This window comes from Streptomyces sp. NPDC047971 (assembly GCF_040653355.1).
In the GTDB taxonomy this organism is placed as follows: Bacteria; Actinomycetota; Actinomycetes; order Streptomycetales; family Streptomycetaceae; genus Streptomyces.
The window spans coordinates 1-54,538 of record NZ_JBEZNW010000045.1 but is presented as its reverse complement, the minus strand read 5'-3'; the positions used below and the strand labels follow the sequence as shown (position 1 = coordinate 54,538).

The following is a 54,538-nucleotide window of genomic DNA, read 5'->3' as shown; positions in this document are numbered from 1 at the left end:
GCCTTTGCCTTCGCCGCACCGGCACCCGCCGGTCCTTGCTATGCCCTTGCCGAGAGCGGTGCCGCGGTCGGGGGTCGGGGGAGCCGCGGCGGGACCGGGACCGCGGCCGCCGCCCGCCCCCCCCCCGCCCCCACCGCTATCTCCCGCCCGCGCAGCGGCGCCGGCACGCAGCGCGGGCGGGTGGCGGCGTCGCGGTTCAGCCCGCGTCGCGGTTCAGCCCGCCCGCGTCGCGGTTCAGCCCGCCCGCGTCGCGGTTCAGCCCGCGTCGCGCTCCACCGGGATCCACACCTCCGCGTCCGCGTGCGTACCGTCCTCGGACACCCGCGTGCGCGACAGCGACGGGCCCGGCCGGCTCCGGAACGGATTCGACGGGAACCACTGCGTGTACACGTCCCGCCACAGGTACTGGACCGCCAGCGGGAACTCCCCCGACGATTCGAACACCGCCCACGTCCCCGGCTCGACGTCGAGGCTCTGCGAAGCCCCGGGCACCTCCTCGTCGCTCACCACCCCGTGGAAGTAGTCGAGTTCGGTGCCTTCCGCGTCCTCCGCGGCATGGTTGCTGACGGCGGCCACGACCCCGCCGGGCTCCCCGGTCGCGTGCTCCTCCCAGCGCCCCAGGGTCTCCTTGCCGATGCTCTTGACGAACTCCACGATGGCCGGGTTCATCCCCTCGTAGACCAACGGGACGCGTGTCCCCCTGCCCACCAGCGTGAACCCGTCCTTCTCCACGACCCGATAGCGCATACTGCTGCTCCCCTCGACGATCAATCGGAAGGACATCCGCGGCTGGGAGACCAGGGCCGCACCCGTCCGCCGCGCCTCACCGGGGCCCACCCCGTGCACGGCGCGGAAGGCACGAGCGAACGCCTCGCCCGAGCCGTACCCGTGACGTACCGCGATGTCGAGCAACGTCCGCTGCCCGCCGAGCACCTCGGCGCCGCAGAGCGTCATCCGTCGCCGACGGATGTACTCGGAGAGCGGCATGCCTGCCAGCGCCGAGAACATCCGCCGGAAGTGGTACTCCGACGTCAACGCGATGCGGGCCAGCTCGGCCGCGTCGATGGGCTCGTCGAGGTGCTCCTCGATGTGGTCCATGGCCTGATTCAGCCGCTCCAGCACTCCTGGCCGTCCTTCCCTCAACTGACCCCCACGCTAGGCAACCGCCACCCTGCCGGACCCGACATCCCGTGCCCGCATCGATCGGGTCGGTGGTCGCGCCCTATGAGGGCGTGGCCGCGGGCCGGGCGCCGGCGGCCCGGATCGCGCTGACGGCCAGGGCGATGGCCACGAGGTTGAGGGGGAAGGCGACGAACTCGGCCGGCCCGCTCACGCCGACCCCGCGGAGGAGGCTCGCCGCGGCCGCGACGAGCAGGAGGGCGAGAGGAAGGTAGCGGCGCCAGGCGGGCAGGGTCCGGACGCGGGCGGCCTTGACGGTGAGGGTCAGGGCGCAGGCGAAGAGGACGACGTACAGGACGAACGGCAGCACGGGCGGACTGTTCCTTTGCGAGGTCGGCGGTCAGGGTTCGACGAGCTCGACGAGGATGCGCGTACCGGGTCGGCGCGAGGCGGTCCCCGAGGCGTCGATGTCGAGGACCGGCGCCACAGCGGTGGCCGGAACAGCGGCGGTCAGCAGGGGAGTTCGCCGGTGGACCGACATGCCTCCACGCCTCCCCGGCCTGCCATCCAGATGCCGTGAGCTGCGACGAAGCCTACGTCCCCCGCCTCATCCTCACCGCGTCGGAACGGTCGTGTCGATCCGTGTCGACACCCATATTTCGGTCATCGGGAAAGTGGCACTATGGGGCGGCCGAGCGGCCGCCTCCGGCCCGTGGTCGCCGCCGCCCACCGCATCGGCATCATGCACGGAATGACTGTGAGGGGAATCGTTGTGCCTGCTCCACGGATGAGCTCGACACCGTTGCCGGGTATCGGAGTCCAGTACGACCTGACCACCCGCGAGCACCGTCACCTGTCGGTCATCGCGCACCGCGACGGGACACGGACCGTCAATCTGTACGAGCGGGACGACCCCGACGCCTGTGCACAGTCGCTGCATCTGACCGGAGCGGAGACGGCCTCGCTGATCGACGCGCTGATGCCGGCACATCACAGTCCCAATCTGCTGCACACCACCGACTTGGGGCTGATCGCCGAAAGGATCGAGCTGTCGGCCCACTCCCACTGGAACGGGCGCCTGCTGGGCGAGACCCGGATGCGCACCGAGACGGGCGCCTCGATCGTGGCCGTGCTGCGCCGGGCGGAAGCCCGTCCCTCCCCCGCCCCCGACTTCCGTCTGGCCGGCGGGGACACCCTGATCGTCATCGGCACCCGCGAGGGTGTCGACGCCGCTGCGGCGATACTCGGACGGACGTGATCGCCTGTGCATTCCGCTCTCTTCCTGATCGAGTTCGGCGCGATCATCCTGGGGCTGGGGCTCCTCGGCCGGGTCGCCGGACGGTTGAAGTTCTCTCCGATACCCCTGTATCTGCTGGCCGGTCTCGCCTTCGGTGAGGGCGGGCTCCTGCCGATGGGGGCGAGCGAGGAGTTCGTCGCGATCGGCGCCGAGATCGGCGTCATCCTGCTGCTGCTCATGCTGGGCCTGGAGTACACGGCCAGCGACCTGGTCTCCAACCTCAAGACCCAGTACCCGGCGGGACTTGTCGACTTCGGTCTCAACGCCGTGCCCGGCGCGGTCGCCGCGCTGCTCATGGGCTGGGGCCCGGTCGCGGCGGTGGTGCTGGCGGGGGTCACCTGGATCTCGTCCTCGGGCGTGATCGCCAAGGTCATGGGCGACCTCGGCCGGGTCGGCAACCGCGAGACACCGGTCATCCTCAGCATCCTGGTGCTGGAGGACCTGGCGATGGCCGTCTACCTCCCCATCATCACCGCGCTGCTGGCGGGAGTGAGCCTGGCCGCCGGGAGCGTGACGCTGGCCATCGCGCTCGGCGTCGCGGGAGCGGTGCTGTTCGTCGCCGTGCGCTTCGGGCGGGTGATCTCACGGTTCGTCTCCAGCGACGACCCCGAGAAGCTCCTGCTGGTGGTCCTCGGCCTCACCCTCCTCGTCGCGGGTATCGCCCAGCAGCTCCAGGTCTCCGCCGCCGTCGGGGCGTTCCTCGTGGGCATCGCCCTGTCCGGGGAGGTGGCCGAGGGCACGCACACGCTGCTCAGCCCCCTGCGGGACCTGTTCGCCGCCGTGTTCTTCGTCTTCTTCGGCCTGCACACCGACCCCGCGAGCATCCCGCCCGTGCTGCTGCCGGCGCTGGCCCTCGCGGTGGTCACCGCGCTGACGAAGATCGCCACCGGGTACTGGGCGGCGAAACGGGCGGGGATCGGTGTGAAGGGCCGCTGGCGTGCCGGCGGGACGCTCGTCGCGCGCGGCGAGTTCTCCATCGTCATCGCGGGCCTGGCGGTCACCGCCGGGATCGAGCCGGCCCTCGGCCCGCTCGCCACCGCCTACGTCCTCATCCTGGTCGTGATCGGTCCGCTCACCGCTCGCTACACCGAACCGGCCGCTGCCTGGCTCACCCGCCGCCGCGCCCCCGAGGGCCCGCTCCTGGGAGCCGTCCCCTCTCCTTCGAGTTCCCGGGAGGAGGTCCAGGAGCAGACGAACGACGCGGCCGGCCGCGCGTGAGCGAGGAGACCTGGGCGGCGGTCACCAGCCGGGACACCGTGCTGGTGCTCGCCGCCCTGTCGGTCTACCTGGGTGGCGCCGTCGGATTCGCGCGTCGGCTTCCTCGCCTGCTGATGCGTCACCCGGACTGGCGGCGTACGGCTGCGTACGATCCCCTCCCCGGTGCCGTCACCCTCACGGTGCTGATCGCCCTGTGGCCGGCGGCCGTCGTGTACGTGGCCTGCACGATCGCCGTCAGCCGTCGCGGGCGGTGATCCCCGAGTCGTCGCCGTCGGGGTCGGCTCCGCCGTGCTCGCCGAGCCAGCGGGCGAGCTTCCCGCGCCTGCCCACGGCACGCAGACGCCGTTCCGTGGCCTGTCGTGCGGCCGGGGTGCTGACGAGGAGCAGTTCGTCTCCGGTGGTGAGCACCGTCTCGGGTCCCGGCACGAGTGTGGCGCCGTCGCGGACGAGGAAGGTGATCACGGCCGGTGGCGGAAGGCGCAGCTCGAAGACGGCGACGCCGTGGAGCCGCGAGCCGGGCGGAACGGTGACGGTCAGCAGGTCGGCGTCGAGGATGTCCAAGGGCGCGCTCTCGACCTGTATCTCCCTCAGGGCACCCGTCCTGACGACGTGGAGGAGACGGGCGGCCGCGGGGAGGGTGGGGCCCTGGACGAGGGTGAAGACGACGACGAGGACGAAGACGATGTTGAGCAGGTGCCGTGCGCCGTCCACGGCAGCGACGATGGGGAAGGTGGCGAGCACGATGGGCACGGCGCCGCGCAGGCCGGCCCAGGAGATGAACGCCTGTTCCCTCCATGGCATGCGGAAGGGCAGCAGGCAGGCGGCGACCGACACGGGGCGGGCGATCAGCAGCAGGACGAGCCCGACGGCGAGGGCGGGCAGGATCGCGCCGGGGAGTTCGCTGGGGTCGACGAGCAGGCCGAGCATGACGAACAGACCGATCTGGGCGAGCCAGCCCGTGCCTTCGGCGAACGACCGTGTCGCCGCGCGGTGGGGCAGGCGCGAGTTCCCCAGGACCAGTCCGGCCAGGTAGGCGGCGATGATGCCGCTCGCGTTGAGAGCGCCTGCGGCCGCGAAGGCGATGATGCCGAAGCCGACGGTGGCCAGCGGATAGAGCCCGGTGGCCGGCAGCGCGATGTGGCGGAGTGCGGCCACCCCGACGCGGCCGACGGCCAGGCCCAGGACTCCTCCGACGACGAGTTGGTAGAGGACGTTCCCGAGAATGGCGCCGGGGCCGGGGAGGTCGGCCGCGGCGGTGGAGAAGACGAGCACCAGGATGATGGTGGGGGCGTCGTTGAACCCGGATTCCGCCTCCAGAAGCCCTGTGGTCTTCCTGGGCAACGGCAGGGAGCGCAGGACGGCGAAGACGGCGGCCGCGTCGGTGGAGGAGACGATCGCGCCCAGCAGCAGGGCCAGGTGCCAGTCCATGCCGAGGAGGTAGTGGGCCCCGGCGCCGGTGACGCCGACGGACACCGCGACACCGACGGTGGCCAGCACTCCGGCCGGCGCCAGCAGCCGTCTGACGTCCGGCCAGTGGGTGCTCAGACCTCCCTCGACGAGGATGATCGCGAGGCCCGCCGTGCCCAGGGACTGGGCGAGCTGCGCGTCGTCGAACTCGATGCCGATCACGTCCTCGCCCGCGATCACCCCGACGGCGAGAAAGAACAGCAGGCTGGGCAGGCCGACGCGGTGCGCGGCGCGGGCCGCGGCGATGCTGGCCATGAGGACGGTGCCGCTCACGAGCAGCACCAGGTACAGCTGCTGCAGCGTCACGGCAGCCTCCTAGTGCTTGCGTCGGTGAAGGTGTCGCCGGCGGGTGTCGAGGAAGTTCACCGCGACCGCTGCTGTGACGAGGCCGGTCGCCAGCAGCAGTCCGTGTGGCACGAGCGCTCCCGCGACGATGGCGGCCAGCGCGAGGGCCAGCGCCAGCCAGGCCCGGCCGCGGCGGTACTCGCGAGGCCGCCGGGGGCGGCCCTCGCCCAGGCCACGGGCGAAGCGGGGGTCGTCGAGCCGCAGGAGGGCTTCGAGGTCGGCGATCCTCTCTTCATCGGATTCGCCCATCGCTGTCGACTCCCTTCGGTGGTCAGGCGAGCGCGAAGTAGCGCAGCCATACGTACAGGCCCGCGATGGTGATCGTGACGGCGGTGACCACCAGGCCGTAGCGGCTGAACTGCCGGAAGGAGATGTGGTGTCCGCTGCGGTCGGCGATGCCCACGGCGATGACATTGGCGGAGGAGGCGATGATCGTCGCGTTGACCCGATGCACTCGCTCGGTCGCGATCAGGACGTAAACAGTGGCAAACACCGCCACGGCAAGCCCCGACGTGACACTCACGACGGAAACACCCCGCGTGACTCGTCCGGCGGGACGGACAGGGAATCGCATCGCGCGAAAGCCGGCGGTGTAGTCATCGGCGCGGACTCCGTTCGTGCCGTGGCCTTGAACACAAAGCACCAGCCCGACGCGACACTCCTCGTTCCAGCGGCCGGATGGGGCCAAGCGGTTTTCCTTGCCACCACCCTCACCCGCGGCACCACTCACCGGCTATCGGGTCTGACACCCATTCTTCGCATTGCGGAAAACGACCGTCATTCACGTGCGAATATCGGTTGGATTCCTCAACTCACGGAATTCGGCACCGTGCGGAAATCCGCGGCGGGCGAGAACGACCCGGAAGGGCCCGCCTCGCCGGCGGCTCCCGCGATCAAGCGCGATGGACGGCGGATCGGCGCTCCGGACCTCGCGCGTCCGCCGACGGCGTGGGCACGACGGCCCATCGCCTGTGCCCGGCCGAGAGGCCGGGCACAGGCGATGCCATCGAGTGACGTCAGGCGCAGTCGTACTGCTTGGACAGGTTTCCGGCGGCCTCGACGAGGATGGTGCGCGAGTCCTTCATGAGGGACGCGTAGTTCCAGTCCCGTCCCACGACGGCGACCGGCGACACCGCGAGGGACACGGTGATGTATCGCGCGTCCGGCCTCCTCATCTTCTTCGCGCACCCGTCCGGCAGCTGGACCTCGCTCTTCCTCTGGCCCACCCATCCCGTGAGGCCCTCCCCCATGGGGGTGGCGCCCTCTGGTGGATCGCTCAGCGTGTTGCTGTGGTCCACATCCAGGGAGTACTGGAGCCGCATGGTGTCACCCCCCGGGTTCTCGCGATTGACGGAGCAGGTGGTGGAGAAGACCGGGTCCGCCTCCCCGCCTGCGGATCCCGAACCGTTCGACACGGACTCCTTCACGAGGAGAGCCCCGCCCTTGCCGTCCTCGAGCAGAGCCGCGGTCTTCTCCGTCAGCATCCCGAGGCAGAGGTTCTGCTCCCGCAGCTTCTTGAGCTCCGTCGGCCACAGGTTGATCGCCGTGACGACGGCCGCCGCGACGACGAGCACGGCGGGCAGGACGAGCCACTTCTTGTTCATCTACGGCTGTCCCATCTTCATCTGGGCGTCCTGGATTCCGTTCTGATACCACTGCTCGGCGGTCGGCTGGAGGCCGTCCTCGTACTCGCCGGGGCTCACGTCCAGCTCCGTCTCCGGGTCGAGTCCCTTCTCCGTCGCCATCCTCCGCATCATGGCGTACATCTGGTTCTCGCCGTTCTCGAAGTGGTTGACCATGTCGTTGCGGGTCGCCGCGTCCACCTTGGAATTGAGTTCGTTCATGTACGCGGCCGTGCCGACGTCGACCGAGCGCTGGATCGCGTCACCGGCGATGGGGATGGCCGTGAAGGGTGCGCCGATGACGTGGTAGTTCATCATCTTGTTCCAGCCGTTGGCGTCCTTCTCCGCCTGGCCGAGGTCGTAGATGACGTCGCCGCGTACGCCGTCGAGGTGGCCGAGCACCGAGGCCGACTGCTTGACCCAGGCACGCAGCTCGGGGTCTTCCTTGCGGTACGAGTCCTCGGGGAATCGGTTCAGCCCCTCGCCGATGACCACGGTCTGCGAGTGGTGCATGACGCCGAACGCCTTGGGGTCCTCGGCGACGCCGCGCATGAGCCGGGTCAGGTCGCCCCGCTCGATCGTGAGGTTGTTGAAGTCCGTCGGCCCGTCCATGTTCTTGCCGAGGATCTGGTGCACGTCCGACGCGTAGTCGCCGATCATGTTGCCCATGCTCGTACGCATCGCCACGGGCACCGGGCTCTGGTTCTTCTGGTCGTCCTTGTCCGTGTACTCCGCGGCGATCCGCTCGAAGATCGCCGTCTCCGCGCGGTCGTGGTGTGCGGGGACTCCGTGCAGCGGGCTGCCGGGCTCACGGCCGGTGGCCGCGGCCTCCAGGGCGGCGCCGAACTCGGTCCGGGCCGAGGTGCGCTGCGTCTCCTCGGGCATCTTGAACTCGACGTCGCCACCGGGCCACTTACGGTCCTCCATGAAGTACGTGAGGTTGTCCGTGGTGTTCGGGTCGAAGTAGTGCGTGGCCGCGGAGGGGTTGCGGCTCATCGCGTTCATCAGACCCTTCATCGGGTCCTCCTGCGTGCCCTGCCAGTTCTTCATGACGCCGTCGTAGGCGTCGTCGTTCTTCGTCTCCCACTCGCGGATGGTGTCGCCGACCTCGGTCAGGAAGGCTTCGCTGTAGCGCGGGTCGTCCTTGTCCTTGTCGTACGGGGATGCCTTCTCGTCGTTCGGGTCGTACGCCTTGTCGCCGACGTCGGCGGCCATCAGATCGGTGAGGTCCTTGAGGCTGGCCTGGCCGCCCCCGATGTATCCGGGGTGGCGGTTGGAGAGGCCGTTGCCGTCGCGGGCCGTGGAGATGAGCTTGTCGGTCCAGGCCGAGGTGAGACCGCCAGGGGTGCCGATCGACGAGTCGGGGCCGGTGGCGGTGGCGAGCGAGCCCGACAGGGCCTTGTACAGGCGGGCGTCGGCCGAGGAGAGCTGACCGTCGCGGCCGCCGGACTCCAGGCTGCCGGCGAGCAACAGCACGGCTTCCTGCTGGTCGCGGCCCCGGTAGCTGAGGTTCGTCATCAGCTGCTCGGCGAAGACCGGCGAGTTCTTGCCGCCCTCGGCGAGCTGGAGCAGCCGCTCGCGCTCCTTGTCGTCGAGGTGCTCCCAGCGGGCGTAGAGCTTGGCGGCCTCGCGGCCGTTCTCGGCCTGCTGCTTCTCCTCCTCGCGCATCCTCTTGGCGTCGGCGACTCCGCCGAGGTCGGTGCTGCCGAAGTCGTTGGGGTGGTTCTTGATCAGCGCGCGCAGGCCCCACGCGCACAGCTCGTCCGCTTCGGCGGCACGCTTGAGGATGCCCTCCAGCTTCTCCCGAAGGGCCGTGAACTGTGCTTCGGTGGCGACGTTCTCGGTGCTGTCCTTGGAGCGGCGGTCGGGGTGGACGCTGTGGCTGAGCACTCCGTTGGGGTAGATGGTGATGCCGGGCGGCGGGTTCTCGTAGGCGGCCTTGAGGTCGCTCTGGGCCGTCTTGAGGAGGGTGCTCGCGTCCTTGAGGAGGTCGCGTACGGACTCGGCCTCGGTGACGGCGTCGCCGAACTCCTTGGCCGTCTTGGTCACGAACTCCTTGGTGACGGAGGCGTTCTCGCCCTTCCAGGTGCACTTGTCGGCCTTGGACTTCATGGCCTTGGCATCGGTCTGGAGCGCCGTCAGCTTGGTGATCATCTCGCCCCACTGGGTGACAGCGGTGTCGAGCGGACCGAACTTCGCGTTGAGGAGCTGCTCGAAGCTGGGCATGGTGTGGCGGCTCCTTTACCGGAAGTACTTGTTGATCTGCGAGGCCGACACGGCGCCGTCCTTCCCCGGAAGGGGGGCGTAGTGTCGCAATTGAGCCTGGATCCAGTCGTCGTCTTCCTTGCGGGACTTCTTCGTGTGGTTCAGGTGGTTGGAGATGTGCGCGCAAGCCTGGAGCAGTGTCTTCACCTGCGTCTCCCAGGTCTTGTTCACCTCGGTGAGTGCCGAACCGCTGTCGAAACCGTCCCCCTTCAGGCTCGTTCCGGCGGTGTCGCTCGCGGCGCCCGCGTGCTTGCCACCCGGTTCGAGTCCGTTGAACAAGCCGTACGCCGAATGGCCGATGTCACCGAGTTCGTCATCGTGGACGACGTAATCCGCGGATCCCGACTTCGGCCCGGAACCGCCGGAATCCGTCGCCGGCGCCTGATTCAGCCGCATACCCGCGGTCTTCGCCGCGCCCCACTCATCGTCAAATGACACGTCTGACATCCCCGTCATGTCGTTCGATCCCACAACTATGCGCCCGAGCGGCATACCTGAGCACCGAAGCACCGCAGGGAGGAAGCCGGTCGGGCGTCTCGGAATTCCAACGGCCGTACATGAACGGAACGTTGCTTCCGAAAACGACAGCCTAGGCTCACTCGGCCTTTCAGAAAATGGGTGTCGACACCCATGGACGTCATGATCGACATCGGCGAAAGTCGGTTCCGAGGCGTCTTCCGACCCTGTTCAGAGCCTCTGTCGGGCGCGTGGACGGGGCGTTATGGGTCACGCGCACTCTCGACCACGCGCTCCCCTGTCGAGCGACGGCACCCCGCGGAGCGGCGGCCTCGGCAACCGCCTCCTCAGGACCGTCGCCGCAGCGGCGTCTCCCCTGCAAGCTGCAAACGCGAGCGACAGGGCGTCAAGCCTGTGTGCCCGGGAACGCGCGGGGCTCCCGGGTACCGACTGTCACGCCTACCATCACACACATGTCGATCACTTCTCCCATACCCGTTCTCCACGCCGGCGGGGACGCCGTCGCGCTCGTGGAGAAGGAGGCGCTGACCGTGCGCCGACCGCACGAGCAGACGCACATTCCGCTGAAGGCCATCCGTCGCGTACTCGCCGAGGGGCAGTGCGTCACGATCGAGCTGATCACCGCGCCGACCACGGAGAAGGCGCATGTCCACCGGGTCTGGGATGTGAGGGACTCCGCGGCCGCCGTCGCCTTCGCCGATGCCGTGAACGCGGCTCTGCCGGCGCGGACCGAGGAGATGAAGACGATCGACGGCGCCGACCTCGTCACGGGTGAGCGCCTGTACCAGCCGAGCTACCAGAGGTGGCTTCGCGGAATGAAGCGCGGCGCACTCATCGCGACCCTGACGGCCATCGGCGCGTGCGTGCTCGTGGGCTTCATCGGAAGCCCGGCCGCCATGATCGTCATCATTCCGTTCAGCTTCATCGGGATACCGATCCTCGCGTTCGGCGTGTACCTCGCCTACTCACCGGTCGAGGAGCGGTACCTGCGGAAGCACGGCGTACGGACGGCCGCCGTCCGGCTCCAGGACGGCAGCTACGCGTACACGGATCCGGGCGGCTTGGTCCGCACCGTGCAGCACTCCATCCGGACGTGGAGCATCGACGCGGCGTACGACCCTCGTGACCCCGGCCGCGTCCTTCCGCTCCGGTCGCGCGGCCGGCGCATCCGGGAGGTCATCATCGTCGCGATCACCCTCCTCTTCGGCCTCCTCTTCACCGGCGGAGCCGTCGCCGCGGTGGTGGGCGCCTTCCTCGGCGAGTTCGACAGCCTGACCTGAGCCGACCCACCGCGGGGGGGCCGCAGGTGTCCCGGGCGGGGCCGCAGGTGTCGTGGGCAGGGCCGCAGGTGTCCTGGGCGGGGGAAATGATGAGCGAGCGGCGACCATGGCGACGACAATGCTCCGGGTGCCTGATTCGGCATGTCATGACCAGATGAAAGGTGCCCGCGATGAGCCAGTATTTCGACCTCGGTGACGAGACACTGTGGAACCCGTCGAATGGAGCGTCCCGCCTGTTCCAGCGCCAGGTGGACGTGTTCGAAGCGGAATTGGGGGTCCCCTCCGGTATCGGGCCGATGGAGAACGACGAATGCCAGATCAGCCTCGACACCTTTGAGGTCTTCGTTCATGCCCTTCTGGCGAAGCACCGAAGAACCAGCCACATGATCCTGCTCGCGCTCTCCGAAGGCTTCACCGCCACGGTCCTGGTCCTTGCGGAGCGCGCCCGCATCGAGGTCGACTGGGCACGGCTCGGAGCCCCCTCGGACGCGGTTCTCCGGGACGTGCAGATATCCACCAACGGGATGGCCCTCCCCCCGGAAGGCGGAGCCTGGGCTGAGAGCCTGCGGGAAAGGGCACGAGAGCTGGGACGGGGCATGCCTCGCTGACGGGGGCATGGGCTGCAGAGCTCGTCCGGACCCTTCATCAGGTGGAGGGTGAGGTTGAGGGACTGGCCACACCGACCATAGGACCGGCCCGGGCGCCGAGTTGAACGCACGAGCGCCTGAGACGTCTCGCATCCGGATGCCGGTGCCGGTGCCTATGTCGGTGCCAGTCGAGCGTGACGGTCTACGTCATGTCGAGGACCGGGAGCTGTTCGGGTCCACGATCACAAAGGGCCCAGCACCTCCTGGGGTTCGGCTGCGAGATCAAGGGTTTCGAGCACGGTGAGCAGTTGCCGTTCTTCGTAGCGGAAGTGGTTCTCCATCAGCGCGGCGATGCCTTCGAGGTGCTGGTCGAGCTCTTCCGGCGGCGCCGCCCGGTCGACCGCGGTGCGCAGGCCCCCGAGCAGGTGGGCGATCATCGAGTGATCCTGCTCGAGCGAGCGGAGTACCGGTCGAAGCTCCGGATGCGCCGCTGCGATCGCGGGAAACAGGGTGCGGTCCTCACCTTGATGGTGTCCGTCGAGAGCCGTGCAGAAGCCATGGCAGTACAGCAGTAGCTCACGGGTAGCCGCCTCACCCGTGGTGCCGTCGACAAGAGCGGCGCGTGTCACGGACAGCGCTTCCCTCAGTTGGCCGTGCACTCGGCGGAGTTCTCGGCTCCAGGCGATGAGCCTGGTCGTCTCGCGCTCAGTCACGCGAGAACGAAGGGTGCGACGAGTACATCGTCGTCCTCCTTCGATTGGGCGCCTCCATGCCTGACACGGTCTGCCACCGGCACGCGACGCTGCCGACACACTACAACTCCCATGGTCGTGTCGACACCGCCGCCGGCCTTCGTCCGGGCCATGCGCAGCCAGGAATGTGCACCGCGGAGGAGCCCGACCTGACGGACTCCGGGGGCGTGGACCCCCTCCGACCCCGCCGTTCGCGTCAACATCAGGCTGATTCCATTCGAAAACCTCCGTACAGCAAGGGTGTTGCAGGGTGCTGTTCACGTGCGCGCATTACTCTTCGTTGACTCGCCTTTGAGCTTGCTTTGGTGAATTCCGACGATGGTGTGACCGGAAGGAGGAGTGTTCGTGCTGCCGTCCGTCCGCGCGTCCGTGGCCCTGCGCGCAGCCCTCCTTCTCGTCCTCGCTCTCGTCTGCGGCACCTGTGTTCTGCCCACCCCCGTCGGCTCTCCGCCCCAGCTCCAACAGCCCCGTGCACAGCAGGCCGCGCCGGCCGTGGCCCACGAGTCAGCGCACGCCGGGGGAAGCGAGGCCGAAACCCCCGGCGGTTCCGTCCTGCACCGCGACCGGCGGCGGCCGGCCACCGCTCCGGCAGGCCCTTCCGGCCCGCCCTCGGTCGTCACCCATGCGGCACCACCGACGGACCCACCGGTCGGCCGCAAGGGCGGCCCGGACACCCGGCCGAGAGCGCACGCCGCCCACGCCCCCTCCGCCCTCCAGGTGTTCCTCTGCTGACAGACGGCCCCACCATGCGCCGACCTGTCAGCCCGACGCGCCCCCACTGCGCGCCAGGAGGAAACATTCATGCAGCCCCTCATCGACAACGCCCGCCGATTCGGACAGCGCCCTGAGGAGTTCGCCCCGCACGCCGCGGGCCAGTCCCCGGCCGTCCTGTTCGTCACCTGCTCCGACTCCAGGGTCGTACCCGCCCTGATCACCGGTGCCCGCCCCGGCCAGCTCTTCGAACTGCGCACGGCAGGCGGCATCGTGCCCCCGTACGGCACCGGCGCCCCCAGCGGGGAGGCCGCCACCATCGAGTACGCCGTCGAGGTCCTCGGCGTCGAGGACGTCGTCGTCTGCGGACACTCCCACTGCGGTGCGGTGGGTGCCCTCGTCCGCGGCGACGACCTGAGCGCCGTGCCCGCCGTGCGTGACTGGCTCGCCCACGCCGCCCCCGACGGCGCCCCGGGGCGCCCGGACGACCCGGCCGTCACCGACGCCGTCCACGGACACGTCCTCACCCAACTGCTCCGGTTGCGCTCCTATCCCTGCGTCGAACGGAAGCTGGCGGAGCGCCGGCTGCGCTTGCGTGGCTGGTACTACGAGGTCCACACCGGTGCCGTCCTGGAATACCGCGCCGGTTCCGACGCCTTCGAGGCGCTGTGAGGAGGGACGTCCGGATGCCGCGCTCCTTCCCCTTCCTACGGCAGGACTTCGCCGCCTCGCTCGTCGTCTTCCTCGTCGCCCTCCCCCTCTGCCTCGGCGTCGCCGTCGCCTCGGGCGTTCCGGCCGAGCTGGGGCTCATCACCGGCATCGTCGGCGGCATCGTCACCGGCCTGATGCGCGGCAGCAGCCTCCAGGTCTCCGGCCCGGCGGCCGGCCTCACCGTCCTCGTCCTCGAGGCGGTACGTGCCTTCGGCCTCGGCGCGCTCGGCGTCATCGTGCTGGCGGCCGGGCTGCTCCAGATCGCCATGGGCCTCCTCCGGTGGGGCCGGTGGTTCCGCGCGATCTCGCTCTCGGTCGTCGAGGGCATGCTCGCGGGCATCGGTCTGGTCATCGTCGCCGGCCAGCTCTACGCCGCGGCGGGGATTCCGGCGCCCGAGTCGGGTCTCGACAAGCTCACCGGACTGCCGGGCGCTCTGGTCGAGGCACTGGGCAGCCGGACGGCCCTCGTGTCGCTCGCCGTCGGGGCCGGCACCATCCTCCTCATCGTCGGCTGGCGCCGGATGCCGCGCAGGGCCCGCGCGGTGCCGGGCGCTCTGGTGGCGGTCCTTCTGGCCACCCTCGTCACCGTGGCTTTCGGCCTCCCGGTCGAAACCGTGCAGGTGAGCGGCGTGCTGGAGGCCGTCCATCTGCCAGGAACCGAGGCCCTGTCGTCCCTGGCGGACCCCGCCCTCCTCGGGACGATCCTCGCTTTCGCCCTGATCGCCTCCGCCGAGTCGCTGTTCAGCGCGGCGGCGGTCGACCGGCTCCACTCGGGCCCCCGCACGGAGTACGACAGGGAGCTCGTCGCCCAGGGCGCGGGCAACACGCTGTGCGGCCTCCTCGGTGCTCTGCCGCTCACCGCGGTCATCGTGCGCAGCTCGGCCAACGTCGAGGCCGGGGCCAGGACGAAGGCGTCCCGGGTCCTCCACGGCGTCTGGCTGCTGCTCTTCGTCGCCCTGCTGCCCGCGGTCCTCGCGTACATTCCGCTGGCGGCGCTGGCGGGCATCCTCGTGCACGCCGGTTGGAAGCTCATCCCGTTCAAGGGGGTCATGACGCTCTGGCGCCGTCACCGGGGCGAGGCACTCGTCCTCGTGGCGACCGCGACGGCGATCGTCGCCGTCGGCATGTTCGAGGGCGTGTTGATCGGTCTCGTCCTGTCGGTGGCGAAGGCCGCGTGGGATGCCTCGCACCTCCGGATCGAGCACGGCGACGACGGCCGCGGCGCGATCCGTGTACGGATCCAGGGCACGGTCACGTTCCTGAAGCTCCCCCAGATACTCGACAGCCTGGAAGCCCTGCCGAGCGACCGTCGGGTGGTTCTGGACCTCTCTGGAGTCCACTACCTCGATCACGCCTGCCGGGCTGCGCTGGAGACATGGGCCGAACGGCACAGCGGCGCCGACGCCGACGCCGTCCGCGCCGACACAGCCCCCGACCGCCACACGGACGCCACCCAGAGTTCGGTGAGCGCCCCGCACTGAACCGGAAGGCCCACGGGGGACGACGTGCACCGCGTCGTCCCCCTTCGCGGTGGTCCTGGGGCCCGGCACCTTCCGGGCCGCAGTCCGTGGCCCGTGGCCCGTGGTCCATGGCCCGTGGGCCGTGGCCCGTGGGCCGTGGGCCGTGGGCCGTGGTCCGTGTCCGGCGGACCCCGACCTCAGAAGCCGACGATCCGGAACACGAAGAAGAGCGCGACCAGTGCGGCACCGGCGATGACAAGGGAGACCCACACCATCGGGTGCTCCCAGATACCGCCGTCGGCACGCTCCTGGTGGGCGGAGGACGTGGATCCCTCGGCGGGCGGAGTCTCCTGAGGAGGGACGAGCGGCTCGCTCATGGCTGCTCCTTCGAGAGGAACGGAACGGCTGATTGCCGCCATGACCTCACCGTCCTCCCCTTCCAGCGGGCTCGCCAGGTGCGTCGATCGCGCGTCGAAATACGGTCACCGCGCACAGGCGAGGGCGAGGGCGAGGCCGGCATCGGGCCGTACGCTCACGGACACCGTTCGTTCCTCAGACCCCTCCGGTGACCCCTCACGCCGCCCCACGCGGGCCGCTCGACCGGCTCGGCGGGCTCAGCGGGCGGCGGGCTCAGCGGGCTCCGAACGGCGCAAGGCGTGGTGCATCCGCGCGACGAGGCAGTACCGAAAGGAGAGACTGGCCGCACCGCTCCCGACGCACGGCAGCAAGGGACCCACATGCCCACTCTCGATCCGCCGCCCGTCGGTACAGGTGTCCCGGCGCCCCCGGACCTCCTCGGCCGCGTACCACCACTCCGACTCGACCCACGGTAGGAGGATCGCTCCCGTGCGCCTGCCCCTGGTCAGCACACTGCGCGAAAAGGCCGGCGAGTCGCTGCTGCGGCGCGTGGCGGGACCTACGGCCCATCAGAAGCGAGCCCGCATCCACGGAACGCCCGGTCCCCGTTGGTTCGCACCGGACAGGCCGGTGCGCACCGTGCATGCGGATGCCTCGATGTACATCGGAGGGCTGGCCGCTCTGCTGCTGCAGTCGCTGCATCCCGTCGCCATGGCGGCCGTGTGGGCGCACTCGGGATTTCGTGGAGACCCATGGGGTCGCCTGCAGCGGACCAGCACGTTCCTCGCGGAGACGACCTTCGCGACCGCGTCGGACGCCGAGCGCGCCGTCGAACGAGTCCGCGGCGTCCATGCGCGGGTGACCGGTACCTCGGCGGCAGGAGTGCGGTACCGGGCGTCCGATCCCGCGTTGCTCGCCTGGGTGCACATCGCCGAGACGTACTGCTTCCTGGAGGCACACCGGCGGTACGGTCGCATTCCACTGACCGCCGAGCAGCAGGACGGCTACGTCGAGGACATGGCGTCGGTCGCCCGCCGCCTGGGCGTCGTCGACCCGCCGATGACGGTCGCGGCTCTGGCCGCCTCGCTCGGCGCTCGGCGCGGTGAGCTGGCGCCGACGGAGGAGTCGGCGGCGACGGTGCGGTACTTGCTGGCCGCTCCTCCCCTGCCGCGGCCGGCCCGCATCCCGTACGCCCTGCTGGCTGCCGCCGCCGTCGACCTGCTGCCACCCTGGGCACAGGAGTGTCTCGACCTCCCCGGGAGGACCCGGCTGCTGCTGCGCGTCGCGCGACCTGGTGGATCGGCGGTCACATCGGCGATCCGCTGGGTGACGCCTCGTCCGCCCTCGCGCCCCGATGAGGTCGCTCGCTGACGTCCGGCATGTGGCGGGCTCGACACCGTTCTCCGTACATGGGCCACGTCGCCCTTGCGAGTGAGGAACGGCTCGGACCAGGGCGCGCGAGCCGACTGCATCCGGGAGGCGAGGCTCACCCGAAGCTGTGGTGAAGCGGCGCCTCGACCGAGGCGACTCCCCCACGAGGCGGCGGGCCTCCCGGGCCCCGTCCTCCTGTCTCGAAGCAGAGGTAGGCAATGAGTGCCCACGCATTCGAAGCGACTTCTCTGACGACCGCAGCCGGTGTATGGCAATCAGGGCTTGCTCAGGTCATCGGCGGACTCGTCCTCGTCGCTGTCATCATCGGAGCCTTCGCCCTCGGCATGAGGATCAAGGACAAGGAACTTCCCCCGCCCGATCCCGAGTCGCAGCCGCACCGGCCTCCGACCGACCGCCTGCCCGGCGAGATGTCGGAGTACCGGCGGCCTGCCGAGGTGCCTCTCACCGATGGCCCCCATCGGCTCACCCCCCACCAGCTCAAGGGTGGCGGCACCACGGGATCCGAAACGTCCCCCGAGCCGCCGAGCGAGGAACGCCGCAAGTGGGGTGGCATCTCCAGCGGCGGCTTCGGCAGCGGCGGAACGGGGCACGGGGACTGAGGTCGAGCCGAACACGGGGACCGAGGTCCCGTCGGCCACGCGGGCCGACGTCCCGTCGACGACGGGGACTGAGGCCCAGCCGGCCACGGGGGCCGACGTTGATCCGCACTCCGGGCGACGCAGCCCCCTCAGGCGGCCTCATTGAGGCACGGTCATTGAGGCACGGTCGTTCCAGGGGAGGCTTCTCCTCGGCTCCCTGGACCGACTCGCCTCACGGGGCCGCGTCCCCGCGTTCCTGCTCCTGGCGCAGCAGTTGCGGGAGGTCCGACAACCGGTCGAGGCCGCTGACCGGGCCGGACGTACGGGCGTTGTGGCGCAGCAGGCTGCGGTGACGGCGCAGGAAGCTCCAGTAGCCGGCGGTGTACGGGCAGGCGTCCTCTCCGACCCGGCGGTCGGGGCGGTAGCGGCAGCCCCCGCACAGGTCGCTCATCCGGTCGATGTAGGCGCCGCCCGACGTGTAGGGCTTGGTGGTCATCCGGCCACCGTCCGCGTACTGCGACATGCCCACCACGTTGGGCAGCATCACCCAGTCGTAGCCGTCGATGAACGAGCGGTGGAACCAGTCGGTCAGCGCCGCCGGATCCCAGCCGCGCTGCAGTGCGTAACTGCCGAGGATCATGAGCCGTGGGATGTGGTGAGTCCATCCGGTGTCCCGCACCTGGCGCAGGACGACGGAGAGGCAGTGTGCGGTCACCGCGTCCGCGTCCAGCTCGTTCCACCACGACGGCAACCGTGTCGTGTGTCCGAGGGCGTTGGACGTCCGGTAGTCCTCGCCGAAGTACCAGTACAGGTGCCAGACGTACTCCCGCCATCCGGCGATCTGCCGGACGAAGCCCTCGACGGAGTTGAGGGGCGCTTCCCCGGACCGCCACGCGGCCTCGGCCCGGTCCACGCACTCGGCCGGATGGAGCAGGCCCAGATTCAGCGAGGACGACAACAGGCTGTGGCTCAGTACGGGGTCGGCGGCCAGCATCGCGTCCTCGTGCGCTCCGAAGCCGGGGAGCCGGTGCTCCACGAAGCGCCGCAGGGCCGCGAGTGCCTCGCGGCGGCTCGCGGGAAACATCCGCGGTCCGTCCCGGCCGACGAACGACACGTCGCCGTCGCGCTCCCAGCGGTCCAGGTCGTGGCGGACCTCGGCGTCGATGTCGTTCTCGCGGGGGCGGTACGGGGCCGGAGCGCCGAGTTTCCGGGCACCGGGGGGCGGTGATTCCCTGTTGTCGTGGTCCAGGTTCCACCGGCCGCCCGCCGGCTCGCTCCCCTCCATGAGCAGGTCGTGCTCGCGGCGCACGTGTCGGTAGAACTGCTCCAGGCGGAGACCGCCGTGCTCGTGCGCGTCGGCCCAGGAGGCGAAGTCCTCCCGGGTGACGAGGAAGCCGCGCGGCGGAAGGACGGTCACGTTAGCGAGGGCGTTCACGAAGTCCGCGGCGCGCCGCGACGTCGGGTGGTGAACGGTGACCGGCTTTCGGCCCACGGCCTTCCGCAGCCCTTCGCGGTACGAGTCGGCTCTGACGTACGTGACCCGGTCGCCGAGTTCGGCGGCCCGGTGGCGCATCGCCGAGAGGATCAGATGCGCTTTGGCGCGGTGGAATCTCCGGCGCCGGAAAACGGAGCGTGACTCGATCATCAGCAGGCCGGCGTCAGGATCGGGGCCACCGGTGTCGGCGGCGATGAACGCGGGACCCAGCTGGTCACCGAAGAGCCAGTGCGCGCGGGTCATCGGCCGGCCTCCCGTCCGAGGCGGGGATCTGCGCCCCCAAGGTCGTGAACCGTGAGCGCTGGGCGCTGGCAGCACCGGCAGTGGATCGCCGACGTAGGGGCGGGGGGTCGCGGAAGCTCGTCTGCGGGCTGGAGAAGCGGCGGGATGCTGTCATGGTCTGCCACCGAGGGTGAGGAAGGGGGCACCGCCCCGAGGAATCCCGGATCCGCCGGAATGGTCCGGACACGGGGTGAGCGGACGGCCCCGCACGCGTTCTTCGCGGCGTGCCCGATGCTTGGACGCAGCACGGTGGCCGGTCGCCTGCCGCGGGGTCGGCCGGCTGACGCATCCATCAGCGCACCTGGCACGGAAGAAGTGTCGTGGACGGGCCGCGTGAGGAGGGTGTGGTGGTGAGTGTCCCCAGTGAGGAGCGCGGGGTGGTCGATGCCGAAGCTTGGGAGGTCGCGCCGGATGGTGGACGGCCGTACGGGCGTCCCTGCGCCCATCTCGGGCTCCTCTCGACAGCAGGCTCGACGCCGACGCGAACGGTGGGCTGCGCGGACTGCCTGTCCCGCGGCTGGCGTTGGGTGCGACTGCGCAGGTGCGTGACGTGCGGGAACGTCGGATGCTGCGACAGCTCGCGGGGCGCGCACGCGCACGACCACTACACACGGACCGGGCATCCTGTGGGCCTCTCGCTCGCCGCCGACGAGGACTGGGCCTGGTGCTTCGCCGACGAGGTCTTCCTGATTCGGTCCGGTGAAAGCCCATGAGGGCATCGACGGCGGCGGCCACGCTGCACACGTCGAGGGCCGACCGCGGCGGACAGCCCGCCCGGCCGTGTCGTCCACGAGCCGTGATGCCCGACCGTAGCCGGGGCACCGAAGCGATCCCAGGCGACGTGCCGGGCGCATCGAACGGACGAGAGGCGGAGTCGTGAGCGGAACATCGGGGCAGCGCGGACGTACGCCGACGGAATCGGTCTGGGACTACCCGCGTCCGCCCCGGGTCGACGCCGACGCACGACACGTGGTGGTGCGGCATGGAGGCGTGACGCTGGCCGACTCCCACCGTTGCCTGAGGGTGCTGGAGACCAGTCATCCGCCGGTGTTCTACGTTCCCCGGACGGACGTACGCGTCGAGTTCCTGTCCGCGTCCGAGAGCGGGAGGCGGAGCGTGTGCGAGTGGAAGGGCGTCGCCACCTACTGGACCCTGCGGGGAACGACAGGGCATCCGCCCGTACCGGACGCCGCCTGGAGCTACGAGGAGCCGAGACCCGGCTACGAGGCCATCGCCGGCCACTTCGCGTTCTACCCCGACCTCGTCGAGGCATGCACGGTCGAAGGCGAGCCGGTGCGGGCGCAGGTGGGCGGGTTCTACGGGGGATGGATCACGGACGAGATCACGGGCCCGTTCAAGGGCGAGCCCGGCACCTTGGGCTGGTGACTGGGCCGGCCTCGCACACTCCCCGGCCTCCGAATGACGTGAGAGAGGCAGGCCCACGAGTGAACACAGCCCTGGAGAGGAACAGGTCATGGGCGAGACGAACCTGCGGGTGCTGGTGGTCGGGGCGAGCGGCGCGGTCGGTGGCGCGGCCGCTCGCCAGTTGGCCGGACACGGGGCGGACGTCGCGCTCGCCGGCCGCGACCAAGGCAGGCTGGAGGAGAGGGCCCAGGAGCTCGGCGGACGGCCGTGGCGCCAGTTCGACGCCTACGACCTCGATCGCTGCGCGGGTCTGGCCGGATGGGCGTACGCCGCGCTGGGAGGTCTTGAGGCCGTCGTGGTCGCGGTGGGCGTGGCGGGGTTCGGTCCGGCTTCCGAGACGGCCATCCCCGCGAGCGAGCACCTGTTCACCGTCAACGCCCTGGCGCCCATCACGGTGGTGCGCGGCGCCCTTGGGATCCTTCCGGCGGGAGGCGCGGCCGTCGTGGTGACCGGGGAGATCGTGGACCGGCCCGCCCTGGGAATGGCCGACTACGCGGCGGCCAAGACGGCACTTGCCACCTGGCTGGGGATCGCCGGCCGTGAGGCCCGCCGCCGGCGCGTCACCGTCACCGACGCGCGTCTGCCGCACCTGAACACGGGCTTCGCCGAGCGCCCGGTGGTGGGCCGCGCCCCGGCCCTCCGGCCGGGTGCCGACCCGGAGGAAACGGTGGCGCGCCTCGTGGTCGCACCGATTCTGACCGCGCACGGGGCCTCGGCAGAGCGCCCAGGGAACCCAGCCGTCGGCCGCTAGTTCTTCTGCGGGGCGCGGGTGACGCCCGCGATGACGGCGGTCGTCAGCACGCAGCCGACACAATCGGGATGGTCAGACCTACGCCTCGTTGTCTCCCCACCTCCTGTTCATCGGGGAACGTCGACGAGGCCGGCCAGCAGGTCGGCCGACTCGGGAGTGAGCCGGTAGAAGCCCTGAAGGCTGACCGAGCGCTCCAGTCTGCCGTCCACCACGTACTTCAGGTTGCGGGTCTTGCCCCGGCCGTTGCGCCAGGTGAGCACGGGCAACAGCTCACCCGGTATCTGCGTCCCGAAGCAGACGGGTGTCGCGTCCACATGCACCGCGGTGGCTCCGCAGCCGCCGGCGCCGAGCATCGACCAGTCGTCGTGCCCGGGAAACGAGGGGTCGCTCCACTCCTGTGGGGCCGTGCCGCAGCAGGCGCGGCGTTCCATGTCGAGCACGCGCATGCGGGACACCACGAAGACCTCGCAGCGGTTCACGTGCAGGGCGTACACATCGTCGCCGGCGCGGGCTCCGGACCAGGTGGGCAGGGACTGGTGAAAGCCGGAGTAGGCAACGGGCGGCCGCTCGCCCACACGACCTGCCTTACGGAGCGCGCGGCAGGTGTCCTGGGTCCAAAGGACGGTGAATGCATCAGACATGCGGTGATCATAGGAACCAGGACTGACAGCCCCGCCGGCATCTGTGGCCGCAGGTGAACCGGTCGGTCGGGCGTCCCCTGGACGGTGCCTGTCAGGTCTCGTCGAGGGCGTGGCGGGCGGCTTCGATGAAGCGGTTCTGCGCCGCCTCGCGGGAGTCCGGCGCGGGGCGCCGCTCTGCGAGGGACTGCACCAAGTCGCGGGCCGCGTCGGCTACCGAGGGCGGACCTTCCAGGATCACCGTGAACAGTGCGGCGCGCACGTCCTCCGGGTAGGCGGCGCTCGGCGTGGCTTGGAGGAGGACTCCGGTGCCGTTCGTGAAACGGCCTGCGGCATCGAGGAACTGGACGTAGACCTGTCGGCGCTGCTCGATCGCCCGGGCGCGCCGTTGTTCGTCGAGGGTGGCCTGCACGGTGGCGATCAGAGCGTTCGCCTGCGCATGGCCCGCCGCCTCCGCCGCGGCGGCTTGCCGGTGGCCGGCCTTCCATGCAAAGAACCCGGTCGCGACGCTGCCCGCGATGGCGGCGCCAGCGGCGATCAGGGCGATCCCCCACTCACTCATGCCGGCGATCCTGCCATCTCGACGACCGCTCCCGCTCGTTCGGTCGCGGATGTGTAAACGTGCACCACGGTCAGAGCAGTTCGTACCCGAAAAGGTCAGCTCACCCGCGATCCGTCTCCCCATGGCCATGACGTGACCGTCTGCCCGTGCCCGTCCGCCGCAACGGGTTCGCAGACGATCCGGCCGAGAGTTGGCCGAGAAGGCACGGAGTCGCCGGTTCACGGCCGGCGAGTCGGAGAGCGCTGGGATACTCGGGCCGTAGTTGCGATCTCACAGGGGGCGTCGGGTGTCAGGGTTCGCGCGTGATCCGAAGTATTACGGTAACCGGCTCGTCTACGAGCCGCTCGAGTCCAAGTGGCGCCGTTACCACGCCAACCACTGCGACTGCGGTCAGGACTGGCTCACGGCGCATGCCGTCCCCGCCGGTTTCACGGTCATCGCTCGCGGTAACAGCGGCTATTACGGGCTCGTGGGACCGGGATTGACCGAAGGCGTCGACGAGGGCGCTCTGACGACCAACGCGCTGTGGGAGGCGGTGACCGGGCAGCCGGGGTCCCAGACGTCCCACGAGCAGGTTCACGTCACCAGCCGCAGCCCGGAGGCGGAGGCCGCGCGCAAGTCGGCGAACGACCTCCACTACGGCAGGGTTCGCGAGCAGAGCGCGAAGCGGAAGGCCGCTGCCAAGGCGGAGCCGGCCACCGAGAAGCAGGTCAGGTATCTGGTCGCCCTTGCCGAGAAGGCGGGCCTCCCAGAGTTCGACGCCGCGTACACCAGGGCGACCAAAGGCACGGGGATCACGCCGCGCAAGCCGCGCGAGAAGGCCGCGACGGCCTGCAAGCGGCTGACGAAGGCCGCTGCCGCCGCGCTCATCTCCGACCTGGTGACGGCCTGACCTGTCCTCGGCTGAACCCGCCCCCAATTGGCCCTCGTTCCGCACGCTGGGCGGCGGGCGATCTAGGACCCGATGATGCGGCGCCAGAAGCCGGAGCGCTTCTCCTGCTGCGGGACGCTCCTGGAGGGACGGATTTCCAGGGACCAGTCGCCCATTCCTTGGACGACTGCCACAAGCAGCGGCCCCTCCGACAGCTCCTGTGCGTCCTTCCGGCGCCGGCCGTAGTCGCTCGCCAGCACGTCCGGGTAGGGGGCGGGGGCACCGGGGCGACGCGGCTTGTGCCCCATGACACGGAGAGAGGCGTTTTCGTCCGGCGACCTCAAGCGAGAGACCAACTCGCCGGCAGGCCCGGTGTGGATCAGCACCTCGGAGCCCCAGCCGGTGGCCGCCGCCCCGAGCAGCCGCGCCCCGCTCACGGGCCGGATCACGATGGTCCACTCGTCGCGTTCACCGCACTCGACGCGGAAGCGCAGTGGGTACAGGTTGTCGCACCACATCACGCGTCTCTCGAACCGGTCGGAGGTGGCAGAGTTCCCGAGGTCGACGGCCTCCCTACCGTTCCAGTCGATGGAGTCCAGTTGGAAGGAGCCCTTGCCGGTCCGGGCGAAGTCGACCAGGACGTAGCCCGGCGGCGGGGTCGCGTCCATGGAGAACTTGGCGCTGCCCCGCCCGCTGTACACGATGTCGTCGAACTCCCCGCCGAGAGTCCCGGCGGCGTCGACCGCCTCGGGCGACGGGGTCGGCGAGGGAAGCACTGTCATGGCTCTCGGCCCTCGGGACGGGGTCGGGGAAGAAGCCTCGCGCGGCCTCCGGCCCTGGGACGGGTCGCCGGGCCGGGGCTCGGACCGGTCCGGGGTGAATGTAGGCGGTGCATGGGGACCCGGGACGTTCCCCTCGGCCTCACCCTTCGTCAAACCCCGGCCGCCTCCGCGCCCCTCGCCCTGCTCCTGGCCCTGGGCTGAGCTCGGGCCCCGCCCCCACTGCGTACCGGCCGCAGTCCCTGTCGACTTACCGACGGCCCCACCGGGCAGCGCCACCGGCAGCGCACCTGCCGGAGCCGATGCCTTGCCCACCGCCCCGCGCGGGAGCTCCAGCGGCACCGGGCCGCTCAGCTCCGGCGTCGGCCGCGAGAGGCCGAAGTCCTCCTCCAGCGCCTTCAACCCCGCTTCGTAGCCCTCGCCCACTGCGCGGAACTTCCAGCCACCGTCACGACGGTAGTACTCGCCCAGGACGAGCGCGGTCTCGATGGTCGCGCCATCGATCTCGTACAGGGCCAACCGCTCCCCGGTCGCGGCGCTCAACGTCCGCACCGACAGCCCGGGAACCTGCCCGAGCCCGCCGTCCTGGACCACGGCGACGATCACGACACGCTGGACTTCCGGCCCGATGCGCTCGGTGTCGAGGTCCAGCCCGTGCGCGGGCCGGTCGCCCACGCCTCCATCCTGTTCGAGGGCCAGTCGCCCGAGGGCCTTGCCAGTGGCGTCCAGGAACAGCGCGGAGGAGGTCACCTCCGGCACTCCGTCGCCGACCGCCTCGTGGACGACCTCGATACGCCATGCCTGCCCGGGGATCGGCAGGTTCTCCCCCTTGATGATCTGCGTCACCGCGTCATGCTGGCACGCTGCCCCGGGGCAGGTCCACGGGCATGTGCGTCGCCGGATCGTTGCCACCTCCGCGCGTCCACCGGTACCACCCGCTCGGTCCTCCGCCGGGTTCCATGAGGTGGGTCGAGGCCCTCCGCGCTGGTACTTCCTCAAGCCCGTATGGGCAGGTCACCGTCCATGGCCCGACCGCGAGTAGGTGCGATCACGGGCCGGGCCCGCATAGCCTGAAAGTCCGAACGACCGGGGACTCCGGAGGCTCCCGAAGGCTGCGGCGTCTGGGCGCCGGAGTACGCCGGAACGGCGAGGAGAAGGATCATGGCAGCGAAGCAGACCGTCTACCACGTCACACCGTCCGGTGAGCGAGCGGCGGCCGCAGGCGTGAAGTGGCAGGTCGAGGGGCGAGAAGGCCGTCGGGTGCTGCACGAGCCGCACCGTACGCAGAAGGAAGCGATCGACTCGGCACGCGACCGCGCCAAGGACCACACCCCGGCACAGGTCGTCGTCCATGCCCGCGACGGACACGTCCGGACCGCGTACACCTACGGCGACGCCCCCGCTGCGACACCTGCCGAGCGTGGCCGCCGGCCCGGGGAACGCGGAGGCGTCTTCTAGGCCCCGGCCCGACCCGCCGCGCCCTGGTCCCCGCCCGCTCCGGTCGAGGAGTCGAGGGTGGGTTCGTCCTGCTCCAGGCGCGCTCGGAGGGTGCCTTCGAAGTCTTCGGCGCGGGCGAGTTGGACCCTCAGCCTCTCCACCTGTTCCGCGGCTGAGCGTTGATAGCCGCGCACGCGCTCCAGGAGTTCTTCGCGTTCCTCCGCTCCGAGCCGGGGGCCCTCGGCGTCGAGGCGGTCCGTGGCATCCAGAAGATCGCGCATCTGGTCCAGGGTGAAACCGAGCGGCTTCATCCGGCGGATCACCATCAGACGGGAGACGTCGCTCTCCGTGTAGAGGCGGAAGCCGCCCTGGGACCGGGCAGAGGGAACGACGAGGCCGCTCTCCTCGTAATGCCGGATCGTGCGCAAGGACAGCTCCGTACGTGCGGCGACCTCGCCGATCTGCATGTGTGTGCCGTCCACGCCCCTGGTCCCACTGCCTCTCTCGTCGCCGGCGATCTCGGCCCGACCAGGGCCGCCTATCTCTACCCTAACGTTAGGGTAGAGTTGCCGGCGGTGAGGCGGTGTTTCCCTGTCTTCCGTTGCCACGTCGGAGCCTACGGTGCCCCCGGCGAAGATCCGATTCTCGCAGGAGCCCCGCGTGCGTGAGCCCATGACGCCCGTCGCCGTCGCCTGCCCGCCGTGATGCCTCACCGCCGGACGTGAGCCCGGTCGCGCCACCGCGCGGTCCCGCTCCGCTCCCCTCCACTTCCGGATCCGCCGCCGGCGGAGCCGCCCGCGGAAGGCCGGCCCGGTCTCTCCGCGTCCTTCCGCGCGCCCCGGTCCGCCGCAGGGGTGCGCCTGAGCACGACAGGTTCGCCTCCCTTGTCTTCTGCTGTCGCCTCCGTGTCCGCAACCGCGCGCCTGCGCGGGCTGAAGCCCGACTGGATGTCCGACCCGAAGGTCTGGCGCACCGAGGTCCTCGCGGGTCTGGTCGTCGCCCTCGCGCTGATCCCCGAGGCGATCTCGTTCTCGATCATCGCCGGGGTCGATCCGGCGCTCGGGCTCTTCGCCTCGTTCACGATGGCCGTCGTCATCTCGATCGTCGGCGGACGGCGTGCCATGATCTCCGCCGCGACCGGAGCGGTCGCCCTCGTCATCGCCCCGCTCAACCGCGAGCACGGCCTGGGCCACCTGATCGCCGCTGTCATCCTCGCCGGCGTGTTCCAGGTCGCGCTCGGCGCGCTCGGGGTGGCGAAGCTGATGCGGTTCATCCCGCGCTCGGTGATGATCGGCTTCGTCAACTCCCTCGCCGTTCTCATCTTCATGGCCCAGGTCCCCGAGATGACGGACGTGCCCTGGCCGGTGTACCCGCTGATCGCCGGCGGCCTGGTGCTCATGGTGTTCTTCCCGAAGATCACCACCGTGATCCCCGCTCCGCTCGTGTCCATCGTCATCCTGACCGCCATCACCGTCGGCGCGGCCATCGCGGTGCCGACCGTCGGCGACAAGGGCGAGCTGCCGTCGGCCCTCCCGGTCCCGGGTCTGCCGGACGTGCCGTTCACGCTGGACACCCTGACCACGATCGCCCCGTACGCCTTCGCGATGGCGCTGGTCGGCCTCATGGAGTCGCTGATGACCGCCAAGCTCGTCGACGACATCACCGACACCCACTCGAACAAGACCCGCGAATCGATCGGCCAGGGCATCGCCAACATCGTCACCGGATTCTTCGGCGGCATGGGCGGCTGCGCCATGATCGGCCAGACGATGATCAACGTGAAGGTGTCCGGCGCCCGCACCCGTCTGTCCACTTTCCTGGCAGGCGCGTTCCTGATGGTGCTGTGCATCGCCTTCGGCCCGATCGTCTCCGACATCCCGATGGCGGCCCTCGTCGCCGTGATGGTCATGGTGTCGTTCGCGACCTTCGACTGGCACTCCGTCGCCCCCAAGACGCTCAAGCGCATGCCCGCCGGCGAGATCCTCGTCATGCTCGTCACCGTGGCCTGCGTGGTCACCACCCACAACCTCGCCATCGGAGTCGTCATCGGCTCCGTCACCGCCATGGTGATCTTCGCCAAGCGGGTCGCCCACCTCGCCGACGTGACCGCCGTCCTCGACCCCGACGGCACCACCGTCGTCTACCGAGTGACCGGCGAGCTGTTCTTCGCCTCCTCCAACGATCTCGTCGGGCGGTTCGATTACACAGGCGACCCGGACAAGGTCGTCATCGACCTCAGCGGGGCACACATCTGGGACGCCTCCTCCGTCGCCGCTCTCGACGCCATCGAGACCAAGTACGCACAGCGCGGCAAGACCGTCGCCATCACCGGTCTCAACGACCCCAGCGCCGGGCTCCACGGCAAACTCAGCGGCGAACTCGCGGCGGGCCACTGATCCGCGCAGCTCAGTCGATCAGTAGCGGTGGCCCGGCCAGTGGGGGTCCGTCCAGCGGGCGGGGCCGGTGAGGCCGAGCAGTCGCATCCGGTGCTGCAGCTCCTCGGATGCGCCTCGGGAGCGCAGCCGGGAAGGAGCTCGGCGGACGAGCCAGGCAGTGAGCTCGACGCGCATCTCCTCCTGGTTCTCCCACGCGTACCAGGGAAGTTCGTCAGCCAGCAGGTCGTACTCCCACTGCTCTGCTGCTGTGACCAGATGCCGGTCGGCCACGGGGTTCTCGAGTGATTCCCAGGTGCTGAGCCAGCGGCTCAGACTTCCCGTTGCCTCGGCCAGCAGGACGAGGAGCTCGGACGGAGGAACGGTGGGGTGGGGATCGTTGAGCGCGTACATCCACCACGCCTGCAGGAACTCCTCCACTGCGGCCGCCTGTTCGACAGGCCACTGCTGCCAGTTGCCGAGAGCGAAGCAACGCCCGACGTCCTCCAGGCCGGTCGTGGGGGCGACGTGGCCGCTGACGAGGGCCGAGGTCAGCTGGGGGAGGATCCGGCGCAGCACGGACGCGTGATCGCTCCAGTCGATGGCCTGCCATGTGCGCCTCAGCAGATCAGGGTCCAGCTCCGCGTCCGCGACCTTCAGTCGCGCGAGTTCTTCCGCGCTGCCCCAGTGGCACTCGCAGTTGGACTCGTCGGGGTGAGCGGTCATCCCCCGGAAGGTGACGGCCACGCCGTCCATCGCGCCATCGAGGCGTCGTCGTCTGCGGGTCTGATCGAGATGCGTCACGGGCGTTACCTCTGGGGACTCCGGAAGCTCTCGCCAGCCGAAGATCACCAACTTACCCGGGGGCGCCCCGGCTGTCATCGGCTCGACCACCACCGCACACGGTACACAGCAGGCCCGGTAGTAGCGGTTGAATCCGGGGAGGCGGCGATCACCGCCAGGTCTCGGCCCACCGCCAGGGGGAGGGAGGGGCACGGCGCGGGATGCGTACGCGTCGTGGGTACGCGGCCGTGGCCCAGGCACGTTTCGGCCACATCCCGTCCAGGCTTCGGCCCTCGTGTCGCACGGGTCGATGCACCCGGCATCGACAGACTGACGCGTCACTACGGGGTTCGCACAGCGTCCGAAACACATGTGTTCGATGACCGGGTCCGCTCGTTGAGCCCCGCAGAAGCGTCGTCCACCCCACCACAAGCGTCGTCGTCACCCCACCCGGAGAAGCCACCCGTGCCACCGCCGCCACCACTCCCCCGTCCTCCGGTCCGCAGCTGAGTCGTCGCCCGACGGTCGGCCCCCGATCATTCGTCTTCGAAGGAGGAACTGTGTCCGCCGATCTGAACGCCGCCACGCACGGTGCGCGGGCCGCCATGGTCGATCGCCTCGTGTCCGATGGTGTCCTGACCGACTGCCGGCTCCGCGAGGCGCTGCTCCGCGTGCGGCGCGAAGTGCTCCTCCCCCACGCCTACGTTCGGGTCAGCGGCCCGGGCGCGGACCCCATCGAATGGCGACTCCTCCAGGGCGCCCATCCCGAGGACCGGGAGGAGTGGTTCGGGCTGATCCACAGCGACGAGTCGATCCTGCTGCAGCGAGACGGCGAGCCCCTTGACGCCCTTCGCCGCGGCCCCGTCTCCGGGGGCCACATGTCCTCCATGTCCACCTACACCCCGGCCACCGTCGGAGCCCTGCAGGCCCTGCGCGTCGAGCCGGGACACTCGTTCCTGGACCTCGGCACGGGTCCGGGAGTCTCCCTCGCGCTCGCCGCCGCCGTCACCGGACCCGGTCACGCCACCGGTGTGGAGCACGACGGGCACATGTCCGCGTTCGCCCGGCGGAACGTGGACGACCTCGCCCTCGGCGCGACGGTCGTCGAAGGCGACGCCCTCGACGGGCACCCGGCCGGAGGCTGCTACGACCGGATCCACTCCGGCATCGGCGTCCCCTGCGTCCCGACCGCGTGGGTCCAACAGCTCGCGCCGGGCGGGATGCTCCTGACCACGCTCGCCACCAGGACCCCCAGCTGGCCCGGGCAGGTGCTGGTCACTCGTACTCCCGCCGGCGAGGTCGAGGCGGTGCTGAAGGGGACGCAGCGCGGGTACCGGCCGATGTTCGGCCACCGGTGGCTCACTGCGCTGGACCACCGCGCCCGCATCGAGGCCGATCCCGGCCGATCGCGCCCGACCACGCTGGCTCCGCCGGCGGACGACGCGTACGGCTTCTGGATCGCCGCTGCCCACATGCTCGGGAACGGCAGTCTGGTGCGGGACTTCCAGGCCGAGACGATGACCATCGTCGCGCCCGACGACGACTCCTGGGCGGTTGCCGGGCCGGGCGACGGCACCGTTCGCGTGCACGGCCGCCGGGACGTCTGGGCCGAGCTCGAAGACCTGCACGCCCGCTGGGACGAGGCCGGCCGCCCGGACCGCCACGTCGTCGAACTCCCCGATGGAGGTGGCCCGCAGCACGTCGTCTCCGGCACCGGCAGGAACGCGCTCACCTGGACTCTCCCCGCGCTCGCCACCGTGCCCCGGCAAGACGCCATGACCACGCCGTCGCAGGGCCCCGTCGCCGCGGTGTCCCCTGCCCCTCTTCCCACCGGCACCCACCCGAGGAGCCCGTCATGACACCCCGAGCAGGCGCACCGGCCTCGGCGGCCGCCGTCCCACGGCCGGTCATTCGCGTCGAACCCGCGCAAGGGCGCCGCGGCCTCGCTCGCACCGCCTTGGGCTCCGCTCGGGAGCACCTGAGGCGGGAGAGCCGCCGGGAAGAGGGCGTGTCATGACGGAGGGATGGCTCCCGCCCGAGGAGTACGCGGCGTCGCTGCCGAAGGCGACCGTGTTCGGCGCGCTGTTCTTCACCGACATGGACGACCGGCCCGTCCAGCTGCACGCCGTGTACAGCACCGAGCATCCCTGGCAGCTGCCGGGTGGTTCGGCCGAGCCCGGCGAACGTCCGTGGGAGACCGCGGTCCGGGAGGCCGAGGAAGAGACGGGGCTGGTGGTGCCGGGGCCGCCGCGTCTGCTGGCGGCCGTCTTCGGTCTGCCCGGCGCGGCATGGCCCCTGGCGACCACGGGCTTCGTCTTCGACGGCGGGCGGCTGACCGACCGGCAGATCGCCGGCCTGACGCTCGCCCCCGAGGAGCACGACGAGGTGCGGGTTCTCCCGCTGGAGGGCTGGCGGGCGCTGATGCCCGCACGGGACTTCACCCGGCTCTCCTCTCTCGTGGAGGCCCGCCGGACCGGGGTTGCGGCCTACGTCGGCGCCTGGGACTGGGACAGCGATCCTCTCTGCACCGATCCTCCGACCCCTCCGTCCTGTACGGATCCGCCGGCCCATCCGATTCCGTACGGATGACCCCGCCGGCCCATCCGTTCCGTACCGATCCTCCAGCCCATCCGGTCCGTACCGATCCTCCAGCCCATCCGGTCCGTACGGATGACCCCGCCGACCCATCCGTTCCGTAGGGATCCGCCTGCCCATCCGTCGCACGGCTCGCGCGGAGCGCCGGCGGGGGACGTCGAGCCCGGGGAGGGGGGCGAGCGGGCTGTCGCGCGCTGAGGGGCGTTGGGTGTGTGGTGCGATGATGGGGAGCATGGGACGACAGAGGACCAAGCCGGCCCCGACGCCGCCGACCACGACGCGTGGTCGGCGTACTCGTGACGCCCTGGTTCTCGCCGGGCGGGAGATCCTGGAGCGGCAGGGCTGGTCCGCCTTCAGCCCCGAAGCGGTCGCGCAGGCCGCCGGCGTCTCGTACGGAACGTTCTATACGTACTTCGAGTCCCGCGACGACCTTCTGCACCATGTCGTCCGATCGGTCGCGGGCGAGCTGCTGGCATCGAGCCTGGTGTCGCCGGACGTCGTGGGCGATCCGTACGCGAAGCTCGTGGAGTCGAACCGCCTCTACCTCCGCGCCTGGGACAGGGCGTCGAAGGTGCTGCGGCTCGTGGAGCAGGGGGCTGCCGCGGACGAGGCCCTGCGGCAGATCGTCGTCGAGATCCGCGAGTTCTATGTCGGTCGTGCCACGAAGGGCCTGAAGCGTCTGCAGGACGCGGGTCTGGCCAATCCGGATCTGGACCCGCGTCTGACGGCGCTGGCGCTGGGGTCGATGGTCGAGCAGGTCGCCCACGCACGGTCCGCCATGGAGGAGCCCTTCGACGAGGACACGGTCGTCGATCACCTTTCTCGACTGTGGGCGTCGGCCATCGGGTTGCAGGGTGCGCCCGACGAGGGGTGGGCCGCCCGCGCCTCGGCGGCCACGGCGTCCGACTGACGCCGGGTAGGGCACCGGCGCTCGGTCGCTTCACCGCCCCGTGAAGGACGGCCTCTGCTTGGTGAGGAAGGCGTCCAGGCCCAGACGGTAGTCGTCAGAGGCGCCGGTGTGTGCGATCTGCCGCGCCTCGTACTCCAGCGCGGCGTCGAGCGTCGATGCGGACGCGTGGGTCACGGCGGCCTTCATGGCCGCGAAGGCGACGGTGGGGCCGGCGGCCAGCGCGGCGGCGCTGCGGTGGACCGTGGCATGGAGGTCCTCGTCTGCGGAGACCTGGTGGACCAGTCCCAGGTCGAGTGCTTCCGCCGCGCCGAGGAGACGGGGGCGCAGCAACAGGTCGATTGCCACTGCTCGTCCGGCGATTCGGGGGAGGGTCCAGGAGATCCCGGTGTCGCATGACAGGCCGATGCCCGCGAACGCGGTGGTGAACGTCGCGGACGTGGCGGCGATACGGACGTCGCATGCGAGCGCCAGTGCCATGCCGGCGCCCGCCGCGACCCCGTTGACGGCGGCGATGACGGGTTTGGGCGTCGTCAGCAGGGTCCTGATGAGCGGGCTGTAGTGCTCGCGCACCGCGTTGGCCATGGCGTCGGGGCCCGGTGCGGTCCGTGCTTCCTCCAGGTCCTGCCCTACGCAGAAGGCCCGTCCGGTTCCGGTGAGGACCACGGCGCGGACCTCGGGGTCGTCGGCCGCTGTCTGCACCGCCGTCAGCAGCTGCCTCCTGGTGCTCAGGTCCAGGCTGTTCATCCTGGCCGGTCGGTCGAGCCTGATCGTCCGGACAGGACCTCGTGTGGAGGTGGTGACGGCAGGGGGTTGCGTCATGGGGTTCCGTTCCTGGCGTGGGCGGTGGTGCGTACGGGGTGGAGAAGGGTCAGGGAGTCCCGGGCGGGGGCGGTGGTGCGTACCTGTGGAGAGGGGTCAGGGAGTCCTGGGCGGGGTCGAGTGAACGGAGGTTCTGGCGCCGAGGGCCTGCACGGCGGCCTCGTACTGCGCCCTGAACGTCCCGATCAGGTCGGCGACCGTGAGGCGTTGCGTGACGGCACCGATGCCCTGGCCCGAACCCCAGATGTCCTTCCAGGCTCGGGCCTCCGTGGTGCCGCCCGAGCCGAAGTCCATCGCGGACGGGTCGGATTCGGGGAGGTCGTCGGGGTCCAGTCCGGCGGCTGCGATGCTTCCGCGCAGGTAGTTGCCGTGGATGCCGGTGAACAGGTTGCTGTAGACGATGTCCTTTGCCGTGCTGTCGACGATCATCTGCTTGTAGGCGGGCGCGGTGTTCGCCTCCGCCGTGGCCAGGAAGGCCGAGCCGATGTAGGCGAGATCGGCGCCTGCGGCCAGGGCCGCCAGAATCGACCGCCCGTGGGCGATGGCCCCGGACATCAGCAGCGGGCCGTCGAACCACGCGCGGATCTCCTGGACCAGCGCGAAGGGGGACTGCGTGCCCGCGTGTCCTCCCGCACCGGCGGCCACGGCGATGATGCCGTCGGCGCCCTTCTCCACGGCCTTGTGGGCGAACTCGTTGCTGGTCACGTCGTGGAGGACGGTCCCTCCGTAGGAGTGCACAGCGTCGTTGATCTCGGGACGGGCCCCGAGTGACGTGATGACGATCGGCACCCGGTGCTTCACGATCACGTCCATGTCGAGGTCGAGGCGGTTGTTGGAGCGGTGCACGATCTGGTTGACCGCGAAGGGGGCGACGACGGCGTGCGGGTGGGCGGCCGCGTAGGCGGCGGTCTCCTCGGTGATGCGGTCCAGCCAGTCGGACAGCTGTGAGGCGGGCCGGGCGTTCAGGGCCGGGAACGAGCCGATCACACCGGCCTGGCACTGGGCGATGACCAGTTCGGGGCCCGAGGCGATGAACAGGGGCGAGCCCACGACGGGCAGGGTGAGGGGCAGTGACAGGGCAGGGGGCAACGGCATGGCGGCTCCTTGAGCGGCTTGGGTGAGCCCGCGGCGAACATGGCCGGCAGGAGGGCTCTCGGCTGGGACAGGCAGCGATTGTGCAACTCGTTGCACAATCCAGCAAGGGACGCCGCCGGGGCATCACGCGGCACGAGAACCCCACGAGCCCCCCTCTCCACCCCTCCTCAGCGGCCCTCACCAGCGGCTTCCCGATGCGCGATCCGCTCATCTCGACCGGCTGACTTTTTTGTCATTGAGATCGGCATCACAGGAGAGGAGTCCGTTCAGACAGGACATCCACCCCTCCACACCTGGGCGCACCGATGGCGTACGACTGCCATCGGTAAGCAGCCGATGCACACCTCGACATCACCGACGGAATCACCTCCACGAGACGTCGACATCGAGAGGCGGCACTTGACTATTTTGTCAGGTTGACCGACGCTGCCGTCACCTGACTCCGGCTCCGGCGATCGGAGCGCCGACGATGTCAGAGCACCCGAGGAGAAGTGCGCGTGGACATCACGTTCGATTTCAGCGGCAAGACGGTGGTGGTGTTCGGCGGTACGTCCGGCATCAACCTGGCCATCGCCGAGGCGTTCGCCGCGCGGGGCGCCGCGGTGGCGGTGGCCAGCCGGAAGCAGGCCAACGTCGACGCGGCCGTCGAGAGGCTCGGCGCACACGGGAATCCCGTGCGCGGATTCGTGGCCGATGTGCGGGACATGGGGTCGGTCGAGGACGTCTTCCGGTCGGTGAGCGCGTCGTTCGGACCGGTCGACGTCCTGGTCTCGGGGGCGGCCGGCAACTTCCTGGCCGAGGCGAACCAGCTGTCGTCGAACGGCTTCAAGGTGGTCGTGGACATCGACCTCAACGGCACCTTCCACGTCATGCGTGCCGGGTTCGAGCACCTCGCTCCGGGCGCGTCGGTCATCAACATCACCGCACCGCAGGCGGTGATCCCCGTGCGCTACCAGGCCCATGTCTGCGCGGCGAAGGCGGGAGTGGACCAGCTGACCCGCGTGCTCGCCCTGGAGTGGGGCGGCCGGGGCATACGTGTGAACGCGATCGCACCGGGCCCGATCGCCGGTACGGAAGGTCTGGCACGGCTGTCACCGGGAGACGACCCGCGAGGCGACAGGTCGGTGAAGACCGTTCCGCTGGGCCGGTTCGGAACGAAGGAGGAGATCGCCGATCTGGCGATGTTCCTCTCGTCCTCGGCTGCCGGCTACATCTCCGGCGCCGTGATCCCCTGCGACGGCGGTGGATCGTACGAGAGCGTCCGAGGCATCGAGGAAGCCGGCCGATTCCTCGCGTCGGTCTCGCGGTGAAAGCGGTGGAGATTCGTTCACTCCGATGCCAAGTGGCACGTCCGGAGTCCGTGACCGGCCCCCTCCATGATCGTTACCTGCAGTGGCAGCGTCGGAGGGCGGCATCCCCGCCCGCTTGACCACGGGGAGGAATGACGGGTGGGTGGCTGGATCGGTATCGGTCTGGGGGCTGCGGCGGCCCTGTGTCCGCTGCCTCCGCACGGCGGTGTCGCCGTCGTCATGGAGCACACCCCCACCGGCGATCGTCTGGTGGTGTGCGCCCCTGACGTGGTGGTCGACATGGGGTACGGCGACGAGACACCCGAGTCTCCGCAGCCGGACTGCGCACCGTCGTCCCCGCCGCCGTCTCCCCCGTCCACCACCCCGCCGCCGACGTCGTGGCCGTCACCGCCGCAGCCCTCCCCACCGGTACCGGAACCGGCGTCGCCGAGGCCGCCCGCGCCTTCGCTCCCGGCACCGCCGGAGGCGGCCCCGGCACCTCCCGCACCGGCGCCCCCCGTTCGCGGACCGGACCGGACCCCACCGGCCGACCAGGTGCCGGAGACCACCCCGGTACCCGCGCCGTCACCCGCGGCGCAGGCGGCCGGGGCCTACCAGTGGGAACCCCGCTCGCAGTACACCGGCGGGCCGTCGCGCCCGGCGCCGGCCGGAATGTCGATGACCATGTCCACGGTCGTGGTCACTCTGCCGGCCGTTCTGGCCGCCGCCGCGCTGCGGCCGGGGTCGCGCCGCCGCGCCCGTGGCTGACCAGCGTCTCCCCGGTGGGCCGACTGGTCCGCGACCGGCCCGCCGCGCCTGCCACCTCGTTCGTACACATCGCTTCGCTCGTCCTGGAGTTGTGCAATGCCGGAATGGCTCGTCTACACCCTGGCCTCGGTCCTGGTCTGCGTTCTCGTCGTCACGGCGACCGTCGTGCGGCACCGCCGCGTGGCAGCGGACGAGGACACCTCCGAGACGCCGGACGTGCTGGAGTACATGGTCATGATGGTCGGCGTCGTCTACGCCATCGTGCTCGGTCTGGCGATCGCCGGCGTGTGGGAAGCCCGTAACGCGGCCGAGGACACCGTCCAGCGCGAGGCTCAGGCCCTGTACGAGATCGACCAGCGCCTCGACGTCTACCCGGCCTCCTTCCGGACGCAGATCAAGGGCCACATCGACGCGTACGCCCGCCATGCCGTCACATCCGAGTGGCCCGCCCTGAAGGACGGCGCGCCCGTCGACGGCACCGGCGCCGAACTGCTGGGGCGCATCCGGAGCGACATCGCTCACCGCACCCCGGCCGACGAACTCCAGGCGCAGGCGTACCAGCCGCTCCTCGACCAGGTGGCGGCGGCGGACGACGCCCGTCACCAGCGCCTGGACACGGCCGGCACGACCCTTCCCGCCGCGTTGTGGATCGGCCTTGTCGCCGGGGCCATGGTCACACTCGGCCTGCTCTACACCTTGCAGATCCGCCGCTCCGCACGCGAACTGCTCCTGGCCACCACCTTCAGCGCCCTCGTGGTCTTCCTGCTCTTCCTCGTCTGGAGCTTCGACGCACCCCTCGGCCACTCCGGGACGGACTCGGCCCAGCCCCTGACCGACCTGATCACCACCGCGGTCTGATCGCGCACTCCACCGCCTCCGTCAGCGGGGGCGGTGTCGCCGCGCCGAATCCCGACGCCACTCTCGCTGAAGCACCGCGGAAGCCGTGCTCCGTCGCGGCGCGACGGAAGTCGGATGCGCCCCGAGCGGCTGCCGGCGGCCACCCCGGCGGTCGGATACACGGCCCCAGGGGGTAGCCGCCGCCGTATACCGCACGGCATACTCAATCCATGGCAGACACGACCGTCAAGATCGACGACGCTACTCGGGACCGGTTCAAGGCCCTGGCCGACGACGCGGGGATGTCCATGAAGGACTACCTCGCGCAGGTGGCCGCCGAGAAGGAGCAGGAGCGGCTGCAGGACACCGCCACGGCCGCGTTCCGTCGCGCCATCAGCGCGCCAGGGGTCATGGACCGGTTCGACGCCGAATTCGGCGGGCTTCCGTCGGTGACGAAGCACGAGACGCAGCGGGCGGCCTGACCCTGTGGATCTGCACATCGACCACCGCTGGCTCCTGGAGCGTCAGGAAGCCATTCTGCGCAAGGACCTCACGGTCAACGACCTCTCGGTGCTGGTCGCGATGTCGGCCCGCCACCGGGTGAACACCCCCCGGCTCGACCACGCGGACCCGGACGCCTTCTGGCGCGCCGCCGTGCTGCTGGAGGGATGCGTGCTGCTGCGCCCGCTCCCGGCCCGGAACGAGCTCTACGGCTACGGCATCGCCATCTCCTATCTGGAGGCTTCCGGTCACCACGTGGACACGTCGTTCGAGCCGTGGCGCGACCTGATCCACGAGATCCGGTCGTTGCGCCTCGACTCGTACGACATCGCCGATCGTCTGAGGTCCCTCCGCACCTCGTAGAGCTCATTGCCGGGGTTGCGCGTCGCGCGCGGTCGGCCCGCTCGGGCCCCTGCCGCGTTCCGTGCCCGTCAGTGGGCGCTGCTGTCCCGAGCCTCGGGCACGGCTCCCGCTCCCTCCACCTGCATGGTGGCGATGCGCGGGAGGGCGTCGGGGTGCTCGCGGCTGAGCCAGGCGACGAGTTCCTCGCGCACCGCGCAGCGCGTGGTCCACACGTCGTCGGCGTCCTTCGCGGTCACCAGCGCGCGGATCGTTATGCCCGTCGGGGACGTGTCCGTGACGGCCAGGTCCCAGCCCCGGCGGTCCCAGGTGGGGCAGGTCTCCAGGAAGTCCCGGAGGTGGGCGCGCATCCGCTCGACGGGCGTGGAGTGGTCGCAGTGGACGAAGACCGTGCCGGTCATCTCGGATCCGCCGCGCGACCAGTTCTCGAACGGGCGGGAGGTGAAGTACGAGACGGGCAGCGTGACCCGACGCTCGTCCCAGGTCCGTACGGTGAGGAAGGTGAGCGTCACCTCCTCGACGACTCCCCATTCGCCGTCGACCACGACCGTGTCGCCGATGCGCACCATGTCGCCGAACGCGATCTGGAAGCCGGCGAACAGGTTCCCGAGCGTCGACTGCGCCGCGACACCGGCCACGATGCCGATGATGCCGGCCGAGGCGAGCAGCGACGTCCCGAGGGCGCGGAACGACGGGAAGGTGACCAGGGCGATGGCCGTGGCGATCACGCCGACGGCGACGGCCACCACGCGCATGATGAGCGTGACCTGGGTACGGACCCGGCGCACCCGTGCCGGGTCGCGGGACCGGCCCGCGTAGCGCGCGTAGGACGACTCGACGGTGGCCGACGCCACGCGTACGGCCAGCCAGGCGCCGCCCCCGATCAGGCACAGCAGCAAGATGTGGAGGACCGCCGCCCGGTGTTCCCGCAGCGGCTCCCACTCCACGGCGCGGTGGGTCCACCTCAGCAGCGCGGTGAACAGGACGACGTACAGCGGTGTGCGGCACTGGCGCAGCAGGCCCCAGAGCGGGGTCTCGGGATGGCGGGCGTCCGCATGTCGCAGCAGCAGGTCTGTCACACGGCCGGCGGCGTAGGTCACGAGCGCCGAGCCGCCCAGCACGAGCGCCAGTCGAATAAGGCTCTCCATGGCTCCCCAGTCGATGAGTCGTTCACGTCACGAGTTCCGTGCCTCTCGCCTCACCGCCGAATCGTCTGCCAAACACCCCGCGTCCCCGGCCCTCCGCGGGACCGTCGCAGGTGGGGCCTCGTCCGTCCGTATCGCTCACGCGGTTCACGCCCGGCGCCGCTCGGCGACGGCGGCCGCGATTCACCCGGATGAGGCGCGCACGGCGCGAGCTGCTGAAGCCGTCGACGACCCGCTCTGTGCGAGGAATGGACCGTGAATCGTCAGCAGCTCAGAGACTGGGCCCGATCGGTCCAGGAGTTTCCCCAGCGGACGCCCGTGGTCACCCGGATCCTTGCCCGTCTGGTCACCGTGCGCTGGATGGACGCCGGTGCGCGGCTGGCGGCGCAGACGTTCCTCGCCGCGCTGCCGTTGCTCATCGTCGTGGCCGCGTTCGCTCCGAAGCGGGTCAAGGATGTGCTGGCCGAGTCCGTCCAGTCCCTGTTCGGTGAGAACGCGCCGGTCGACACCATCGAGGAGACGTTCGCGGCGCAGGGCGTGACGAAGGACGCGTTCGGGGCCGTCGGAGTCGTCGTCCTGCTCGTCTCCGCGACCGCGGTGAGCCGCGCTCTGCAACAGGTCTGCGAGCGATGCTGGGATCTGCCCCGGGCCGGTGCGCGGCTGAGCGCCTGGCGGTGGCTCGTATGGCTGGTGGGATGGCTCCTCGCCGTGCTGTTCCAGGCTCCCTTGCGTCACGGCTTCGGCGCCGGCAGCCGGCTCGGCGTCCTGCTCTCGCTGTCGACGGCCGTGCTGCTGTGGTGGTGGACGCAGCATCTGCTGCTCGGCGGGCGCATCGGGTGGGCGCCTCTGCTGCCCGGCGGTGTGCTCACGGGGTTCGGCACGGTGACGTACGTCTACGTGTCGGGGATGTTCCTGCCGAAGGCGATGGAGCGCAGCCTCGCCCAGTTCGGATCCCTCGGCTATGTCTTCACCCTGCTCTCCTGGCTGCTCGCAGCCTGCTGTGTGGTGGTCGGGGGCATCGCGCTCGGGCAGGTGGCGGCCACGTCGGGGCCGTTCCCGCGCTTGCTGGGCACCCCACGGGGCGGCGGCTTCGCAGGGCGGACACCCGGGGACTAGCCGCGAGTGGCCGGGGCTGCGGCGCCGCCCGGCGGGATGCCCGGCAGCGCCGCTCGTCCGGATGCTCGGCAGGTCGCCGCCCTGCCGGCGGCGTACGCGACAGGCCGCATCACGCGACGACTTGGGCCTGCTCGTCCGCCGTCAGCTCGCGAGCACCTTCTGCTTGGCCTGCTCGTACTCGGCCGCCGTGATGTCGCCGTTGTTCTTGAGGTCGGCGAGCTTGCCGAGCGCCTCGGCGTGATCGGTCGTCCCGCCGGTGGCGGTGGCGGCGGCCCGTATGTACTCCTGGAACTCCTGCTCGTTGTGACGTGCCCGGGACAGCTCGCGTTGCCCCATCCCCTTGCCTCGGGCGATGAGGTACACGAAGCATCCGAGGAAGGGAAGGATGACGACGAGCACCGTCCAGCCCGCCTTGCCCCAGCCGCTCAACGCGTCGTCCCGGAAGATGTCGCCGATGATGCGGAAGAGCAGCATGAACCACATGACCCACAGGAACACCCACATGACGGTCCAGAACACGTTCAGCAACGGATAGTCGTCCATGATCGTTCTCCTCGGATCGCGCCGTGCGACTCTCCGGCACCGGGGGCGGGTCGGCGGGAACAAGCGCTCCGCGCCGAGCGGCGCGTCCCCGGACGGACAGCCGGCACATACATGATCGCCCTGTCCGTCGTTGATCGCATGTAGCGCCCTGCGAGCGGCACCGAGGGCCTGGGGACCGGCTGGCCGGGCGGCATGTTCTCGCAGGTCAGAAGGGATTCTCCGGAGATCGGGCCGTCCGGACTTTCCCGTGTGCGCGGCATCGGCGGAGACTGGAAGCGGACACGGATGAGGAGGCCCCCATGAGCACTCGTACGCCCCCACGGCTCACCGCAGCTCTGTCCGCAGATCACCGTGACGCCCTGATGCGGCATGCGCGTCCGGTGGACTTCCCCGAAGGGACGCGACTGTTCGAGGAAGGCGCGTACGCCGATCGGTTCTGGATCGTGCGGACCGGAACGGCCACCCTGGACGTCCGCGTGCCCGGCAGGCGGCCGGCGGTGATCGACAGCGTCAGCACCGGCGAACTGCTCGGCTGGTCATGGCTGTTCGAACCGTTCCGCTGGCATTTCGGGGCCGAGGCCATGACGCGGGTGCGCGCCGACGAGTTCGACGCCGTGACGATACGGATGATGATGGACGCCGACCCGAGCTTCGGCTCCGCGCTGGGTCACGTCGTCGGGCAGCTGCTCGCCCACCGTCTCTTCTCCGCCCGTGTGCGTCTGCTGGACCTGTACGCCCACCACGGCGGGCGGCTGTAGACCCCACCGACCCCGGCGGCCCGCAACAGCCCTGCCACAAGCGTCCAAGATCGCTTGACCCCGCCCCCGGGGGAGAGCCGACAGTGTCTCCATCGATCACGTGAGCGGGCGGCGCACGCTCACCGGCGGGCAGGGCGAAGAGGGGGCGGGCATGACGGCGACCTGTGTCATTCTCGACATCGGCGGGGTGCTGGAGATCACGCCGGAGACGGGGTGGGTGCGGCGGTGGGAGGAGCGGCTGGAGCTTCCGCCGGGCACGGTCAACGAGCGGATGCGCGACGTGTGGCGGGCCGGCAGCGTCGGGAGCATCGGCGAGCGGGAGGTGCACGGGCAGGTGGCGGCCCGCCTGGGTCTCGACGCGCCTGACGTCCGGTCCTTCATGGCCGACCTCTGGGCGGAGTACCTGGGGACACCGAACGAGGAACTCATCACCTACGTGCGGGGGTTGAAGGGCAGCTGCAGGCTGGGCATCCTGAGCAACAGCTTCGTCGGCGCCCGGGAGCGGGAGACCGCGCGGTACCGGTTCGACGAGCTGGTGGAGCGGATCGTCTACTCGCACGAGATCGGCGTCGAGAAGCCCGACCCGCGCGCCTTCGAGGCGGCCTGCGCCGATTTGGACGTGTCGCCGGAGAGCTGTCTCTTCATCGACGACGTCGCGGTCAACGTCGAGGCTGCCCGGGCGGCCGGCATGCAGGCGCACCTGTTCGAGGACAACGCCCGGACGATCACACGCATCGCAGCCCATCTGGATGTCGGGTCACGGGTTCCCGGGGGTTCCGCCGGGTGATGCCACCTCGCTGACATGCACGGGCATGGGTCGCCGACGGCGGTGGAGGGCTGGGCACGGGGCACGACGGAGCGGCCGTGCCCCGTACTGGGGGCTACTTCTGAGTACCTCCTTGATCAGGTACCGTCCGGAGCTGCTCAGTCCGCTTAATTGATCCCGCCCCGTGATGAGGACCCATGCCCGCCAGTGAAGTCCCCGCCCTCAGCCCGCATCGGGGGCGCCTCTCCGCCCGCGCCGCCACCCCGCGATCCCCTCGGCTCCTGCCATCGCGAATACCGGGGGACGGAGCTCTGATCCCTTGAGGTTCCGGATCAGACGCCCTGCCGACGCGCCCGTCGACCCCCACCCGGAGGGTCCGGCACCCGTCCCGGCCGAGTCCGCCGTCGAGCCCGAGGCCGTCGAACCGCCCCTGTCGGCCCACGAGATCGGACTCATCCGCGCCTCCGTCTCGGTGGTCGAGCCCCTCGCCGCGGACATGACGGTGTACTTCTACGCGATCCTCTTCGCCCGCTACCCCGAGGTGCGGCCGATGTTCCCGCCGGGGATGGACACCCAGCGCGGCCGCCTGCTGCGCGCCCTGCTGCGCATCGTCGACCTGGTGGACGATCCGGAGAACCTGGGTCGGTTCTGCGGCCACTTGGGGCGTGACCATCGTAAATTCGGCGCGCTTCGGGCGCACTTCCCCGCCGTGGGTGAATGCCTCCTCGCCTCCCTGGCCCGCTACGCCGGGCCCGCGTGGACCCAGGACATCGCCGCCGCCTGGACCAAGGCGTACGGAGCGGTCGCCGACGCCATGATCAGCGCCGCCGAGCAGGACGCGGACGAACGGCCCGCCGTCTGGCCCGCCACGATCGTGCGCCTCGTCCCCTGCGGGCCCGGCATCGCCGAGGTCACTCTGCGGCCCCACATCCCGTACGAGCATGCCGCCGGTCAGTTCGTCAGCGTCGAGACTCCCTGGCATCCCAAGCAGTGGCGCTACTACTCCCCCGCCAACGCGCCCCGCGAGGACGGCACCCTCACCTTCCACGTACGGGCCGTGCCGGGCGGCGCCGTCAGCAACGCGCTGGTGCATCGGGCCGCCGTGGGCGACGTGATCCATCTGGGCGCCCCGATGGGTGACATGGTGCTGGACGCCGCCGTCCACAGCGACTTGCTCTGTGTCGCCGGCGGGACCGGCCTCGCTCCCATGCGCGCGCTGATCGAGGAGGTCGCCCGGCGCGGCGGCCGGCACCAGGTGAATCTCTTCCTCGGCGCCCGCACCGGTGCCGAGTTGTACGGGATGGACGACATGCTGCGCATGGCGCAGCGGCATCACTGGCTCACGGTGCGGGGCGCGATCTCCGACGAGCACATCCCCGGCATCCAGGGGTCCCTGCCGCAGGTCCTGGCCGAGTTCGGGCCGTGGTACCACCACGACGCCTTCCTCAGCGGTCCGGCTCCGATGGTCGCCTCGGCCAGGGAGGCGCTCACGTTCGGCGGCACGTCCCCGGACCGCATCCACTACGACCCGTTCGACACCCCTGCCCTGGCGACTCCCTGACGCTTCGGCACGACGTGGCATGGGCGCCGAGCGGTGCTCGCGCGCCTGTGGCCCGGCCTGGTCGTCGTGGTGCCCGCGCGCCTGCGGCCCGGCCTGGTCGTCGTGGTGCCCGCGGCGAGCAGTCAGACGTCGCCGGTGGTGGCGGCCGGGCCGGCGGCCGGGGTCACGCCTGCCGCTTCGCGTCGATCTCGGCGATGAGCGCGTCGACGAGGTTCTTGATCTCGTCCCGGATCGGGCGGACCGCGTCGACGCCCTGACCCGCCGGGTCTTCGAGGGCCCAGTCGAGGTACTTCTTGCCGGGGAAGACCGGGCAGGCGTCGCCGCAGCCCATGGTGATCACGTAGTCCGACGCCCGGACCGCCTCGGTGGTGAGGACCTTCGGCTTCCGGTCGGAGATGTCGATGCCGACCTCGGCCATGGCCGCGACGGCTGCGGGGTTGACCTGGTCGCCCGGGACGGAGCCGGCGGACCTGACCTCGATCCGGTCTCCGGCGAGGTGGCCGAGGAATCCGGCGGCCATCTGGGAACGGCCGGCGTTGTGGACGCAGACGAAGAGTACGGAGGCGACGGGAACGGTCATCGGTTCATCCTCGGGGACGGCGCGGTCGCGGCGAGGAGCGTCGCCTGCGGGTTTCATGAGGTCAGCCGTAGCTGGTATCAGCCGGAAGTGATGTGACAGTATCAGCCCATGATGACGTCAGTCGACACTGATCTGATCCGGGTACTGGGGGATCCCCTGCGCCTCCGGATCGTGACCCTGCTCGCCCGCGAGACGCTGTGCACCACACACCTCGTGGAGGAGACCGGTGCCAGGCAGACCAACCTCTCCAACCACCTGAAGGTGCTGCGCGAGGCGGGGGTCGTCGAGACGGAACCCTGCGGCCGGTTCACCTACTACCGGCTGCGGCCGGAGGTGATCGAGTCCCTGGCCGGGCAGTTCGCCGCCCTCGCCCAGACCGCACGCGCCAACGCCGAAGCCAAGAGAGCCTGCCCGTAGCCGCTCGCCCCACCTGCCCGAGGAGACCCCGCCCGTGACCGCCACCGAGCCCGCCGCGAGCGACGCCATAGCCGCCGACACGTCGCCGCAGCCCGCACCCGGCGCCACCCCGCCCCGTACTCCGCTCGCCTCACGAGCCGCGGCCGAGCTCGTCGGCACCGCCGCCCTGGTGGCGATCGTCGTCGGATCCGGCATCCAGGCCACCCGACTCACCGACGATGTCGCCCTGCAGCTGCTCGCCAACTCCACCGCCACCGTCTTCGGCCTCGGCGTTCTGATCGCCCTCCTCGGGCCGGTCTCGGGTGCGCACTTCAACCCGGCGGTCACTCTGGCCGAGTGGTGGACGGCCCGCCGCGGCGGTGCGGGAGTGAACGCCGGCGAAGCGGCCGTCTATGTGCCGTCCCAGGTCGTCGGAGCGATCGCGGGCGCCGTGTTGGCGGACGCGATGTTCGGCGAGCCGCTGGTGAGGTGGTCCACGCACGACCGCTCGGCGGGCAATCTGCTGCTCGGCGAGGTCGTGGCGACGGCCGGCCTGATCCTGCTCGTCTTCGGCCTGGCCCGCACGGATCGGCTCCGTCACGCACCCGTCGCGGTCGCCTCGTACATCGGTGCTGCCTACTGGTTCACCTCGTCCACGTCCTTCGCGAACCCCGCGGTGACCATCGGCCGCGCCTTCACGGACACCTTCGCGGGCATCGCCCCCGGGTCCGTCCCGGCCTTCATCGGCATGCAGCTCATCGGCGCGGCCGTGGGCCTGGCCCTGGTCGCCGTCATCTTCAGGCCCGGCGGGGCGCACGCCGAATGACGAGCGGCCGCGGAGGCGGCGGCTACCGGCTGCCGCGCGCCGTCCGGCCCCGCGCGTCCGCACCCCGCGGCGGGGCAGGGGGACGGAACCGGGAGGTGGGGGACGGAACCGGGAGGTGGGGGGCGGAACCGGGAGGTGGGGGACGGAACCGGGAGGTGGGGGACGGAACCCGGACCCTCAGGCCCCGGCGGCCGTGGTGAGCAGCTGTCCCATGGCGGCGAGGACGGCGGGTTCGACGCGGTAGTAGACCCAGGTGCCGCGCCGCTCGGAGGAGAGCAGGCCGGCGTCCTTCAGCTTCTTCAGGTGGTGGGAGACCGTCGGCTGGGAGACCCCGACATCGGAGATGTCGCAGACACACGCCTCGCCGCCCTCGTGCGAGGCGACCGCCGAGAAGAGGCGCAGCCGCACCGGATCGCCGAGCGCCTTGAACATGAGCGCGGTCCGCTCGGACTCCTCCACCGTCAGGGGACGCTCGTTCAGCGGCGGGCAGCAGGGCTCGACCTCGGGTTCAAGCAGCGGCAGCACCTTGGCATTCGACATACGTCTATGTTGACACACGTCGAACCAGACCCCCGGGGGTGCGATGACGCGCGGACCCTCACCAACCACTGCATCGATGAACGTCTATGTTGACGCTCATCGATACCAGTGCCATGCTGGGCCCAGGAGATCGACAAACGTCGAAACAAAGGGGACTCGTCATGACCGCCACCGCCACCGAGCATCTGCCCGTCGTGGTCGTCGGGGCCGGGCCGGCCGGTCTGGCCGCGGCCGCGCACCTCGTCGACCGGGGCCTCGATGCGCTGGTCCTGGAGGCCGGTGCACAGGCGGGTGCCGCGGTGCGCGAGTGGGCACACGTGCGGCTGTTCTCCACCTGGGGCGAGCTCACCGACCAGGCGGCGGAGAAGCTGCTCGCTCCCACAGGGTGGGTGAAGCCGGACCCGGCGACGTACCCGACCGGCGGCGACTGGGCCGAGCTGTACCTCCAGCCCCTCGCCGACGTCCTCGGCGAGCGCGTCCGCACGGGGGCTCGGGTCACCGGTGTCTCCCGCGCGGGCCGTGACCGGATCGTCGACGCCGATCGCGAGACCCAGCCCTTCACGGTGTACGTCACCTCCGCCGACGGCCGCGAGGAGAGGATCCTCGCCCGCGCCGTCATCGACGCCTCCGGCACCTGGGCCATCCCGGGCCCCGCAGGCGGGGACGGACTCGCCGCGCTCGGTGAGCGTGCAGCCGCCGACCGGATCTCCTACCGCGTACCGGACCTGAAGGACCCCGCCGAACGCGCCCGCTACGCCGGAAGGCGCACCGCCGTGATCGGCTCCGGCGCCTCCGCCTTCACCGCCCTGGCGTCCCTCGCCGACCTGGCGAGGTCGGAGGACGGCACCGGGACGCACGCCACCTGGATCCTGCGTCGCGGCATCTCCGGCACCACCTTCGGCGGCGGCACCGCCGACCGGCTTCCCGCCCGCGGCGCCCTCGGCCTCGCCGCGAAGGCCGCGGTCGACGAGGGGCATGCGGACGCCGTCACCGGCTTCCGCACGCAGGAGTTCGAGCGTGACGGCGAGCGTCTCGTCCTGCTGGCCGAGGACGGCCGCCGGCTCGGCCCGGTCGACGAGGTCATCGTCCTCACCGGCTTCCGCCCCGACCTGACCTTCCTCGACGAACTCCGCCTCGGCCTCGACGAGCGACTCCAGGCTCCCGTCGAGCTGGCGCCGCTGATCGACCCGAACCAGCACTCCTGCGGCACGGTCTACCCGCACGGCGTCAAGGAGCTCTCCCACCCCGAGAGGGGCGTGTACCTGGTCGGCATGAAGTCCTACGGCCGCGCCCCCACCTTCCTCGCGCTCACCGGATACGAGCAGGTCCGCTCCGTCGTCGCCGCCATCGCGGGAGACCACGAGTCCGCCGAGCGCGTCGAGCTCGTCCTGCCCGAGACCGGGGTCTGCGGCGGCGCCGGCCTCTTCGAGCAGCCGCAGACGGAGGAGGCCGCCGACGGCGGCGGCTGCTGCGCCCCCGCCCCCGCGCTCATCCCGCTCGGCACCACCACTCCGGCGCCCTCCTGCGGCCCGTGACCAGCTCTCCCACCCCTGCGAACGGGGCCGCGACCGGAACGGGGGACCGGTCGCGGCCCCGCGCCGTACTCCCCGCGCTCTGCCTCACCCAGATCACGAGCTGGGGCATCGTCTACTACGCCTTTCCCGTCCTCAACCCGGCCATCGTCGACGACACGGGCTGGAGCGCCGGCTCGACCACCGCGGCATTCTCCGCCGCCCTCGTCGTCTCCGCCCTGGCCGGGATCCCCGTCGGCCGTGTCCTGGACCACCGGGGGCCCCGTCTCGTCATGACGGCGGGCTCCGTCCTCGGCGTCCTGAGCCTGCTGTCGGTGGCCGCGGCCCCCACCCCGGCCGTCTTCACGCTCGGATGGCTGCTCGCCGGAACAGCGATGGCCGCCACCTTCTACCAGCCCGCCTTCGCCGCGCTCACCCGCTGGTGGGCCCCTGACCACGTCCGCGCGCTGACGATCCTCACCCTCGCCGGAGGACTCGCCTCCACGGTCTTCGCGCCTCTGACCGCGATTCTGGCCGACCACATGTCCTGGCGCGCCACCTACGGGGTGCTCGCCGGCGTCCTCGCGGTCCTGACCGTCCCGGCCCACGCCCTCGCCCTGAGAGCACCGTGGCCACCGGCGCCCGCGAGCCCTCCCCACGTCACCGACGGCAGCCGCGGAGTCGTGCGCAGCCGGGCGTTCTGGATGCTGGCCGCCGCCTTCACCCTCTCCGCGTTCGCGATGTACGCCGTCGTCATCTGTCTCGTCCCCCTCTTCCTGGAACGCGGCTACAGCACCACCCAAGCCGCGTGGGCCCTGGGTCTCGGCGGTGCGGGACAGACCCTCGGCCGCACCTTGTACGCCCCCCTCGCCCGCCGCCTCGGCGTCACCGCCCGCTCGGTCACGCTCGTCGGGCTCGGGGGCCTCACCACCGCGGCCCTCGCGACCGTCGCCGGCCCGTACGCCGTCCTCATCGCCGCGTCCGTACTGGCCGGCGTCGTCCGAGGCAACCTCACGCTCCTGCAGGCCACCGCCGTCACGGACCGCTGGGGTACGGCTCACTACGGCCGGCTCTCCGGACTCCTCGGCGCGCCGGCTCACGCCGCGGCCGCACTCGCCCCGTTCGCCGGTGCGGTCCTGGCCCGTCCGCTCGGGGGCTACCCGGCGCTGTTCGCGTTCCTCGCCGCGCTCTCGGTCCTCGCCGCCTTCGCAGCCCTGGGGACCCGTCCCCATGGTCCGCGGTCACAGGCGTCAGCAGGCGTCGGCGAGCATCCGGGCTCGCCCAGGCTTAGCGTGGACGGTGCAGCCGATCCTCCGGAGAAGGGTGACGGCCATGAGCAGCGCCATGGAGAAGGCCAAGGGCAAGCTCAAGGAGGTCGCCGGAAAGTTCACCGGCAACGAGCGGCTCGAGGCCGAGGGCAGGACCGACCAGGCGAAGACCAAGATCCGCGAGACGGTGAAGGGCGTTCGTGAGCGCGCCGAGGGGATCAAGGACTCCCTCAAGCGCGACCGCCACTGATCCGGGCGGGCGCGATGAGGAGGCTCGCCTCCGTATCGTCTCCTCTGCCGTGACCTCCTGAGCTGCGGTCTTCGATCAGGGGTGCCCGTCGTGCGTCCCTCGCAGGCCGGCGTGCCGCGGCGGGGGTGCCCGTCGTGCGTCCCCCGTAGGCCGGCGTGCCGCGGCGGGCGGACGGGCTGGCAGACTGACGTGGTCCAACCGTCCCGATACGCCCCGTCTGGAGTGCCCGCATGTCGCTGCCCCGGCCGGTCCCGGTCCTCCGTCCTGCCCTGGAGAAGGACGTCGCGGCCCTGCAAGACCTTGCCCGGCGCACCATCGACGCGCGATACCGGTCGTTCCTCGGAGACGAGGGCGTCGACTGGTTCATCGACAGCGGGGCCTCCGACGACCACATCGAGTCGCACTTCCGCGAGGGGCGCCTCCACTGCCTGGAGGAAGGCGAGGATCTCGTCGGGCTGCTGATCGCCGAGGAGTCCACCGTCGACCTGCTGATGATCGACGTGGCCCGCCAGCGTCAGGGGCTGGGGAAACTGCTCCTCACGAAGGCCGAGCAGCTTCTCTTCGCCGCGTACGAGGAGATTCGCCTGGAGACCTTCGCCTCCAACGTCGCAGCCGTGGCGTTCTACGAGGCGTGCGGTTGGTCGTCGACCGGACGTCTCGAAGCCGAGGGACCCGAGAGGCTCGAGTTCCGGCGCCATCGGGAGTCCGCCGGCGCGTCCTAGCGTCCCGACCTCGGGTCACGGGGGCGTGGGCGGCGGGTCGTTGTCGGGTCAGGACGGCTGCCGCAGCCATGCGCCGAGGACGTCGTAGTCGCCGTCGGTGAGACCGCGGCGGGGGTCGACGCGGTGGAGCAGAGCCCTTCCCCGGTGGTGGGCGGCGACCCACTCTCAGTCGGCGTCGGTGATCTCGTCGTCGACCCAGGCGAACGGCTGTCCCGATGCCCACGCGACCAGCGGGCGAGTCTTCCAGTGCAGCCCGTTCCGGGCGTCCTGCGCATCCGAATCCGACGGCTCCGGCCAGACCACCACGGCGAGCTGCGGGAGACCGAGGAGAGGGCTGACGCACTCGTTCGCGTCGCCCATCCACGTCGTGGCCCAGATCAGCTCACACGGCAGCGCAGCCAGCCGGCGCCCGTGGTCGGGATTGATCCTGCTCAGGAGTGGATTCGCATCGGCCTCAAGCCGGTCGATCCCTGGGGGATAGGTCGGATACCGCCCCGACGCCGCGCCGAAGGGGATGAGCGGCCCATCGACGTCGAGGAAGAGCAGGGGCGGCTGCGCGGAGTCGGTCACGGGAGCACCCTAGCGACGGATCCCCAGGGGGCCGTCTCGTCGAGGCGGGCGGGCGGGATTCGGCGTCGTCGAGCGGGCCGGTTGGCGTTCCGGGGGCGATTTCCTCGCGGTGGCGCCGCCGGTCCGTGAGGATCGCGTCAGTCCGCGCCCGTCAGTCCGCGCCCCAGCGGTCGGTGATCAGGGCCGCCTGCTCCTGGAGCGCCGAGACCAGCTCCTGGGCCGCGCTGGCCGAGGTCGAGCGGAGTACGGCCACGCTGATCTCCCGGGCCAGGGCCGGTCCCGCCGGCGGCCGTACGACCAGGTCCGGGCGGGGCGCGCCGAGGGCGAGCCGGGGAACGAGCGCCACGCCCGTCCCTGCCGCGACGAGGCCCTGGACCACCGCGTAGTCGTCGGTGCGCATCACGTGCAGGGGCTCGAAGCCCTCGCGGGCGCACGCCCATCCCAGCACGCGGTCGCACGGGTCGTGCGGGTCGGCGGCGCCCACCCACGCGGTGTCGCGCAGCTCGGCGAGGGGGACCCGGTCCAGCGCGGCGCAGGGGTGGTCCTCCGGCATGACCAAGAGGAGCGGATCGGACAGCAACGGGTGCACCTCGACCTCTTCCTCGAGGTTGAGGCGGTCGCCGGGCTGGGAGAAGACGAGAGCGGCCTGGAGTTCCCGTGTGCGCAACCCACGCAGCAGCAGCGGGAGTTCGCCTTCGGTGAGCGAGATGTGGACGCCTTGTTGGTGGAGGCGTTTGACCGCCGGAGCCAGCAGGAGGGCCCCGGCCGTGGGAAACGTACCGATGTGGATGGTGCGCATCCCGCGCTCCGCGAGGTTCAGCACCTCCAGCTCGGCGTGGCGCAGGCGCTCGAGCACGGCCTCGGCGTGCGGCAGCAGAGCCTCGCCGAGTTCGGTCAGGGTCGCTCCGCGCGGCCCGCGCTGGACGAGCTGGGCGTTGAAGTGCGCCTCCAGGGACGCCAGGTGGTGGGTGATCGTGGGCTGGCTGTAGTGCAGTGCGCGTCCGGCGGCGGCGAGTGAACCCTCCTGCGCGATGGAGCGGAGCACCTGGAGATGTCTCACGTCGAGCATATAGAGATCCTATGGAGGGGTCACGAAAAGTCCACCGTTCCTCAATCACTGGAGCCGTGTCACGCTCCCGGGGTGAACACGCGAACGACCGATCACGGCACCCTCTCCCCCACCAGCCCCGGCTCCGGCTCCGGCCAGCTGTCCGCCCCCTACGCCGAGGCGGTGCTCGCCCTCGCCGGCCGGGACTGGCTGAGGCTGAACGTCCCCGGTCATGCCGCCGCCTCAGGATCGGACCTCGCCGGGTTCTTCGGCTCACGGATCACGGCCCTCGACTTCCCCCCGCTGCTCGACGGCATCGACCTCGGCCGGGACACGCCGCTCGACAGGGCGCTGGCGCTGGCCGCCGAAGCCTGGGGTGCGCGGCGCACCTGGTTCCTGACCAACGGTGCCTCCCAGGGCAATCAGATCGCCTCGATGGTGGCCCCCGCGCTCGGCCGGACGCTCGTCGTGCAGCGCAGTGTGCACTCCAGCGTGATCGACGGTCTTGTGCTGTCCGGCATGGACGCGGTCTTCGTCCAGCCGTCGGTCGACCCCGCGCAGGGCATCGCGCACGGTGTGACCGCCGCGGACGTGGCGGCGGCGCTGGAGCGGACGCCGGACGCGGCGGCCGTGTACATCGTCTCGCCGAGCTACTTCGGCGCGGTGGCCGACGTGCGCGCCATCGCCGACGCGGCCCATGCGGCGGGGGTTCCCCTGATCGTCGACGAGGCATGGGGTTCGCACTTCGGGTTCCACCCCTCGCTGCCGGAGGGCGCCCTCGCCCTGGGCGCGGACATGGTGACCTCCAGTACGCACAAGCTCGCGGGCAGCCTGACGCAGTCGGCGATGCTGCACGTCGCCGAGGGTCCTTTCGCCGACCGGCTCGAACCGCTCGTGGACCGGGCGTTCCGGCTGGTGCAGTCCACGAGCGCGAGCTCCCTGCTGACAGCGTCGCTGGATCTCGCCCGCAGGACCCTCGTGGTCGACACGGGCGCGACGGCCACGTCGGTCGCGGCCGCGGACAGGGTGCGGAAGGTGGTGCGCGCGTTGGGCCGCTTCACCGTGGTGAGCGACGGCTTCGACGCCTTCCCCGACATCGTCGCCGCCGATCCGCTGCGGATCGCCATCGACACCAGGGCCGGCGGGATCACGGGGCACGAGGCCAGGCGCCTGCTCTTCCGGGACCACCAGATCATGGTCGAGGTGGCGACGGACGCGGCGATCGTCGCCGTCATCGGCGCGGGGTTCGTCCCCGACACCGACCGGTTCCTCGAAGCGCTGCACACGCTGCCCTCCCCGCTGACCGCGACCGGCACAGAACAGGCGGCCATGTTGCGGCTGCCCGCCCCCGGCGCCGCGAAGCTGACCGCGCGTGAGGCGTTCCTCAGCCCGACCCGGGTACTGCCCGCGGAACAGGCGGTCGGACGGATCTCCGCGGACACCCTTGCCGCGTATCCGCCCGGCATCCCCAACGTCCTTCCGGGCGAGGTCATCACCGCCGAGGTCGTCCACTTCCTCCAGCAGACCGCGACCGCCCCGAACGGCCATGTCCGGGGGGCACTCGACCTGGGCGTCACCCGGCTGCGCGTCGTCGACTGACACACCGGCAACGACCCGGCCGACCCCGTCACGGCTTTCGCCGTCCGGGCCGCCGCACCACCCGGCCGGCCCCGTCACGGCTTTCGCCGTCCGGGCCACCGCATCACCCGGCCGATCGAGCCACCGTGACGACCCGACCATCCGGCCCCGGGGAAGCGCCCCGGTCGGCCGCACCACCGGGCATCGCCCCGGCCACCACCGCACCCCACCCATCCCCATCCCCATCCCCGAGAGAGAGCACGCCCATGCCCGCACGCATTCCGATCCATCAGGCGATCGCCGCCGCCGTGGCCGCGGCCACAGCCACGCTCCTGCTGGGCGCCTGTGGCGACCAGACCGGCTCCGGCCAGAACTCCGGCGGCACTCAGGCGGGTGGCGCACGGAGCGACGCTCCCCTGTTCGCGAAGCTGCCGAAGAAGTACCAGGACGCCGGCGTGATCAAGGTCGGCACGGACGCCGCCTACGCCCCGATGGAGTTCATCGAGAACGGGAAGATCGTCGGGGTCGATCCCGACATCGCCGCGGCGCTCTCCCAGCAGCTCGGCGTCAGGTTCGACTTCACCAGCGGGACGTTCGACAGCCTCATCACCTCCCTCACCTCCGGGCGGCAGGACATCGTCATGTCGTCGATGAGCGACACCAAGGCCCGGCAGGAGGGTCTGGACGACAAGGGCCAGAAGACCGGCAACGGCGTGGACTTCGTCGACTACTTCGTCGCGGGCTCCGTCGTGTACGTCCAGAAGGGCAACCCGCACCGCATCACGTCCGTCGCGGATCTCTGCGGGAAGAAGGCAGCCGTCCAGCGCGGCACGACCTTCGAGAACGTCGTCAAGACGCAGTCCAAGGAGTGCGAGGCGGCGGGGAAGCAGGCCATCCGGATCGAGTCCTTCCCGACCGACGCCGAGGCCCAGACCCGCGTCAAGGCGGGCGGCGCCGTCGCGGGCGTCAACGACTACCCGGTGGCACTCGACCTGTCGCGCAAGGCCGACGGAGGGAACGCCTTCGAGGTCGTCGGCGACCAGATCGAGGCGGGCCCGTTCGGTATCGCGGTGGACAAGAAGAACACCCAGCTGCGTGACGCGCTGAAGGAAGCGCTGGACGCGATCATCAAGGACGGCACCTACAAGGCCGC

The 54,538-nt window shown here is 70.8% G+C and carries 57 protein-coding genes and 3 pseudogenes; 35 read left to right on the top strand and 25 right to left on the bottom strand.

The window, feature by feature from the left end; genetic code table 11:
* Nucleotides 1-105, top strand: a pseudogene (locus AB0D99_RS30625) (RNA polymerase subunit sigma-24); the annotation flags it as partial.
* Nucleotides 106-255: 150 nt separating this feature from the next.
* On the opposite strand, the gene AB0D99_RS30620 reads toward AB0D99_RS30625, so the two are convergent.
* From AB0D99_RS30620 to AB0D99_RS30610, 3 genes are all read right to left on the bottom strand, one after another.
* Nucleotides 256-1,122 carry an AraC family transcriptional regulator gene (locus AB0D99_RS30620; protein WP_362369499.1) on the bottom strand — a complete coding sequence of 289 codons (867 nt, stop codon included), beginning with the start codon at nt 1,120-1,122 and terminating at the stop codon, nt 256-258.
* 100 nt (nt 1,123-1,222) lie between these two features.
* The gene (locus AB0D99_RS30615; RefSeq protein WP_362369496.1) at nt 1,223-1,489 is read right to left on the bottom strand and encodes a hypothetical protein; all 267 of its coding nucleotides are present in this window, start codon (nt 1,487-1,489) and stop codon (nt 1,223-1,225) included.
* Between the two features lie 30 nt (nt 1,490-1,519).
* Nucleotides 1,520-1,660, bottom strand: coding sequence for a hypothetical protein (locus AB0D99_RS30610; protein ID WP_362369493.1), 141 nt, complete (start codon nt 1,658-1,660; stop codon nt 1,520-1,522).
* A 246-nt stretch (nt 1,661-1,906) separates the two neighbouring features.
* Here AB0D99_RS30610 and AB0D99_RS30605 point away from each other — a divergent pair, with 246 nt between their 5' ends.
* The 3 genes from AB0D99_RS30605 to AB0D99_RS30595 are packed head-to-tail and all read left to right on the top strand — an operon-like array spanning nt 1,907 to nt 3,888.
* The gene (locus tag AB0D99_RS30605; RefSeq protein WP_362369490.1) at nt 1,907-2,377 is read left to right on the top strand and encodes a TrkA C-terminal domain-containing protein; all 471 of its coding nucleotides are present in this window, start codon (nt 1,907-1,909) and stop codon (nt 2,375-2,377) included.
* 6 nt (nt 2,378-2,383) lie between these two features.
* Nucleotides 2,384-3,634: a cation:proton antiporter gene (locus AB0D99_RS30600; protein ID WP_362369487.1), complete on the top strand. Its 1,251-nt coding sequence runs from the start codon at nt 2,384-2,386 to the stop codon at nt 3,632-3,634.
* Nucleotides 3,631-3,888 carry a hypothetical protein gene (locus AB0D99_RS30595; RefSeq protein ID WP_362369484.1) on the top strand — a complete coding sequence of 86 codons (258 nt, stop codon included), beginning with the start codon at nt 3,631-3,633 and terminating at the stop codon, nt 3,886-3,888. Before AB0D99_RS30600 ends, AB0D99_RS30595 begins: the two co-directional genes overlap by 4 nt.
* Here AB0D99_RS30595 and AB0D99_RS30590 read toward each other — a convergent pair.
* The 6 genes from AB0D99_RS30590 to AB0D99_RS30565 form a co-directional block, all read right to left on the bottom strand.
* Nucleotides 3,869-5,407 carry a potassium/proton antiporter gene (locus tag AB0D99_RS30590; protein ID WP_362369481.1) on the bottom strand — a complete coding sequence of 513 codons (1,539 nt, stop codon included), beginning with the start codon at nt 5,405-5,407 and terminating at the stop codon, nt 3,869-3,871. The two genes, AB0D99_RS30595 and AB0D99_RS30590, sit on opposite strands and share 20 nt — an antisense overlap.
* Before the next feature lie 9 nt (nt 5,408-5,416).
* A complete protein-coding gene (locus tag AB0D99_RS30585) occupies nt 5,417-5,695 on the bottom strand; it encodes a DUF3040 domain-containing protein (RefSeq protein WP_362369478.1) in 279 nt (92 codons plus the stop codon).
* A gap of 22 nt (nt 5,696-5,717) precedes the next feature.
* Nucleotides 5,718-5,969 (bottom strand): hypothetical protein, encoded by a 252-nt coding sequence (locus AB0D99_RS30580; protein WP_362369511.1) that lies wholly within the window; start codon nt 5,967-5,969, stop codon nt 5,718-5,720.
* Nucleotides 5,970-6,462: 493 nt separating this feature from the next.
* Complete coding sequence (locus AB0D99_RS30575) at nt 6,463-7,050, bottom strand: hypothetical protein (RefSeq protein WP_362369474.1); 588 nt, start codon at nt 7,048-7,050, stop codon at nt 6,463-6,465.
* Entirely contained in the window at nt 7,051-9,294 is a 2,244-nt protein-coding gene (locus AB0D99_RS30570; protein WP_362369471.1) for a DUF6571 family protein, read from the bottom strand.
* Nucleotides 9,295-9,309: 15 nt separating this feature from the next.
* Nucleotides 9,310-9,825, bottom strand: coding sequence for a hypothetical protein (locus AB0D99_RS30565; RefSeq protein WP_362369468.1), 516 nt, complete (start codon nt 9,823-9,825; stop codon nt 9,310-9,312).
* 437 nt (nt 9,826-10,262) lie between these two features.
* On the opposite strand from AB0D99_RS30565, the gene AB0D99_RS30560 reads away from it, so the two are divergent.
* Complete coding sequence (locus AB0D99_RS30560; protein WP_362369465.1) at nt 10,263-11,090, top strand: hypothetical protein; 828 nt, start codon at nt 10,263-10,265, stop codon at nt 11,088-11,090.
* 170 nt (nt 11,091-11,260) lie between these two features.
* Nucleotides 11,261-11,698, top strand: coding sequence for a DUF6086 family protein (locus AB0D99_RS30555; RefSeq protein ID WP_362369462.1), 438 nt, complete (start codon nt 11,261-11,263; stop codon nt 11,696-11,698).
* A 221-nt stretch (nt 11,699-11,919) separates the two neighbouring features.
* Here AB0D99_RS30555 and AB0D99_RS30550 read toward each other — a convergent pair whose 3' ends face one another.
* Nucleotides 11,920-12,390: a hemerythrin domain-containing protein gene (locus AB0D99_RS30550; protein ID WP_362369459.1), complete on the bottom strand. Its 471-nt coding sequence runs from the start codon at nt 12,388-12,390 to the stop codon at nt 11,920-11,922.
* An 840-nt stretch (nt 12,391-13,230) separates the two neighbouring features.
* Between AB0D99_RS30550 and AB0D99_RS30545 the strand changes: the two genes are divergently transcribed.
* Both AB0D99_RS30545 and AB0D99_RS30540 read left to right on the top strand, forming a co-directional pair.
* The gene (locus AB0D99_RS30545; protein ID WP_362369456.1) at nt 13,231-13,812 is read left to right on the top strand and encodes a carbonic anhydrase; all 582 of its coding nucleotides are present in this window, start codon (nt 13,231-13,233) and stop codon (nt 13,810-13,812) included.
* 14 nt (nt 13,813-13,826) lie between these two features.
* The gene (locus AB0D99_RS30540) at nt 13,827-15,332 is read left to right on the top strand and encodes a SulP family inorganic anion transporter (RefSeq protein WP_362369453.1); all 1,506 of its coding nucleotides are present in this window, start codon (nt 13,827-13,829) and stop codon (nt 15,330-15,332) included.
* Nucleotides 15,333-15,508: 176 nt separating this feature from the next.
* Here the strand turns inward: AB0D99_RS30540 and AB0D99_RS30535 are convergent, their stop codons facing one another.
* A complete protein-coding gene (locus AB0D99_RS30535) occupies nt 15,509-15,688 on the bottom strand; it encodes a DUF6480 family protein (protein ID WP_362369450.1) in 180 nt (59 codons plus the stop codon).
* A 469-nt stretch (nt 15,689-16,157) separates the two neighbouring features.
* Between AB0D99_RS30535 and AB0D99_RS30530 the strand changes: the two genes are divergently transcribed.
* On the top strand, nt 16,158-17,039 hold the full coding sequence (locus tag AB0D99_RS30530) for an oxygenase MpaB family protein (protein WP_362369447.1): 882 nt from the start codon (nt 16,158-16,160) through the stop codon (nt 17,037-17,039).
* A gap of 218 nt (nt 17,040-17,257) precedes the next feature.
* A complete protein-coding gene (locus tag AB0D99_RS30525) occupies nt 17,258-17,659 on the top strand; it encodes a DUF6479 family protein (protein WP_362369444.1) in 402 nt (133 codons plus the stop codon).
* A 211-nt stretch (nt 17,660-17,870) separates the two neighbouring features.
* Here the strand turns inward: AB0D99_RS30525 and AB0D99_RS30520 are convergent, their stop codons facing one another.
* Nucleotides 17,871-19,376: a cryptochrome/photolyase family protein gene (locus AB0D99_RS30520; RefSeq protein WP_362369441.1), complete on the bottom strand. Its 1,506-nt coding sequence runs from the start codon at nt 19,374-19,376 to the stop codon at nt 17,871-17,873.
* Between the two features lie 359 nt (nt 19,377-19,735).
* On the opposite strand from AB0D99_RS30520, the gene AB0D99_RS30515 reads away from it, so the two are divergent.
* From AB0D99_RS30515 to AB0D99_RS30505, 3 genes are all read left to right on the top strand, one after another.
* The gene (locus AB0D99_RS30515; protein ID WP_362369438.1) at nt 19,736-20,128 is read left to right on the top strand and encodes a UBP-type zinc finger domain-containing protein; all 393 of its coding nucleotides are present in this window, start codon (nt 19,736-19,738) and stop codon (nt 20,126-20,128) included.
* Between the two features lie 163 nt (nt 20,129-20,291).
* On the top strand, nt 20,292-20,801 hold the full coding sequence (locus tag AB0D99_RS30510) for a DUF427 domain-containing protein (protein WP_362369434.1): 510 nt from the start codon (nt 20,292-20,294) through the stop codon (nt 20,799-20,801).
* Nucleotides 20,802-20,889: 88 nt separating this feature from the next.
* Nucleotides 20,890-21,591, top strand: a complete 702-nt coding sequence (locus AB0D99_RS30505; RefSeq protein ID WP_362369430.1) for an SDR family NAD(P)-dependent oxidoreductase — start codon at nt 20,890-20,892, stop codon at nt 21,589-21,591.
* A gap of 107 nt (nt 21,592-21,698) precedes the next feature.
* Here AB0D99_RS30505 and AB0D99_RS30500 read toward each other — a convergent pair whose 3' ends face one another.
* Nucleotides 21,699-22,232, bottom strand: a complete 534-nt coding sequence (locus tag AB0D99_RS30500) for a hypothetical protein (protein WP_362369426.1) — start codon at nt 22,230-22,232, stop codon at nt 21,699-21,701.
* A gap of 91 nt (nt 22,233-22,323) precedes the next feature.
* Complete coding sequence (locus tag AB0D99_RS30495) at nt 22,324-22,791, bottom strand: hypothetical protein (RefSeq protein ID WP_362369423.1); 468 nt, start codon at nt 22,789-22,791, stop codon at nt 22,324-22,326.
* A 286-nt stretch (nt 22,792-23,077) separates the two neighbouring features.
* Between AB0D99_RS30495 and AB0D99_RS30490 the strand changes: the two genes are divergently transcribed.
* The gene (locus AB0D99_RS30490) at nt 23,078-23,683 is read left to right on the top strand and encodes a hypothetical protein (RefSeq protein ID WP_362369420.1); all 606 of its coding nucleotides are present in this window, start codon (nt 23,078-23,080) and stop codon (nt 23,681-23,683) included.
* Between the two features lie 62 nt (nt 23,684-23,745).
* On the opposite strand, the gene AB0D99_RS30485 is transcribed toward AB0D99_RS30490, so the two are convergent.
* Nucleotides 23,746-25,287, bottom strand: coding sequence for a TerD family protein (locus AB0D99_RS30485; RefSeq protein ID WP_362369417.1), 1,542 nt, complete (start codon nt 25,285-25,287; stop codon nt 23,746-23,748).
* A gap of 315 nt (nt 25,288-25,602) precedes the next feature.
* Here AB0D99_RS30485 and AB0D99_RS30480 point away from each other — a divergent pair, with 315 nt between their 5' ends.
* Nucleotides 25,603-25,899: a DUF2188 domain-containing protein gene (locus tag AB0D99_RS30480; protein ID WP_362369414.1), complete on the top strand. Its 297-nt coding sequence runs from the start codon at nt 25,603-25,605 to the stop codon at nt 25,897-25,899.
* Here AB0D99_RS30480 and AB0D99_RS30475 read toward each other — a convergent pair.
* Nucleotides 25,896-26,360, bottom strand: coding sequence for a MerR family transcriptional regulator (locus tag AB0D99_RS30475; protein ID WP_362369411.1), 465 nt, complete (start codon nt 26,358-26,360; stop codon nt 25,896-25,898). The genes AB0D99_RS30480 and AB0D99_RS30475 overlap by 4 nt on opposite strands.
* 423 nt (nt 26,361-26,783) lie before the next feature.
* On the opposite strand from AB0D99_RS30475, the gene AB0D99_RS30470 reads away from it, so the two are divergent.
* Nucleotides 26,784-28,274: a SulP family inorganic anion transporter gene (locus tag AB0D99_RS30470; RefSeq protein WP_362369408.1), complete on the top strand. Its 1,491-nt coding sequence runs from the start codon at nt 26,784-26,786 to the stop codon at nt 28,272-28,274.
* An 18-nt stretch (nt 28,275-28,292) separates the two neighbouring features.
* On the opposite strand, the gene AB0D99_RS30465 is transcribed toward AB0D99_RS30470, so the two are convergent.
* On the bottom strand, nt 28,293-28,976 hold the full coding sequence (locus AB0D99_RS30465; RefSeq protein ID WP_362369508.1) for a hypothetical protein: 684 nt from the start codon (nt 28,974-28,976) through the stop codon (nt 28,293-28,295).
* A 617-nt stretch (nt 28,977-29,593) separates the two neighbouring features.
* On the opposite strand from AB0D99_RS30465, the gene AB0D99_RS30460 reads away from it, so the two are divergent.
* The 3 genes from AB0D99_RS30460 to AB0D99_RS30450 all read left to right on the top strand — a co-directional run bounded on the left by AB0D99_RS30460 (nt 29,594) and on the right by AB0D99_RS30450 (nt 32,538).
* Nucleotides 29,594-30,892, top strand: coding sequence for a methyltransferase domain-containing protein (locus AB0D99_RS30460; protein WP_362369405.1), 1,299 nt, complete (start codon nt 29,594-29,596; stop codon nt 30,890-30,892).
* A gap of 154 nt (nt 30,893-31,046) precedes the next feature.
* Nucleotides 31,047-31,622 (top strand): NUDIX hydrolase, encoded by a 576-nt coding sequence (locus AB0D99_RS30455; RefSeq protein WP_362369402.1) that lies wholly within the window; start codon nt 31,047-31,049, stop codon nt 31,620-31,622.
* Nucleotides 31,623-31,860: 238 nt separating this feature from the next.
* Entirely contained in the window at nt 31,861-32,538 is a 678-nt protein-coding gene (locus AB0D99_RS30450) for a TetR/AcrR family transcriptional regulator (RefSeq protein WP_362369399.1), read from the top strand.
* Between the two features lie 30 nt (nt 32,539-32,568).
* Here AB0D99_RS30450 and AB0D99_RS30445 read toward each other — a convergent pair whose 3' ends face one another.
* Complete coding sequence (locus AB0D99_RS30445) at nt 32,569-33,357, bottom strand: enoyl-CoA hydratase-related protein (protein ID WP_362369396.1); 789 nt, start codon at nt 33,355-33,357, stop codon at nt 32,569-32,571.
* 96 nt (nt 33,358-33,453) lie between these two features.
* On the bottom strand, nt 33,454-34,452 hold the full coding sequence (locus AB0D99_RS30440) for a nitronate monooxygenase family protein (RefSeq protein WP_362369393.1): 999 nt from the start codon (nt 34,450-34,452) through the stop codon (nt 33,454-33,456).
* Nucleotides 34,453-34,949: 497 nt separating this feature from the next.
* Here AB0D99_RS30440 and AB0D99_RS30435 point away from each other — a divergent pair, with 497 nt between their 5' ends.
* The 4 genes from AB0D99_RS30435 (at nt 34,950) to AB0D99_RS30420 (ending at nt 38,210) form a co-directional block, all read left to right on the top strand.
* A complete protein-coding gene (locus tag AB0D99_RS30435; RefSeq protein WP_362369390.1) occupies nt 34,950-35,762 on the top strand; it encodes an SDR family oxidoreductase in 813 nt (270 codons plus the stop codon).
* Nucleotides 35,763-36,605: 843 nt separating this feature from the next.
* Nucleotides 36,606-37,367 carry a hypothetical protein gene (locus AB0D99_RS30430; RefSeq protein WP_362369387.1) on the top strand — a complete coding sequence of 254 codons (762 nt, stop codon included), beginning with the start codon at nt 36,606-36,608 and terminating at the stop codon, nt 37,365-37,367.
* Between the two features lie 209 nt (nt 37,368-37,576).
* On the top strand, nt 37,577-37,828 hold the full coding sequence (locus tag AB0D99_RS30425) for an antitoxin MazE7 (RefSeq protein WP_362369384.1): 252 nt from the start codon (nt 37,577-37,579) through the stop codon (nt 37,826-37,828).
* A gap of 4 nt (nt 37,829-37,832) precedes the next feature.
* Nucleotides 37,833-38,210: a toxin Doc gene (locus AB0D99_RS30420; RefSeq protein WP_362369381.1), complete on the top strand. Its 378-nt coding sequence runs from the start codon at nt 37,833-37,835 to the stop codon at nt 38,208-38,210.
* Nucleotides 38,211-38,278: 68 nt separating this feature from the next.
* On the opposite strand, the gene AB0D99_RS30415 is transcribed toward AB0D99_RS30420, so the two are convergent.
* Nucleotides 38,279-39,355, bottom strand: coding sequence for a mechanosensitive ion channel domain-containing protein (locus AB0D99_RS30415; protein WP_362369378.1), 1,077 nt, complete (start codon nt 39,353-39,355; stop codon nt 38,279-38,281).
* A 252-nt stretch (nt 39,356-39,607) separates the two neighbouring features.
* Here AB0D99_RS30415 and AB0D99_RS30410 point away from each other — a divergent pair, with 252 nt between their 5' ends.
* Nucleotides 39,608-40,468, top strand: a complete 861-nt coding sequence (locus AB0D99_RS30410; RefSeq protein WP_362369375.1) for a ribonuclease BN — start codon at nt 39,608-39,610, stop codon at nt 40,466-40,468.
* Nucleotides 40,469-40,609: 141 nt separating this feature from the next.
* Here the strand turns inward: AB0D99_RS30410 and AB0D99_RS30405 are convergent, their stop codons facing one another.
* Nucleotides 40,610-41,011 (bottom strand): SHOCT domain-containing protein, encoded by a 402-nt coding sequence (locus AB0D99_RS30405; RefSeq protein ID WP_362369372.1) that lies wholly within the window; start codon nt 41,009-41,011, stop codon nt 40,610-40,612.
* 299 nt (nt 41,012-41,310) lie between these two features.
* Here AB0D99_RS30405 and AB0D99_RS30400 point away from each other — a divergent pair, with 299 nt between their 5' ends.
* The 3 genes from AB0D99_RS30400 (at nt 41,311) to AB0D99_RS30390 (ending at nt 44,096) form a co-directional block, all read left to right on the top strand.
* A complete protein-coding gene (locus tag AB0D99_RS30400) occupies nt 41,311-41,769 on the top strand; it encodes a cyclic nucleotide-binding domain-containing protein (RefSeq protein WP_362369369.1) in 459 nt (152 codons plus the stop codon).
* A 151-nt stretch (nt 41,770-41,920) separates the two neighbouring features.
* The gene (locus tag AB0D99_RS30395; protein WP_362369505.1) at nt 41,921-42,556 is read left to right on the top strand and encodes an HAD family phosphatase; all 636 of its coding nucleotides are present in this window, start codon (nt 41,921-41,923) and stop codon (nt 42,554-42,556) included.
* Nucleotides 42,557-42,854: 298 nt separating this feature from the next.
* The gene (locus AB0D99_RS30390) at nt 42,855-44,096 is read left to right on the top strand and encodes a globin domain-containing protein (protein ID WP_362369366.1); all 1,242 of its coding nucleotides are present in this window, start codon (nt 42,855-42,857) and stop codon (nt 44,094-44,096) included.
* A gap of 163 nt (nt 44,097-44,259) precedes the next feature.
* Here AB0D99_RS30390 and AB0D99_RS30385 read toward each other — a convergent pair whose 3' ends face one another.
* Nucleotides 44,260-44,676: an arsenate reductase ArsC gene (locus AB0D99_RS30385; RefSeq protein WP_362369363.1), complete on the bottom strand. Its 417-nt coding sequence runs from the start codon at nt 44,674-44,676 to the stop codon at nt 44,260-44,262.
* A 108-nt stretch (nt 44,677-44,784) separates the two neighbouring features.
* Here AB0D99_RS30385 and AB0D99_RS30380 point away from each other — a divergent pair, with 108 nt between their 5' ends.
* Both AB0D99_RS30380 and AB0D99_RS30375 read left to right on the top strand, forming a co-directional pair.
* The gene (locus tag AB0D99_RS30380; protein WP_362369360.1) at nt 44,785-45,093 is read left to right on the top strand and encodes a metalloregulator ArsR/SmtB family transcription factor; all 309 of its coding nucleotides are present in this window, start codon (nt 44,785-44,787) and stop codon (nt 45,091-45,093) included.
* Between the two features lie 34 nt (nt 45,094-45,127).
* Nucleotides 45,128-45,898 carry an MIP/aquaporin family protein gene (locus AB0D99_RS30375; RefSeq protein WP_362369357.1) on the top strand — a complete coding sequence of 257 codons (771 nt, stop codon included), beginning with the start codon at nt 45,128-45,130 and terminating at the stop codon, nt 45,896-45,898.
* A gap of 177 nt (nt 45,899-46,075) precedes the next feature.
* On the opposite strand, the gene AB0D99_RS30370 is transcribed toward AB0D99_RS30375, so the two are convergent.
* On the bottom strand, nt 46,076-46,438 hold the full coding sequence (locus AB0D99_RS30370; protein WP_362369354.1) for a metalloregulator ArsR/SmtB family transcription factor: 363 nt from the start codon (nt 46,436-46,438) through the stop codon (nt 46,076-46,078).
* Between the two features lie 161 nt (nt 46,439-46,599).
* On the opposite strand from AB0D99_RS30370, the gene AB0D99_RS30365 reads away from it, so the two are divergent.
* From AB0D99_RS30365 to AB0D99_RS30350, 4 genes and pseudogenes are all read left to right on the top strand, one after another.
* Nucleotides 46,600-47,973 (top strand): NAD(P)-binding domain-containing protein, encoded by a 1,374-nt coding sequence (locus AB0D99_RS30365; RefSeq protein WP_362369351.1) that lies wholly within the window; start codon nt 46,600-46,602, stop codon nt 47,971-47,973.
* A pseudogene (locus AB0D99_RS30360) lies at nt 47,970-49,199 on the top strand (MFS transporter); the annotation flags it as partial. The gene AB0D99_RS30365 and the pseudogene AB0D99_RS30360, both read left to right, overlap by 4 nt.
* Nucleotides 49,200-49,293: 94 nt before the next feature.
* A complete protein-coding gene (locus AB0D99_RS30355) occupies nt 49,294-49,467 on the top strand; it encodes a CsbD family protein (RefSeq protein WP_362369502.1) in 174 nt (57 codons plus the stop codon).
* Between the two features lie 230 nt (nt 49,468-49,697).
* Complete coding sequence (locus AB0D99_RS30350; RefSeq protein ID WP_362369348.1) at nt 49,698-50,189, top strand: GNAT family N-acetyltransferase; 492 nt, start codon at nt 49,698-49,700, stop codon at nt 50,187-50,189.
* 48 nt (nt 50,190-50,237) lie between these two features.
* On the opposite strand, the pseudogene AB0D99_RS30345 reads toward AB0D99_RS30350, so the two are convergent.
* Together AB0D99_RS30345 and AB0D99_RS30340 are read right to left on the bottom strand one after the other, a co-directional pair.
* A pseudogene (locus AB0D99_RS30345) lies at nt 50,238-50,759 on the bottom strand (HAD domain-containing protein).
* A 151-nt stretch (nt 50,760-50,910) separates the two neighbouring features.
* A complete protein-coding gene (locus AB0D99_RS30340; protein ID WP_362369345.1) occupies nt 50,911-51,828 on the bottom strand; it encodes a LysR family transcriptional regulator in 918 nt (305 codons plus the stop codon).
* Nucleotides 51,829-51,900: 72 nt separating this feature from the next.
* Here AB0D99_RS30340 and AB0D99_RS30335 point away from each other — a divergent pair, with 72 nt between their 5' ends.
* Both AB0D99_RS30335 and AB0D99_RS30330 read left to right on the top strand, forming a co-directional pair.
* A complete protein-coding gene (locus AB0D99_RS30335) occupies nt 51,901-53,406 on the top strand; it encodes an amino acid decarboxylase (protein ID WP_362369342.1) in 1,506 nt (501 codons plus the stop codon).
* Between the two features lie 245 nt (nt 53,407-53,651).
* Nucleotides 53,652-54,538 (top strand): ABC transporter substrate-binding protein (locus AB0D99_RS30330; protein WP_362369339.1); only part of this gene is annotated, 887 nt, incomplete at its 3' end.

Bases quoted from the DNA above. Each gene is read 5' to 3' on its own strand.
- AB0D99_RS30610 (WP_362369493.1), bottom strand. From the start codon at position 1,660: ATGTCGGTCCACCGGCGAACTCCCCTGCTGACCGCCGCTGTTCCGGCC.
- AB0D99_RS30605 (WP_362369490.1), top strand. From the start codon at position 1,907: ATGAGCTCGACACCGTTGCCGGGTATCGGAGTCCAGTACGACCTGACC.
- AB0D99_RS30585 (WP_362369478.1), bottom strand. From the start codon at position 5,695: ATGGGCGAATCCGATGAAGAGAGGATCGCCGACCTCGAAGCCCTCCTG.
- AB0D99_RS30575 (WP_362369474.1), bottom strand. From the start codon at position 7,050: ATGAACAAGAAGTGGCTCGTCCTGCCCGCCGTGCTCGTCGTCGCGGCG.
- AB0D99_RS30570 (WP_362369471.1), bottom strand. From the start codon at position 9,294: ATGCCCAGCTTCGAGCAGCTCCTCAACGCGAAGTTCGGTCCGCTCGAC.
- AB0D99_RS30565 (WP_362369468.1), bottom strand. From the start codon at position 9,825: ATGCCGCTCGGGCGCATAGTTGTGGGATCGAACGACATGACGGGGATG.
- AB0D99_RS30560 (WP_362369465.1), top strand. From the start codon at position 10,263: ATGTCGATCACTTCTCCCATACCCGTTCTCCACGCCGGCGGGGACGCC.
- AB0D99_RS30555 (WP_362369462.1), top strand. From the start codon at position 11,261: ATGAGCCAGTATTTCGACCTCGGTGACGAGACACTGTGGAACCCGTCG.
- AB0D99_RS30545 (WP_362369456.1), top strand. From the start codon at position 13,231: ATGCAGCCCCTCATCGACAACGCCCGCCGATTCGGACAGCGCCCTGAG.
- AB0D99_RS30540 (WP_362369453.1), top strand. From the start codon at position 13,827: ATGCCGCGCTCCTTCCCCTTCCTACGGCAGGACTTCGCCGCCTCGCTC.
- AB0D99_RS30535 (WP_362369450.1), bottom strand. From the start codon at position 15,688: ATGAGCGAGCCGCTCGTCCCTCCTCAGGAGACTCCGCCCGCCGAGGGA.
- AB0D99_RS30525 (WP_362369444.1), top strand. From the start codon at position 17,258: ATGAGTGCCCACGCATTCGAAGCGACTTCTCTGACGACCGCAGCCGGT.
- AB0D99_RS30520 (WP_362369441.1), bottom strand. From the start codon at position 19,376: ATGACCCGCGCGCACTGGCTCTTCGGTGACCAGCTGGGTCCCGCGTTC.
- AB0D99_RS30505 (WP_362369430.1), top strand. From the start codon at position 20,890: ATGGGCGAGACGAACCTGCGGGTGCTGGTGGTCGGGGCGAGCGGCGCG.
- AB0D99_RS30500 (WP_362369426.1), bottom strand. From the start codon at position 22,232: ATGTCTGATGCATTCACCGTCCTTTGGACCCAGGACACCTGCCGCGCG.
- AB0D99_RS30495 (WP_362369423.1), bottom strand. From the start codon at position 22,791: ATGAGTGAGTGGGGGATCGCCCTGATCGCCGCTGGCGCCGCCATCGCG.
- AB0D99_RS30480 (WP_362369414.1), top strand. From the start codon at position 25,603: ATGGCAGCGAAGCAGACCGTCTACCACGTCACACCGTCCGGTGAGCGA.
- AB0D99_RS30465 (WP_362369508.1), bottom strand. From the start codon at position 28,976: ATGACCGCTCACCCCGACGAGTCCAACTGCGAGTGCCACTGGGGCAGC.
- AB0D99_RS30455 (WP_362369402.1), top strand. From the start codon at position 31,047: ATGACGGAGGGATGGCTCCCGCCCGAGGAGTACGCGGCGTCGCTGCCG.
- AB0D99_RS30450 (WP_362369399.1), top strand. From the start codon at position 31,861: ATGGGACGACAGAGGACCAAGCCGGCCCCGACGCCGCCGACCACGACG.
- AB0D99_RS30445 (WP_362369396.1), bottom strand. From the start codon at position 33,357: ATGACGCAACCCCCTGCCGTCACCACCTCCACACGAGGTCCTGTCCGG.
- AB0D99_RS30440 (WP_362369393.1), bottom strand. From the start codon at position 34,452: ATGCCGTTGCCCCCTGCCCTGTCACTGCCCCTCACCCTGCCCGTCGTG.
- AB0D99_RS30430 (WP_362369387.1), top strand. From the start codon at position 36,606: ATGCCGGAATGGCTCGTCTACACCCTGGCCTCGGTCCTGGTCTGCGTT.
- AB0D99_RS30425 (WP_362369384.1), top strand. From the start codon at position 37,577: ATGGCAGACACGACCGTCAAGATCGACGACGCTACTCGGGACCGGTTC.
- AB0D99_RS30415 (WP_362369378.1), bottom strand. From the start codon at position 39,355: ATGGAGAGCCTTATTCGACTGGCGCTCGTGCTGGGCGGCTCGGCGCTC.
- AB0D99_RS30405 (WP_362369372.1), bottom strand. From the start codon at position 41,011: ATGGACGACTATCCGTTGCTGAACGTGTTCTGGACCGTCATGTGGGTG.
- AB0D99_RS30400 (WP_362369369.1), top strand. From the start codon at position 41,311: ATGAGCACTCGTACGCCCCCACGGCTCACCGCAGCTCTGTCCGCAGAT.
- AB0D99_RS30395 (WP_362369505.1), top strand. From the start codon at position 41,921: ATGACGGCGACCTGTGTCATTCTCGACATCGGCGGGGTGCTGGAGATC.
- AB0D99_RS30385 (WP_362369363.1), bottom strand. From the start codon at position 44,676: ATGACCGTTCCCGTCGCCTCCGTACTCTTCGTCTGCGTCCACAACGCC.
- AB0D99_RS30380 (WP_362369360.1), top strand. From the start codon at position 44,785: ATGATGACGTCAGTCGACACTGATCTGATCCGGGTACTGGGGGATCCC.
- AB0D99_RS30370 (WP_362369354.1), bottom strand. From the start codon at position 46,438: ATGTCGAATGCCAAGGTGCTGCCGCTGCTTGAACCCGAGGTCGAGCCC.
- AB0D99_RS30365 (WP_362369351.1), top strand. From the start codon at position 46,600: ATGACCGCCACCGCCACCGAGCATCTGCCCGTCGTGGTCGTCGGGGCC.
- AB0D99_RS30355 (WP_362369502.1), top strand. From the start codon at position 49,294: ATGGAGAAGGCCAAGGGCAAGCTCAAGGAGGTCGCCGGAAAGTTCACC.
- AB0D99_RS30350 (WP_362369348.1), top strand. From the start codon at position 49,698: ATGTCGCTGCCCCGGCCGGTCCCGGTCCTCCGTCCTGCCCTGGAGAAG.
- AB0D99_RS30340 (WP_362369345.1), bottom strand. From the start codon at position 51,828: ATGCTCGACGTGAGACATCTCCAGGTGCTCCGCTCCATCGCGCAGGAG.